This is a genomic window from Streptomyces sp. NPDC029152 (assembly GCF_055564355.1).
The window spans coordinates 339066-393917 of sequence record NZ_JBVHWR010000006.1 but is presented as its reverse complement, the minus strand read 5'-3'; the positions used below and the strand labels follow the sequence as shown (position 1 = coordinate 393917).

Below are 54852 nucleotides of genomic sequence, written 5' to 3'. Positions count from 1 at the left end.
GGGACGCGCTGGGCTTCCCCACCGAGTTCAACGACGTCCCGTCGATCCTCGCCACATGCGGGCCGTGGCGGAAGATGGAACTGCCCCGGCCGGCGATCGTCACCGACGACACCCAGATGACACTGGCGCTGGGGCGGGGGCTGCGGACGGCCATGGACCACGGGAGCCTGACGCCGGAGGGGATGACCGGGCCCGTACGGCGGGAGTTCATCGCCTGGAACCGGTCGCCGGAGAACAACCGGGCCCCGGGCAACACCTGCCTCAGGGCCTGCGACCTCCTGGAGCGGGAGGACCGCCCCTGGCAGGACGCCAGCCAGATCCACTCCAAGGGCTGCGGCGCCAACATGCGCGTCGCCCCCGTCGGACTCGTCCCCGGGCTGAGCGACGAACAGCGCGCCGGCGCCGCCCAGCTGCAGTCCGCCCTCACCCACGGGCACCCCACCGCGCTCGCCGCCTCCGACCTCACCGCGCACGCCGTGCGGCTGCTCGCCGAGGGCGCCGAACCGACCGGACTGGTCGGGCTGCTGCGGTCGTACGCCTACGACAACCGCACCCGCTACCACGAGCGCTGGCTCGGCGACCTGTGGACCCGCGCCCAGGACCCCACGCCCGAGCACTTCATCGCCCGCGGCTGGGACGAGTGCCTGGCGGCGCTCGACCGGCTCCAGCACGCGGTGCGCACCGTCTCGCCGGAGACCGACCCGTGCCTCGCGGTCGGCCAGGGCTGGATCGCCGAGGAGGCCGTGGCGGCCGGGCTGCTCTGCTTCCTGCTCTTCGTCGACGAGCCGCTGACCGCCCTGCGCCGGGGCGCCTGCACCTCCGGCGACTCCGACTCCATCGCCTGCCTCGCGGGCGCCTTCGCGGGTGCCCACCTGGGGGCCGACGCGTGGCCGCCCGCGTGGGCCGACCGCATCGAGTACCGGACCGGGCTGCTGGAGCTCGGGGCGCTCTGGGACGCTTGAGCGCATGATCGACGCCCTGGACACCGACCTGGCCCCGGTGGTGGCCGAGCAGCCCTTCCCGGTGCTGTTCGCCACCGTCTCCGGCGCCCACCTCTACGGCTTCCCCTCCCGGGACTCGGACGTCGACCTGCGCGGCGTCCACCTGCTGCCCGCCGCCGACCTGGTCGGGCTGCGCGAGCCGGAGGAGACGCGGTCCCGGATGTGGGACCGGGACGGCGTCGAGATGGACCTCGTCACGCACGACCTGCGCAAGTTCGTCCGGCTGATGCTCCGCCGCAACGGCTATGTGCTGGAGCAGCTGCTGTCGCCGCTGGTCGTGCACACCACCGACGCCCACCGGGAACTGGCCGCGCTCGCACCGGGCGTGCTCACCGGCCACCACGCCCACCACTACCGGGGGTTCGCGCGGACCCAGTGGCGGCTGTTCGAGAGGAGCGGCGAGCTCAAGCCGCTGCTGTACACCTTCCGGGTCCTGCTCACCGGCATCCACCTGATGCGCGCCGGCGAGGTGCAGCCCCATCTGCCCACGCTCGCCGGGGAGGTCGACGCCGCCCCGGCGTACCTGCCGGAGCTGATCGCCGCCAAGGCCGAGCGCGAGCACGGCGCCGCCGATGTCGGCCACGCGCGCGTGCGGGCCGACGCGGAGCGGCTGCACGCGGTGCTGGACGAGGCACAGGCCGCGTCAGTGCTGCCCGGCGCCCCGGCCGCCTACGACGCCCTGCACGACTTCGTCGTGCGGACCCGCCTGGAGGGCTGAGGCACGGCGCACGCGGACGAGGAAGTCCTCCACGCGGCGCCGGTCCGGTTCGTCGGGGAGCGGGCTGCGGCGGACGGCCTGCTCGCCCTCCTCCACCAGGCGGGCCATCCGGGCGTCCACCTCCGGCCAGGGCACCTCGCCGCGCTTCACGGCGAGCAGCGCCTCGCGCCGGTCGCCGACGTCGACGGTGAGCGTGCCCGTGCGCAGCAGGTCACGGGCCGACGTCAGCAGCCGCAGCAGGTGCATCGCGTGCTTCCAGCGCGGGGCGCCGTGCGTGCGCACGTCGGCGTCCAGCCTGCGGCGCTGGCCGTGGGCGTAGCGGGTGAACGTCCCGTGGACCCGGCGGGAGAGGAACGCCTCGCGCAGCGCGAGGAGTTCGCGACCGGTGGCGTCGGCGTACTCCACGAGCGGGGAGTGCAGGCACTCCAGGATGTTCGGGTTCGCGCGCAGCGCCAGCTCGCAGAAGCGCTCCAGCTCCCAGCCGAACTGCTCCTCGGCCGGTCCCTCGACGTGGGTCGGCGGCTTCTCGAAGCGCCAGAACAGCGGGGTCGGGGCGAGGAAGACGCCCCGGCGGTCCGTGTCGCTGTCCTCCGTCGCCAGACCGAAGGCGCGCGAACCCATGACACAGGCGTAGATCGTGTGGTCGCGTACCAACGTCTCGGGGTGCATGCCGGGAGCGTACGCGGACCCCTCACACCAGGCGGACCGAATTTCCCTCCACCGTGATCCGCTTCGAGGGCAGCGGCTCGGTGGCCGGGCCCTGTTCCACCGCGCCGTCGGCGACGGAGAACCTGCTGCCGTGGCAGGCGCAGTCGATGGTGCCGTTGCGCACCCGGGACACGAGGCAGCCCTGGTGGGTGCAGACCGCGGAGAAGGCCTTGAAGTCGCCCTGCTCCGGCTGGGTCACCACGACCTTCTCGGCGTCGAAGATCTTGCCGCCGCCGACCGGGATGTCGTCCGTCGCCGCCAGCTCCCGCCCCGGCGGGACGGACGGGGAGCCGCTGTCACCGCCCCCGCCCCCGCCGCCCCCGTCCCCGCCCCCGCCGCCGCAGCTCACGGCGAGCGTCGTCGCGCCCGTGCAGAGAAGGACCGTACGTCGGGCCGGGCTGTGCGTCATGTCGTCGCTCCGGGGGTGAGAGGGGCGGGTGGCCGAAGCCGGGACCAGCGTCTCAGGAGACGGGCGCCGCACACCGGTCCGGCGCGGGCTGACTACGCTGGACGGACCAAGAGCCGAAACGCACGTCAGCAAGGAGCATCGCCGTGGCGGTACGAGCGGTCCGGGGCGCCGTCCAACTGGAACGGGACGAAGCCGGGCACATGGACGAGCGGGTCGCGGCCCTGCTGACCGCCGTCCTGGAGCGCAACGGGCTGACCGGCGACGACCTGATCAGCATCTGGTTCACGGCCACACCCGACCTGCGCAGCGACTTCCCGGCCGCCGCCGCCCGCAAGCTCGGCATCACCGACGTCCCGCTGATCTGCGCCCAGGAACTGGACGTCGAGGGCGCCATGCCGCGCGTCGTCCGGGTCCTCGCCCACATCGAGTCCGACCGGCCCCGCGCCGACATCGCCCACGTCTACCTCGGCGCCGCCGCGGCCCTGCGCAAGGACATCGCCCAGTGAGAACCGCACTCGTCATCGGCACCGGCCTCATCGGCACCTCCGCCGCCCTCGCCCTGACCGGGCGGGGCGTCGTCGTGCACCTCGCCGACCGGGACCCCGAGCAGGCCCGCACCGCCGCCGCCCTCGGCGCCGGCACCGACGAGGCGCCCGAGGGCCCCGTCGACCTCGCCGTCGTCGCGGCCCCGCCGGCCCTGGTCGCCGACGTGCTCGCCGACGCCATGGAGCGCGGGCTCGCCCGCGGCTACATCGACGTGGCCAGCGTCAAGGGCGGCCCCCGGCGCGAGCTGGAGGCGCGCGGGGCCGACCTCTCCGCGTACATCGGCACCCACCCCATGTCCGGCCGCGAGAAGTCCGGCCCGCTGGCCGCCACCGGAGACCTCTTCGAGGGCCGCCCGTGGGTGCTGACCCCGACCCGGGACACCGACACCGAGGTGCTCAACCTCGCGCTCGAACTGGTCTCGCACTGCCGGGCCGTGCCGGTCGTGATGGACGCCGACGCCCACGACCGCGCCGTGGCGCTCGTCTCCCACATGCCCCACCTGGTCTCCAGCATGGTCGCCGCCCGCCTGGAGCACGCCGAGGAGGCCGCCGTGCGGCTGTGCGGGCAGGGCATCCGCGACGTGACCCGGATCGCCGCCTCCGACCCCCGGATGTGGATCGACATCCTGTCCGCCAACCCGGGGCCGGTGGCCGACCTGCTCGGCGACGTCGCCGCCGACCTGGAGGAGACGGTGCGGGCCCTGCGCTCCCTGCAGTCCTCCGACGACGACAAGCGCCGCGAGGGCAGCGCCGGCATCGAGGCGGTGCTGCGGCGCGGCAACGCCGGCCAGGTCCGGGTCCCCGGCAAGCACGGCTCCGCGCCGCGCGCCTACGAGACCGTGGTCGTCCTCATCGACGACCAGCCGGGACAGCTCGCCCGCATCTTCGCGGACGCGGGCCGGGCCGGCGTCAACATCGAGGACGTGCGGATCGAGCACGCCACCGGGCAGCAGGCCGGTCTGGTGCAGCTGATGGTGGAGCCGAGGGCCGCCGCCGTGCTGACGGCGGCCCTGAAGGAACGGGGCTGGGCGATCCGGCAGTGACGCACGGGGCCGGGCGGGGTCATGCGCCTGTCGGAGGGGCCCCGCGGACCCAGTAACCTTGTGCGGGACGCGCTCGCGTCCCGCACACCACCCACCGCACCGCACCAGGAAGGTGTCCCCCCGTGGAAAACGGCGCCGCCCCGACCGCCCCGGCCGTGATCGTCGCGATCGACGGCCCCTCCGGCACGGGCAAGTCGAGCACGTCGAAGGCCGTCGCCGCACAGCTCGGCCTGAGCTACCTGGACACCGGTGCGCAGTACAGGGCGATCACGTGGTGGATGGTGACCAACGGCATCGACATAGCCGACCCGCACGCCGTCGCGGCCGCGGCCGGCAAGCCCGAGATCGTCTCCGGCACCGACCCGGCGGGCCCGACCATCGCGGTCGACGGAGTGGACGTGGCCGGCCCGATCCGCACCCAGGAGGTCACCTCCAAGGTGAGCGCGGTCAGCGCCGTCCCCGAGGTGCGGACCCGGATCACCGAGCTGCAGCGCACCATCGCCGCCGCCGCCGAGCGGGGCATCGTCGTCGAGGGCCGCGACATCGGTACGACCGTGCTGCCCGACGCCGACCTGAAGATCTTCCTGACCGCCTCGCCGGAGGCCCGCGCCGCCCGGCGCAGCGGCGAGCTCAAGGACGCCGACGTGCAGGCCACCCGCGAGGCCCTGATCAAGCGGGACGCGGCCGACTCCAGCCGCAAGACCTCGCCGCTCGCCAAGGCGGACGACGCGGTCGAGGTGGACACCACCGAGCTCACCCTGCCGCAGGTCATCGAGTGCGTCGTCACCCTCGTCGAGGAGAAGCGGGCGAGTAAGTGACCTCACCCTCCGTCCCCTCCGAGAAGGGCGCCGAGGTCGGGCGGCGCATCGGCGTCGGCCTGATGTACGGCCTGTGGAAACCGCGCGTGCTCGGCGCCTGGCGGGTGCCCACGACCGGCCCGCTGATCTTCGCCGTCAACCACGCGCACAACATCGACGGCCCGATGGTCATGGGCGTGGCGCCCCGGCCGACGCACTTCCTGATCAAGAAGGAGGCGTTCGTCGGACCGCTCGGGCAGTTCCTGACCGGCATCGGCCAGCTGAAGGTGGACCGCCACTCCACCGACCGCACGGCCATCGCCCGGGCGCTCGGCGTGCTGGCGAGCGGTGGTGTGCTGGGCATCTTCCCGGAGGGCACCCGGGGCCAGGGCGACTTCGCCTCGCTGCGCGCCGGCCTCGCCTACTTCGCCGTGCGCGGCGGCGCCCCGATCGTCCCGGTCGCCGTCCTGGGAAGTTCCGAGCGGCCCGGACGGTTGATAAAGGCGCTGCCGCCCCTGCGCTCCCGCGTCGACGTCGTCTTCGGCGACCCCTTCGACGCGGGCGACGGCAGCGGACGGCGCACCCGCAAGGCGCTGGACGAGGCGACCGAACGCATCCAGAAGCAGCTCACCGCGCACCTGGAGAACGCCAGGCGGCTCACCGGCCGCCAGGCGACACCCGAGTAGTGGATCACCCGGTACAGGGGTCTTCCACCGATCACCACGATGAACGAGGTACGGACTTCATGAACGACGACATCCACTCCGAGGGTTCGGGCGAGGAGCACGACCACGGGGCGCTTGGCGACGCCGAATACGCGCAGTTCATGGAGCTCGCCGCGGAAGAGGGCTTCGACCTGGAGGAGGTCGAGGGCGCCATCGAGGAGGCCGGGCACGGCCCGCTGCCCGTCCTCGCCGTCGTAGGCCGCCCCAATGTCGGCAAGTCGACCCTGGTGAACCGCATCATCGGCCGCCGCGAGGCGGTCGTCGAGGACAAGCCCGGCGTCACCCGCGACCGCGTCACCTACGAGGCCGAGTGGGCCGGCCGCCGCTTCAAGGTCGTCGACACCGGCGGCTGGGAGCAGGACGTCCTCGGCATCGACGCCTCCGTCGCCGCCCAGGCCGAGTACGCGATCGAGGCCGCCGACGCGGTCGTCTTCGTCGTGGACGCCAAGGTCGGCGCCACCGACACCGACGAGGCGGTCGTACGGCTGCTGCGCAAGGCCGGCAAGCCCGTCGTGCTGTGCGCCAACAAGGTGGACGGCCCGAGCGGCGAGGCCGACGCGGCGTACCTGTGGTCGCTGGGCCTGGGGGAGCCCCATCCGGTCTCCGCGCTGCACGGCCGCGGCACCGGCGACATGCTGGACAAGGTGCTGGAGGCCCTGCCCGAGGCCCCGGCCCAGACCTTCGGCACCGCCGTGGGCGGCCCGCGCCGCGTCGCCCTGATCGGCCGGCCCAACGTCGGCAAGTCGTCGCTGCTGAACAAGGTGGCGGGCGAGGAGCGCGTCGTCGTCAACGAGCTCGCCGGCACCACCCGCGACCCGGTCGACGAGATGATCGAGCTCGGCGGCAAGACCTGGAAGTTCGTCGACACGGCGGGCATCCGCAAGCGCGTCCACCTCCAGCAGGGCGCCGACTACTACGCCTCGCTGCGCACCGCCGCCGCGGTCGAGAAGGCGGAGGTCGCCGTCGTCCTCATCGACGCCTCCGAGTCGATCTCGGTGCAGGACCAGCGGATCGTCACCATGGCCGTCGAGGCGGGCCGCGCGATCGTCGTCGCCTACAACAAGTGGGACACCCTCGACGAGGAGCGCCGCTACTACCTGGAGCGGGAGATCGAGACCGAGCTCGGCCAGGTGGCGTGGGCGCCCCGGGTGAACGTCTCGGCGCAGACCGGACGGCACATGGAGAAGCTCGTCCCGGCGATCGAGACGGCCCTGGCCGGCTGGGAGACCCGCGTCCCGACGGGCCGGCTGAACGCCTTCCTCGGCGAGCTGGTCGCCGCCCACCCGCACCCGGTGCGGGGCGGCAAGCAGCCGCGCATCCTGTTCGGCACCCAGGCGGGCACCAAGCCCCCGCGGTTCGTGCTCTTCGCCTCCGGCTTCATCGAGGCGGGCTACCGGCGCTTCATCGAGCGCAGGCTGCGCGAGGAGTTCGGCTTCGAGGGGACGCCGATCCACATCTCGGTGCGGGTGCGCGAGAAGCGCGGCGCGAAGAAGAAGTAGCGGAGAAGCGGCGTCGAGCGGCGAGAAGGGGGCGGTCCCGGCCGGGACCGCCCCCTTCTCGCCGCTCACCCGCGTTCGGGCGCCCTGCGCGGGGCGGGCGGCAGCGCCGCCGGGACGTGGCGCATCGTCCCGGTGCCGTGCGGGCCGAGCTGGCCGACGCGCTGCCACGGCGACTGCTGGCCGGGCCGGGTGCTGTGGGCCCCCACGCTGTAGGCGCTGTAGCCCCGGCCGCGGGGGATGTTCCGGAACCCGGTGAACTCCAGCTCCTCCTCGCCGCTGCGATCCCCCGGCAGCGAGCGGAAGGACCTGACGTACTCGGCGTAGAGCGCGTCGTAGATCGGCGTGGCCGAGGGGCCACCGTGGCGGTGGAAGGAGTCGTATGCGTGCACGTATGTCCAAACGACCCCGGGCCGGAAGGGATGCGGCCGGGGCGGCGGTCACCCGTGGCCGGTGATCAGGTCCCCGCCAGGGGCAACGCGGCGGCGACCAGCTGCCCGTGCGCCGCCGCTCTGTCCAGCGCCTCGCGCAGCAGGTCCTCCCGGGGCTGCCGGCCGATCGTCCCGACCGGCGCCGCGAACATCAGCACCTGCTGCTGCTTGGAGGCCGCCGTGCGCCAGCCCTCGGTGACCTGGAGGGGCTGGTGCGCCTGCCACCAGGCCACCGGCCGGCCGCCGTTCGTTCCGGGCTGGAGCACCGCGTGCAGCTGGCCCATGGCGAGCAGCACCGACCAGCCGTGCAGCACGGTGGGGGCGGTGGACAGCTCGACGACCGGCATGAAGCCCTGCTCGATGAGCAGCGGCAGGAAGTCGTCGCCGGTACCGGTGGTGCCGGGCCGCACGATGGGGGCGGTCGGCTCGACCACGAGGGCCGGGTGCAGCTCGTCGGCGATCAGGACGAGTCCGCTGGTCACGCCCAGCACGGCCTGCTCGCCCGCGGCCGCCTCCGGCTGCGGCTGCGGCTGCTGCGGACGGGCGGGGTCGCCGTTGATGGACTTCACGGCTCCCTGGAGCTGCTCCTCGGTGACCTTGACGACCTGCGAGGGCAGGCAGCCGGCGTGGGCGAAGGCGAGAACGGCGGTCTCGTCCCCGACGAAGAGAACGGTGCTGGTGCGCTCCTGCTCGCAGTCGCCCGGAGTGCGGCAGGACGTGCAGTCGTAGCTGCCCGGGGTGGACTCCCCGGCGAGCAGGCGGTCGGCTTCTTCGTCGCCGATCTCGGCGCGTACGTCGTCGCTGACGTCGAGCATGCGCGGCACGGGTGGCTCCCTCGGGATGCGGTACGTGGCCGGGTCGGGTGGCTCCCGGCCCGTGGTCCGGGTGGGTCCCCGGCTCATGCTGAAGACAACGGGCGATCCGCGGCGGGAGTCACGCCCCTCGGCGAACGGAATCGAACCGCCCGGCACCGGGAACGGGGCGGCCGCGGTGCCGGGCGGGTTCCGTCAAGTGTGGTTCCACGGTGGGGAGTTGGTGGAGAGCGGAGCGGCGGAAGTCGCTGGATCGGCAGGTCGACAAATCAGGAAATCAGCGAATGTACCGGGTGGCCGGAACCGGTCGACGCGTGGCGCGTCCACCGCGCTCGGCCGGGCGTGTCGCCGCCGGTCGTGACCGCATCGCAATCGGACACGGACAACCAGAAGGGCGCGTTCCGGGTCTGACCGGACAGGGAGAGGAACAAGGAGGAACCGCACCGCATGACGCCGCAGGCCCCGTCGGCCGCCCCGCTGCGCGCCGACTGCATCGCCGACTCCGCCGGAGGGCTGACCTTCGACGTCGCCGCGCACGACCACACGGGGGCGGCCCATCTGGTGCTGCGCCGCCGTGACGCCGACGGCGCCGAGGACACCGTCGGTCTGCCGCTCGCCCCGGCCGCCGAGGGGCGGCTGCGCGCCGCGCTGCCCAGCAGCGTCGCCCTGCCCGAGGGCCGCTGGGACGCCTACGCGCGCGTGTCCGACGGCGCGCCGCGGCGTCTGGTCCCCGGCGTCACCGACCTGCGCCCCCTCGCCGACCGCGTCCCGAGCGGTCAGCTCGGCCACGTCGCCGTCCGCATCCCCTACGCCACCCGGCAGGGCGACCTCACCGTCCGCAGCTGGCTGCGCGCACCCCACGCCGAGACGACCGGGCTGCGCCTCGCGGACGACGGGCTGACCGTACGGGGCCGGGTCTACGGCACCCGGCCGGCCGCCGGAGCCCACGCCGAGCTGCACGCCCGGACCGGCGCGGACCGGGCCGGCACGCGCCGGCTCGGCCTGACCGCCGACCGGGCGGACTTCCGGATCGAGATCGCCTACGGCGCCCTCGCGCCGGGACTGTGGGACCTGTGGCTGCGGCCGGCCGGGGAGCACGGACCCGCCGTGCGCGTCGCCCGGCTGCTGGACGACGTCGCCGACAAGCAGCCCGTCCTCGTCTTCCCCGGCACGCGCGCGGACACGCGGCACGGCCCCGTGGAAGCGGCCCCCTGCTACACGCGGGACAACGACCTGTCGGTGGCCGTCACCGCGCTGACCGGCTGACCGGTCGCGGACACGAGCCGCGCGCGACCGCCGGCGGACGGGGGTCCTCGACGCCTTCACCGTGCCGGTGCCGCGCGGCCCGCCGGCCCCGTCCGTCCTCGTCGGACCGGGCACGGGGAACATGTGAGCAAAGAGTGTGTTTCCTGTGCCGGTATCCGGTCCCTGTACGTCCGTTCGAGTCCGTCCGAGAGGAACCCGAGGGAAAGGGGACGGAATCCCCGAGTGCTTCGGCGCCCTTTTCCGTTCTCTTATTCGAGGGGTCGGTGCGGTTCTCCGGAATTGCCCTACCGGGCTCGCGGAAGACGTGCGGAAGCGCCCGTCCGGGTGAAGGAGTTCAGTCAAAACGCGTGTCGTGATCCTGTGACAGAAATGTGACCGTAGGGGCTTCCGCGGCCTGTGTTACGGGCCTGGCCTTCCCCGTCCGGGGGGCAGGGCATAGCGTGGTGGCATGGCATCGATTCCGACACCTCCCGCCGAACCCCAGGACAGTACGGACGCCTACGTCGGCCTCGAATCCGGGGCGGCCGAACGGCTCGCGCGCCGCCGGGGCTGGTCGACGGTGCGGTCGCTGGAGCCGGGGACGGTCATCACCATGGAGTACCGCGTGGGCCGGCTCAACTTCGAGGTGAAGGACGGCCGCGTGGCCCGTGCCTGGAAGGGCTGAAGCACGCCGACGGCCCCGGTCCTCCCGTACAGGGGGACCGGGGCCGTCGTGCTGCGGGGGAGGGGCTTGTGCGTACCGGCCCCCGCCCGTGGGCCGTCAGCCGCCGGACAGGGGCCGCGCCGCCGGGGCCGTGCTGCGCGGGTGGCGGTCGGCGTGCGGCGGACGGCGGCTGCCCGCCGGGGTGACCGGCGTGCGGTCCGAGCGGGTCGTGTGCGGACCCGGGGCCAGGTGGACCGGGGTCCGGGTGCGGGACGCGGCGACCGGCTCGCGCGCCGGGCTCTCCTCCCGGCCGGTGACGGGGTGCGTGAGCACCACGGGGGCGGCGACCGGCTCCTTCGCCGGTTCCGTACGGCGGTGCCGGGCGGACCAGCGGTCCCGCAGGCCGAGGATCCAGGCCTCGGTGCGGCCGATCAGCGGCTCGAACCACGGCAGCGCCAGCAGGATCAGCAGTCCCGCGGCCCAGCCGAGGAGCACGTCGCTGAGCCAGTGCGTACCGAGGTAGACGGTGGACATCCCGACTCCGAGAGAAGTGACCGCCGACAGGGCCGACAGCCAGCGCCGTGCCCTCGGCGTCGATGCCAGATAGGCCAGGATCCCCCAGGTGACCACGGCGTTCGCGGTGTGACCGCTCGGAAATATATCGCCGCCGCGCCACATCTCGTTCGCGCCGATCGTGGTCGCGTAGTGCGGCCCCAGCCGGCCCATGCCGATCTTGGCGGCGCCGACGGTGACGTTCAGCAGCAGCAGGGAGGCGCCGAGTGCGAGCAGCGGCCGCAGGGTGTGCTGCCGCCAGGACCGCCAGCCGAGCCAGGCCGCGACCATCACCGCGGTGGGACCGCGCTGGCCGAGGACCACGTAGTAGTCGACGAACGCGTGGATCTCCGGCCACTGCTGGTAGGGCCGGAAGAACATGACCTGCCAGTCGAGCCGGACCAGCCACGAGGTGATCAGCACGGCCCATACGATCGCGATATAGAACGCGAGGGTCCCGGAGAACAGCGCAATGCGGTGCCGGCTCATCTCCGGCACATCTAGGTGGGCCGGCCGTTCCGGCTCCCGGTCGAGTCTCGCGAACACCCGGTCCAGACGGGTGAGGTTCCGTTCGGTACGCACCCAATCGACGTTACAGCGAGTGAGGAGTGATCCCCGCCGAATCAACGGCTTTGTGATGACGATGTGATGTGGGATTCCTCTCAGGGAGCGGTCTATTTCCCGGAATCCACAAACCGTCCCGGCCGCGGACTTCAATTCCTTTGATCAGCCCGGTCGACGGTTTTATCGTGCTTATGAATGGGTTCACCGAATGCTGGTGCGGAATTCTCCCGCCGCTCATCGGGCGGGCGGGGCCGGTCAGGGCGGGCCGGAGCCGTTCAGCCAGAACGCGCCGTACCCGGCCGACACGACGGCGACACCCGCGGCCACCAGGGCAGACCTGGAGGTCCGCAGCCGGGCCAGGGCCAGGGCCGGTGGCAGCAGCAGGGGGAAGGCGGGCATCAGCAGCCGGGGCTTCGAGCCGAAGTAGCTCGACGCGCACAGGGCGAGAGCGGTGACGACCCCCGAGTACACCAGCAGCGCGAGCGGCTGGCGCTGCCGTACGCAGAGGACGTACAGCCACAGCAGCAGGGCGACCCCGGCGATCAGACCGGCGCCCGCCAGGGCCGACGGGAACGAGGTGAGTTTCCCGCCGACGAACCGGGCGAAGGACACGCCGCCGTCGAAGCCGTTGCGCCAGCCGGCCTGGACGTCGAGATAGCCGAGCGGTCCCCTGCCGGTGCGGTGGCCGACCCACAGGACGTATCCGGCGGCGCCCAGGGGTGCGAGCAGCATGCCGAGCGCGCGCCGCGCGCCCCCGCCGGGGGCGCGCGGCGCGGAAAGGGCGCCGTGCGCGGCGGTGCCGCTCCGGTTTCGCACGAATGCCGCGATCGCGGCCGCCCACACCGCCGCCGCCACCGCGAGCCCCACCGGCCGGGTCAGCCCGGCCAGCGCGGCCAGCACCCCAGCCGTCACCCAGCGTCCGGTCAGCACGGCGTACAGCGACCAGGCGGCGAGGGCCGTGAACAGCGACTCGCTGTACGCCATCGACTGCACGACCCCCACCGGCAGCACGGCCCACAGCAGCACCACGCACACCCCGGCCCGGCGGTCGTACAGGTGCTCCGCCACCGCGAAGATCCCCCAGGCCGCCGCGAGCGAGGCCAGCAGACTCACCACGAACCCCGCGTCGGCGTACGACAGCGGACCCACGGCCGCGCCCAGCCGCTCCAGCCAGGGCAGCAGGGGGAAGAAGGCCAGGTTGGAGTGCACGTCACCGTTCGGCAGGCGCACCTCGTAGCCGTATCCCAGCTCGGCGACCCTGGTGTACCAGAGGGAGTCCCAGCGGGCGGTCAGCAGCGTGTACGCGCTCTTGTCGCACGCGGCGCTCCACAGGGCGAGGACGGCCAGGCCCAGGGCGCGGACGGCCGCGTAGCCGAGGAGCGCCGGTGCGGCCCGCCGCAGGGCACCGGCTCGGTCCGCCGCCGCGCGCGTTTCAAGATCGATCACGGGCCCGATTATCCGCCGGTCACCCGGCGGGCGGGCCGGCCGGGTGGGCGGCCCGCCCGGCCGGCCGGCAGCGGTGGTGGCGCACACCACACAGGTCACGCGGGATGTGTGAGCCCGACCACGCGGGTGTGCGACGGACTGGCGTACGCTGGCGAGCCACTCGCGTTCCGCCGCACGGCCCGGAGCCCCCGCTCCTCTCCGGCCGAGCCGCAGGGGAGTCCCCGCCCCGCGCAGCCCGCCGGACGCGAGGGAACATCTTGGAGGTACGCGCATGTCCCGGACGACCACGGCTGCCGCCGTGCTGCGCCGCCGGGCGGCCGGGGCCGGTGCCGACCGCTGGGTGGTCCTCGTCGTCCTCTGCGTCAGCCTGCTGCTCGTCGCCGTCGACGCCACCGTCCTGCACGTGGCGGTCCCCGCCGTCACGGAGGACCTGCGGCCCGGCGCGATCGAGCTGCTCTGGATCGTCGACGTCTACCCCCTCGTCTGCGCCTCGCTGCTGATCCTCTTCGGCACGCTGGGCGACCGGGTCGGCCGCAGACGCATCCTGCTCCTCGGGTACGCGCTCTTCGGCCTCGCCTCCGCGCTGGCGGCCCTCGCCGAGAGCGCCCAGGTCCTGATCGCGGCCCGCGCGCTGCTCGGCACCGGCGGGGCGATGATCATGCCCGCGACGCTGTCGATCCTGCGCCAGGTCTTCCCCGACCGGCGGGAGCGGGCGCTGGCCATCGGCATCTGGAGCGCCGTGGCCGCGGTCGGCGCGGCGGTCGGGCCGCTGCTCGGCGGCTTCCTGCTGGAGCACTTCTGGTGGGGCTCGGTGTTCCTCGTCAACATCCCGCTGATGCTGGTCAGCCTGCCGGTGGGGCGGCTGCTGCTGCCCGAGTCGAAGGGCGACGGCACCGGCCCCTGGGACGTCGTCGGCGCGCTGATGGCGGCGGCCGGGCTGTTCGGGGTCGTCCTGGGCGTGAAGCGGCTCGGCGGCGGTGAGCCGCCGGCGAGCGCGTTCACCGTGCTGCCGCTGGTGGCGGGCGCGGCCCTGCTGACCGGCTTCGTGCGGAGACAGCGGCGCCGGACGCATCCGCTGGTGGACCTGCGGATGTTCCGGCGGCCCGCGTTCAGCACGTCGGTGGGCTGCATCGTGCTGGCCATGCTGGCGCTGGTGGGGCTGGAGCTGCTCGCGGCGCAGTACTTGCAGCTGGTGCTCGGGCTGTCACCGCTCCAGACCGGGCTGCGGCTGCTGCCGCTGACCTTCGCGGCGATGGCGGCGGGCCTCGCGGGAGCACGTCTGCTGCGGCGGTTCGGGCCGCGCCGGATGGTGTGCGCCGGGTTCTGCCTGACGGCGGTGGCGGTGCTGCTGCTGACGGCGATGGGCCGGGCGGACGACCGCGCGCTGCTGCTGTCCGGGTTCGTCCTGCTCGGCTTCGGCCTGGAGACGACGCTGTTCGGGGCGTACGAGTCGATGCTGAGTGAGGCACCGCAGGAGCAGTCCGGCGGCGCGGCGGCGATCGGCGAGACGTCGTACCAGCTGGGCGCCGGGATCGGGATAGCGCTGCTGGGCAGCGTGATGAACGCGGCGTACGCGCCCGGGCTGACGGGCGGGGTGCCGGGGGTGCCGGCGTCGGCGTCGGCGGCGGCGGGGCATTCGCTGGGGGAGGCGTACGAGGTCGCCGCGCAGCTCGGGGGGGCCGCGGGGGGTGCGCTGCGGCGGGCCGCGGGCGATGCGTTCGTGCACGGGCTGCACGTGACGTTGCTGGTGAGCGCGGGGCTTCTGCTGCTGGGGGCGGTGATGGCGTTGCGGCTGCCGCGGGTGATGCAGTGCGAGGAGGAGGGCGAGGCGGTGGCGGTGCCTGCCCCTCGGGACGCCGTGGAGTCCCGCGTCTCGGTGTGACCGTCCTCGTCCCCCACCCGCGCACCGTCCGCCTCCCGGTCGGCGGTGAACGGGTGGGCGACCATGGTGGACGTAGGAGGCGGCGCGTCGTAACGTCGGCGTGCGACCGTGACTAGCAGCGCTAGTTTTATCTGCCCCGGAAGGTGTCCCATGGCCTCGTCCCCCAAGTTGCCCGCCTTCGACCCCGCCGATCCCCTCGGCATCGACGACCTGCTGGAGCCGGAGGACCTGGCGATCCGGGACACCGTGCGGGGCTGGGCGGCCGACCGCGTGCTGCCGCACGTCGCGGAGTGGTACGAGAAGGGCGAGCTGCCCGGCATCCGGGACCTCGCCCGCGAGCTCGGCTCCATCGGCGCGCTCGGCATGTCGCTGGAGGGCTACGGCTGCGCCGGCGCGACCGCCGTGCAGTACGGGCTGGCCTGTCTCGAACTGGAGGCGGCCGACTCCGGCATCCGCTCGCTGGTCTCCGTGCAGGGCTCCCTGGCCATGTACGCCGTCCACCGCTTCGGCAGCGAGGAGCAGAAGCGGACCTGGCTGCCGCGCATGGCCGCCGGCGAGGTGATCGGCTGCTTCGGGCTGACCGAGCCCGACCACGGCTCCGACCCCGCGGGCATGCGCACCCACGCCAAGCGCGACGGAGGCGGTGACTGGGTGCTCAACGGCCGCAAGATGTGGATCACCAACGGGTCGGTGGCCGGGGTCGCCGTCGTCTGGGCGCAGACCGAGGAGGGCGTCCGCGGCTTCGTCGTGCCGACCGACAGCCCCGGCTTCTCCGCCCCCGAGATCAAGCACAAGTGGTCCCTGCGGGCCAGCGTCACCAGCGAGCTCGTCCTCGACGACGTACGGCTGCCCGCCGACGCCGTGCTGCCGGAGGTGACCGGTCTGCGCGGACCGCTCAGCTGTCTCTCCCACGCCCGCTACGGCATCGTCTGGGGCGCGATGGGCGCGGCCCGCAGTTCCTTCGAGGCGGCCCTGGAGTACGCGACGTCGCGGGAGCAGTTCGGGCGGCCCATCGGGGGTTTCCAGCTGACCCAGGCCAAGCTCGCCGACATGGCGGTCGAACTGCACAAGGGGATCCTGCTCGCCCACCACCTCGGGCGGCGCATGGACGCCGGCCGCCTGCGTCCCGAGCAGGTCAGCTTCGGCAAGCTCAACAACGTGCGCGAGGCCATCGACATCTGCCGCACGGCCCGCACGATCCTCGGCGCCAACGGGATCTCCCTCGAGTACCCCGTGATGCGGCACGCGACGAACCTGGAATCGGTGCTCACCTACGAGGGCACCGTCGAGATGCACCAGCTGGTGCTGGGCAAGGCGCTCACCGGACTCGACGCCTTCCGGTGAGGCGCGGGCGGGGACGGGGCCGTGGTGCGCGGCCCCGCCTCAGCTCTGGTTGAAGAAGCCGTCCGACCGGTATGCGGCCGGGTCGCCGCTGATCACCTGGGTGTCGGCCGGGCTCAGCAGGAACACCCGGGTGGACACCCGCTCGATCGAACCCCGCAGGCCGAAGATCAGCCCGGCCGCGAAGTCCACGACGCGCTTGGCGTCGGTGCCCTCCATCGCCGTCAGGTTCATGATGACCGGGACACCCTCCCGGAACAGCTCGCCGATGGCGCGGGCGTCCCGGAAGCTGTCCGGGGTGACCGTGCCGATCCGGCGGCCCTTCTCCTCGGCGACGTCCGAGGCCACCCTCACCCGCGGGTCCGTGACCCAGGCGTCCGGGGACTCCGTGCCCTCGGAGTAGTCGTCGTCGTAGTAGCGCTCGTCATCGTTGTCGTCGACGAGGCCGAGCCACGCACTCGCCTTGCGTACCGATCCCATGGACGCCTCCTCTCACAGCGGTCTTTCGTGTCTTCCGCATCCCTATGGTCATCCATGATGCGGACGTCGCGCCAAGTGGATAGACGCCGCGCGGGGGGTTTGTGACGGTACTGGTGCACAGCGGATCCGTCGAGAGTCCTTGTGTCCCAAGGGCCGTTTCCCAAACGGATGCTGACCGTGAGTGAAATATGATTCTTCCCGGCGGACGGGTGAGTGAGGGTGCGGACGGGTGAACACGGCTGTCGGTACGATGCCGCAGCTCAGCGTCGTACGAACCCACGGGGGAGTGTCGTGTTCGGAATCGTCAGGCCTTGCAGGCATCGGCTCGGAGAGAGTCTCACCAGTCAGTGGATGGCGCATTTGTGCGGGCTGTGCCTCGCGCTGCGCAAGGACCACGGGCAGTTCGCGCGGATCGTGACGAACTATGACGGGCTGCTCATATCGGTTCTGACGGAGGCTCAGGCCGAGCGGGGCGGCACGGGCGCCGGCCGGCGCACGGCGGGGCCGTGCCCGTTGCGCGGGATGCGCACCGCGTCCGTCGCGCACGGTGAGGGCGCCCGGCTCGCGGCGGCCGTCTCCCTGGTGCTGGCCTCGGCGAAGGTGCGCGACCACGTCGCCGACGGGGACGGGCTGCTGGCCCGGCGGCCGGTGGCCCGCGCCGCCCGCCGGGTCGCCGCCGGCTGGGACGCGGCCGGCCACCGCAGCGGCGGCGCCGTCGGGTTCGACACCGCCGTCCTGCTCGACGCCGTGGACCGGCAGACCGGCATCGAGGCGCTCGCCGGGCCCGGCACGCCTCTGCTCACCGTCACCGAGCCGACCGAGACCGCGACCGCCGCCGCGTTCGCCCACACCGCCCACCTCGCCGGACGGCCGCACAACGCCGGGCCGCTCGCCGAGGCGGGCCGCCTGTTCGGCCGGCTCGCCCATCTCCTGGACGCCGTGGAGGACCAGGAGGCCGACGCCGCGTCGGGCGCCTGGAACCCGCTCACCGCCACCGGCACCCCGCGCACGGAGGCGCGCCGGCTGGCCGACGACGCCGTGCACGGGATACGGCTGGCGCTGCGCGAGGCCGAGTTCACCGACGGCCGGCTGGTGCACCGGCTGCTGGTGCACGAGTTGGGCACCTCCGTCGACCGCGCCTTCGGCACCCCCTCCTGCGCGCACGGCAGCCACCCGTACGCCCCGCCCGGTGTCCCGGGCGGCCCCGGCGTGCCGATGCCTCCGGAGCCGCCGCGCCGCGACCGGCGGGGTCTGCTCGCGGGGTGCGCCGTGTGGCTGGGGCTGGCCTGCACGTGCCAGATGTGCTGCGGCACGTTCGAGGACCCCTGGACCAGGCAGCGCCGGGAAGGACTGTGCCAGAGCTGCGGTGACTGCTGCGACTGCTGTGACTGTTGCAGCAACTGCAGCAACTGCTGCGGTGACGACGGGTGCTGCTGCGACGGCTGTGACTGCGGCTGCGACTGCTGAGAAGCCGTCGGCCCGCCCTCAGTTCTTCAGTTCGGGGGGTGAGATCTCGGACCCGGCGATCGCCGAGCGGGTCGTCCCCCACTTCTTCAGGATCCTGTCGTACGTCCCGTCGGCGATGAGCCCGTTCACCGCGGCCCGGAGGGCGGGCGCCAGCTTCGACCCCTTCTTGAGCGCGAAGCCGACGTCCAGGCGGCGGAACTCGTTCAGGAACTTCAGACCCCGCTGGTGGGCGACCGCGTAGCGCAGGCCGTTGATCGTGGACATCACGACGTCGCTGCGGCCCTGCTGGAGCGACGACCACAGGGCGCCGGGCTCGCTGTAGGTCTGCACCTCGTAGGCCTTCTCGCCGGCGTCCGCGCACCGGTGCCTGTTCTCCTCCAGCGTGGCCTCGAAGGTGGTGCCGGCGCCCGTGGCCACCTTGAGCCCGCACAGCTGCGTGAGGTCGGTGACCTTCGACAGTCCGCTGTCCTCGCGGGCGGCGAAGCCCTGGCCGTCGTTGACGTACGTCACGAAGTCGATCGTCCTGCGCCGCTCCTCGGTCACGCCGAAGTTGGCGGCGCCGACGTCGTACTTGCCGCTGTCCAGGGCGGGCAGGATCGCCTCGAAGGACGCCTGCTCGGTCTTGAGCGTGAGGCCGAGCGCCTTGGCGACGGCGTTCGCGAAGTCGACGTCCTGGCCGGTCAGCGTCTTGCCGTCGGACAGGTAGGTGGTGCCCGGCGGGGTGCCGCCGACGCTGACGGCGAGGGTGACGTCCTTGGTGCCGGGCGGCAGTAGTCCCACGGCGGCCGGGTTCTCCCGGACGCCGGAGACGACGTCCGTGGTGGGGACCGCGTCGGAGCCGGCCGCCGCACCCGCGACCTCCCCCGACGGGTCGCCGGAGCCGCACGCGGTGAGGAGCAGGGCCGCCGAGGTGATCAGGGCGAAAGGTGCGAAAAGTCTTTTTCGGGCACGCGTGGGCGTACGCATGTCAGTGGTCTCCTGGGAGCGGAAGAAGGCAGGGGGCGGCACGAGGGGAGGGCGCGCGTGTGAAGGCTGCGAAGGGAAGACGGGAAACCCGCGAAGGCCCGACCCGGGTCGGACGATCAGGGCAGGCAGGGGGGTCGGCTCAACAGGAAGAGGACCACACTCGACCGAAGTCGATGTGGGAGCGCGTGACCAGCCACTGCTGCGGATGCATGGGCCAAGTGGAACAGGCATCCGGTTCCGCGTCAACGACTTGAGACGCGTGGCTCACAGTGTGGACGGCCTTGACAGCGGACCGAAACCGCCCCGTACTCTCGGCGCACGGCTCTGCTGAGGGGCTCGGCCGTGTGAAGGCACCACCCACCGTGTCCGACTGACTCGATGTCACGGAGCCTTCGCATGTCCTCCGACACCCTCGACCGACCCGCCGCCGTACCGGACGCCCCGGACAAGGCGGACGTCCCGCGGATCGTCCCGCAACGCCGCATCGGCCAGTGGACGGCCGCCGTCGCCGTCCTCGTCCTCCTCGGCCTGGCCGTCGATTCCGTCCTGCGCAACGACGCCTTCCAGTGGGACGTCGTCGCCGACTACTTCACCTCCGACGCCGTCCTGCGCGGCCTGTGGCTCACCCTCTGGCTGACCGCCGTCGTCATGGTCCTCGGCTTCGCGCTCGGCACGCTGCTCGCCGCGTTCCGGCTCTCCGCCAACCCCGTGCTGCGCGCGGTGAGCTGGGGCTACGTGTGGCTGTTCCGGTCGATACCGATCCTGGTGCAGCTCCTGCTGTGGTTCAACATCGGCGCCCTGTACCCGCGGGTCCTCGGCGTGAGGACCGTCGACCTGCTCGGCCCGGTCACCGTCGCGATCATCGGCCTGACCCTGCACGAGGCCGCGTACGCCGCCGAGGTGGTGCGCGGCGGCATCCTCTCCGTGGACCGGGGCCAGATCGAGGCCGCCCAGGCACTCGGCCTCGGCCGATGGCGCCGGTGGCGCCGGATCGTGCTCCCGCAGGCGATGCGCTCCATCGTGCCGCCGGCCGGCAACATGCTGATCGGCACCCTCAAGGGCACCTCCATCGTCAGCGTCATCGCCGTCCAGGACCTGCTCTACTCGGTCCAGCTCGTCTACCACCGCACCTACCAGGTCATCCCGCTGCTGATGGTGGCCACCGTCTGGTACACCGTCGTCACCTCGGTGCTCGGCGCCGGCCAGTACTACGTCGAGAAGCACTACGCGCGCGGCACGGAGCGCACCCGATGACCCGGCCCGCGCTGGTGATCGTCGGCGCCGGACCGCGCGGCACCGGCCTGCTGGAGCGCATCGCCGCCAACGCGCCCGAGGTGTACGGGGACTCGGGACTCGACATCCACCTCGTGGACCCGCACCCGCCGGGCGCCGGACGCATCTGGCGCGAGGAGCAGTCGCCGCTGCTGTGGATGAACTCGCACGCCGAGGACGTCACCATGTTCACCGACGAGACGGTGGAGATGGCCGGGCCCGTGCGGCCGGGCCCCACCCTGCACGAGTGGGCGGGCCTCGACGGCCGCACCTTCGCCGGCCGCCGGGTGCAGGGCGCGTACCTGCGCTGGGCGTACGAGCGTGCCGTGGCCGGTCTGCCCCCGGGCTTCGTGGTGTACCACCACGCCCGGCGCGCGGTGCGGGTCGACGGCCCGCGGAAGGGACGACAGCGGGTGTGGCTCCAGGGCCGCGCCCTCCCCCTCCTCGCCGACCTGGTCGTCCTCACCCTCGGCCACCTCGACGCCGAACCCGACGAGGAACAGGGGGAGTTGGCGGCGTACGCCCGCGCCCACCGTCTGGTCCACCTGCCGCCGGACTTCACCGCCGACAGCGATCTGTCCGCGCTGCGCCCCGGCGAACCCGTCCTCGTCCGGGGCTTCGGGCTGGCCTTCGTCGACCTGATGGTGCTGCTGACCGAGGGCAGGGGCGGACGGTACGACGACGACGCGTACGTGCCGTCCGGCCGGGAGCCGGTGCTGTACGTCGGCTCGCGGCGCGGGGTGCCCTACCACGCCAAGATCGGCTACGACTGGACCGGCGACCGGCCCCCGCTGCCACGGTTCCTCGGGCCCGCCGAGGTCGACGCGCTGCTCGCCCGGCCGGAGGGCTTCGACTTCCGGCGGGACGTGTGGCCGCTGGTCGAGAAGGAACTGGGCTACGCCCACTACCACCGGCTGTTCACCGCGCACCCCGAGCGGGTGACCGGCACCTGGCCCGCCTTCGAGTCCCGGTACGCCACCGCGGACCGGGCCGGACGCGCCGGCCTCGTCGCCGCCGCCGTGCCCGACCCCGCCGACCGGCTCGACCTCGCCGCCCTCGACCGGCCCCTGGACGGAGTGCGCCACGGCACGCACGACGAGCTCCAGGAGGGGCTGCGCCGGTACGTCGAGGACGACCTGCGGCGCCGTCACGACCCGGCCCACAGCCCCGACCTGGCCGTCTTCCTCGCCCTGCTCTCCGTCTACGGCCAACTGGTCCGGCTCGGCGACGTCGGCGGCTGGTGGCACGGCTTCTTCAGCCACCTCGCCTCCGGCCCGCCCGCCCCCCGGCTGCGCCACCTGCTCGCGCTGAACCGGGCCGGCGTGGTCCGTTTCCTGGGCGCCGGCATGACGGTCACCGCCGAGGACGGTGTCTTCCGGGCGTCCGGCGCGAGCGTGCCGGGCTCCGTCGTCGAGGCACGGGCCCTGGTCGAGGCGCGGCTGCCGCACCCCACCGTGGAGCGGACCCGCGACCCGCTGCTGCGCGCGCTGCACGCCGACGGGGCCGCCGCCACCCCCGACGGGCTGCTGGCCGTCGACCGGTCCGACGGGCGGGTCCTGGACCGGTCCGGCCGGCCGCACCCGAGGCGGTTCGCGCTCGGTCCGCACACCGACGCGCGCGGCTCCGGCGCGTTCACCCGGCCCCGCACCGGCGGGGTGGCGTTCCGGCAGAACGACGCCACCGCACGGGCCGTGCTGGCCTTCCTGCACACCCCCACCGGTCCCGTGGCGGACCCCCGCCCCCGACTCGAGGAGTCCACGCGATGAGCGTCATGGTCGACATCAGGTCCGTCCACAAGAGCTTCGGCGCCCTGGAGGTCCTCAAGGGCATCGACCTCACCGTGCGCAGCGGCGAGGTCGCCGTGATCCTCGGCCCCTCCGGCTCCGGCAAGTCCACGCTGCTGCGCACCGTCAACCACCTGGAGAAGGTCGACCGGGGCGTGATCAGCGTGGACGGCGCCCTGATCGGCTACCGGCGCACCGGCGACCGGCTGCGCGAGCTGCCCGAGCGCGAGGTGCTCAGACAGCGCACCCGGATCGGCTTCGTCTTCCAGAACTTCCACCTCTTCCCGCACCTGACGGTCCTGGAGAACATCACCGAGGCGCCGGTCTCCGCGCTGGGACGGCCCCGCCGCGAGGCCGTCGAGTCCGCGCTCCGGCTCCTGGACCGGGTGGGCCTCGCCGACAAGGCGGACGCCTATCCCCGGCACCTGTCGGGCGGCCAGCAGCAGCGGGTGGCCATCGCGCGGGCGCTGGCCCTGGAGCCCGGGCTGCTCTTGTTCGACGAACCGACGTCCGCGCTCGACCCCGAGCTGGTCGGCGAGGTCCTCGACGTCATCAGGGACCTGGCCCGGCAGGGCACCACCATGATCGTCGTCACGCACGAGATCGGCTTCGCCCGCGAGGTCGCCGACACGGTCGTCTTCATGGACGACGGCCGCATCGTCGAGCAGGGCCCGCCCGGCGACGTCCTGGACCGTCCGCGCCACGCGCGCACCCGGGCGTTCCTCTCCAAGGTCCTGTGACCCCCGCCCGCCCGCTCTCCGCGAGACCCGCTGACACCGTTCGCCGGAAAGGGTTCCTCCGCATGACCTCATCCCACGGCCGGCGCCTCCTGCACCTGGCCGCCGCCCTCGACCAGCGGTCGGTGTACGACGCCGGCCCCTACGTGGACGCGGCCCGGCTCGCCGAACGCGGCGCGCTCGACTTCGTGACCCTGGACGACGGCTTCGGCCGCCCCGGCCCGGACGCGCTCGCCGTCCTGTCCCGCGTGGCGCCCGCCACCCGCCGCGTCGGTCTGGTCCCCACCGTCACCACCACCCACACCGAGCCCTTCCACGTCCAGGCCGCCGTGGCGACCCTCGACGGGATCAGCCGCGGCCGGGCCGGCTGGCGGATCGCGGTGTCCACCACCGAGGGCGAGGCCCGCCTCTTCGGCCGGCGCCACGCCGCGCCCGCCGAGGTCCTGTGGCAGGAGGCCGGCGAGGCCGCCGACGTGGCGGCGCGGCTGTGGGACAGCCGGGAGGACGGCGCCGGGATCCGGGACGTGGCCACCGGCCGCTTCGTGGACCGGGACAAGCTGCACCACGTCGACTTCACCGGCACCCACTTCTCGGTCAGGGGCCCCTCCGTCGTGCCGCGGCCCCCGCAGGGCCACCCCGTGCGCGTCGTCGACGCCACCGAGGGACCCGCCCGCGCGGTCGCGGCCCGGTACGCCGACGTGGCCCTCGTCCGCACCGCGAGCCCCGCGCAGGCCGCCGCGGCACGGGCCGGCCTGCGGGACTCGGCGGCCGCCCACGGCCGCGACCCCGATGCCCTGCGCGTCCTCGCGGCCCTGGAGGTCGACCTCGGGGACGGCGAGTACGCGGCCGAGCCCGCCCACGGCGGGGGCGGGCCCCGGCCCACCCCGCGCGGTCCGCTGTACCGCGGCGGACCCGTCGACCTCGCGGAACTCGTCGCCGCCTGGCACCGGGACGGCGCCGTCGACGGCTTCCACCTGACGCCGGCCGAACCGCGCCGCGACCTGGAGCGGCTCGTCAACGGCACCGTCCCCCTGCTCCAGCACCGGGGCCTGTTCCGCACCTTCTACCCGGGCAGCACGCTCCGGGAGCACCTGGGACTCGCCCGGCCCGCCAACCGGTACGCCGTCGCGGCCGCGGCAGGAGGAGCGTCATGACCGCGCGCAGGAGGATGCACCTCGCCGCGCACTTCCCCGGCGCCGGCGACACCACCGTCCGGGCCGACCCCCGCTCGGGGCCGCAGATCGACTTCGCCTCCTTCGAGCACCTCGCCCGCACCGCCGAACGCGGCCTGTTCGACTTCCTCCTCCTCGCCGAGGGGCCGCGGCCGCGCGAGCACGAGGGCCGCATCCACGACCCGGACGTGGTCGGCCGCCCCGAGTCCCTGACCGTGCTGAACGCGCTCGCCGCCGTCACCGGACACCTCGGACTGGCGGCCACGGCCGACGCCACCTTCAACGAGCCCTACGAACTCGCCCGCCGGCTCGCCACCCTGGACCACCTCAGCGGCGGCCGGGCGGCCTGGAACGTGGTGGCCTCCTCCGACGCCGCCACCGGCGAGAACTTCCGGCGCGGCGGCTTCCTGGACCACTCGGAGAGGTACGCCCGCGCCGCCGAGTTCGTGGCCACCGCCCGCGAGCTGTGGGACTCCTGGACCCCGGACGGCACCCCTCGCCCCTTCGCCCACCGCGGACGGCACTTCGACATCGCGGGCGAGTTCGCCCTGCCCCGCTCCCCGCAGGGGCACCCGGTGGTGATCCAGGCGGACGACTCCGACGAGGGCCGGGAGTTCGCCGCCTCCTCGGCCGACGTCGTCTTCACCCGGCACGGCACCTCGGAGGCGGGCCGCGCCTTCTACGCCGACGTCAAACGGCGCCTGGCGAGGTACGGCCGGAGCCCGGACGACCTCAAGATCATGCCCGGCGTCACCGTCGTCCTCGGGGACACCCCAGCCGAGGCGCGCGAGCGGGCGGCGGAGATCCGGCGGCAGCAGGTCTCCCCGCAGACCGCGATCCCGACGCCGGAGCGGATCCGGGGCGGGGACCTGTCCGCGTACGACCCCGACGGGCCGCTGCCTGGCACCGATCCGGTGCCGGACCCGCAGCTCGGCCGGGGGCGGACCCGGCAGGGCGGCAGCACGGCGATCGCCGGGAAGCGGCGGGCCCTGGCGCAGGAGAAGAGGCTGTCCGTCCGGCAGACGGTGATCGAGGCGGGTGCCCGGCAGTCCTTCGTCGGCACCCCCGGGGCGGTCGCCGCCGAACTGGAGGCGTTCGTGGCGCGGGACGCCGCCGACGGCTTCGTCCTCGTACCGCATCCGACCCCAGGCGGGCTGGACGAGTTCGTGGACCGGGTCGTGCCGCTGCTGCAGGAACGGGGCGTCTTCCGTACGGCGTACGAGGGCGGCACCCTGCGCTCGCACCTCGGTCTGGCCGAACCGGTGTGGAAGGGTTGACCGCATGACGACGGACGCACCCGACGAGTGGAAGCGCTGGCACGAGCAGCGCGTGGCGGCGGTCTCGGCGCCCCACGGACCGCTCGCACTGACCGGCACGCACTGGCTGGAGGACTATCCGGACGGGCGGCTTCCGGACATTCCGGGGACCTGGGCGGCGGACGGCGACGCCGTGGTGCTGACGGCCGCCGGGGCGGACGGGCTGACCGTGGACGGCCGGCCCCTGGACGGCGTGGCACGGCTGGCGGCCGACCCGGGTCCGGCGAGCGCGGCCCGGGTGGCGTACGGCGAACGGCGCCTGGTCGTCCTGGTCCGCGAGGGCGCCTGGGGGGTGCGCGACTTCGACCCGGCCGCCCGAGCGCGGCACGCGTTCCGCGGCATCGCGGCCACGCCCTACGATCCGCGCTGGTCGGTGCCGGGGCGCTTCACGCCGTACGACACCGGGCGGCGCAGCGTGCGGGTGCCGAACGCGGACGGGCGGGAGCGCGGGCTCGGCCTCGGCGGGGAACTGGCCTTCGCGCTGGACGGCCGGGACCACACGCTCCAGGTGACCGTGGAGGAGGACGGCTCGCTGTGGGCCGTGTTCGCGGACGCCACCAGCGGGAGCACCAGTCATCGCTTCCGGTTCCTGCGCCCCGGCGCACCGGACGCCGAGGGGCGTACGACGGTCGACTTCAACCGCGCCCTGCTGCCGCCGTGCGCGTTCGCCGACCACTTCATCTGCCCCTTCCCGCCGCCGGGGAACACGCTGGAGGCCGGGATCGAGGCGGGGGAGCGCGAACTGCTCTGATCCTTCGCGGGCGTTGACGGAGACGGCCGGTCGGCGGCCGAAGGCCGAAAGGCACCCTTGCGCCGACCGGCCGTTCGGCCGAATACTCCAACCTCAGCGCTTGTCAGGGGCACGGCGTATCCGGAACCCGGACGCCCGGCCCCCGGCTGCGCCTCACGGGCCCCCGACCCCACGAAGAGGGCCCCCGACTTCCCCCGTGGAGGAACGAAAAGTGAGGATCAAGCGCACCAACTCCCGCAGCGGCATCACGAGACGCACCCGGCTGATCGCCGTGTCCACCGGCCTCGTGGCCGCGGCCGCGATCGCGGTCCCCAGCGCGAACGCGTCCGACAGCGCCCCCGCCACCTTCAGCGGCGCGGAACTCCAGAGCGTCAGTGGCGCTGTGCTCCAGGCCGACGTCCCCGGCACCGCCTGGGCCGTCGACGGCAAGACCGGCCGGGTGCTCGTCACCGTCGACAGCACGGTCACCCAGGCCGAGATCGCGAAGATCAAGGAACAGGCCGGCGACAAGGCCGGCGCCCTCACGATCAAGCGCACCCCCGGCACGTTCAACAAGCTCATCGAGGGCGGCGACGCCATCTACGCGAGCAGCTGGCGCTGCTCCCTCGGCTTCAACGTCCGCGCCTCCAACGGCACCCAGTACTTCCTGACCGCCGGTCACTGCACCGACGGCGCCGGCACCTGGTACTCCAACTCCGGGCGCACCACGGTCCTCGGCTCCACGGCCGGGTCCAGCTTCCCGGGCAACGACTACGGCATCGTGCGGTACACCAACACCTCCGTCAGCAAGCCCGGCACGGCGGGCGGGGTGGACATCACCAGCGCGGCCACCCCGAGCGTGGGCACCACCGTCATCCGCGACGGCTCGACCACCGGTACCCACAGCGGCCGGGTCACCGCCCTGAACGCCACCGTCAACTACGGCGGCGGCGACATCGTCTCCGGGCTGATCCAGACGACGGTCTGCGCCGAGCCCGGCGACTCCGGCGGCCCGCTCTACGGCAGCAACGGCGTCGCGTACGGCCTGACCTCCGGCGGCAGCGGCAACTGCTCCTCCGGCGGCACGACGTTCTTCCAGCCGGTCACGGAGGCCCTGAGCGCCTACGGCGTCAGCGTCTACTGAGGCCGTCCCACAGCGCAGCCGGCAGCGCGACGAGCCCCCGCACGCAGCCCGCGTGCGGGGGCTCCCCCATGCCCGGGCCCGGCCGGGCCGCTCGCCCGTGGTGTCCGCGGTGCGATCCGCTCCGCGGATCCTCCGGGAGGGGACATGGCCGGTGAAGGTCGTGTGACCGCGCTGGAGTTGTCGTGCACGCGTCCTGCGGTCGACCTTGTGCGCCGCCTGGGCGGTGGGAAGAGTTGGCGCTCGTCAACCAGCCTTCCGGTCCGTGAGGTCCCCACAGCCTCCCGGGCCGACCCCCCACAGGAGGACGTGAGTTGAAGCACCGACGCATACCCGGGCGGCGGGCGGTCGTGGCAGGTGCGGGCATCGCCGCACTGGTCGCCGCGGGAGTCACCTTCCAGAGCGCGAACGCCAGCGAGTCCCCGAAGGCCCCCGAGCCCGCGACCCTGTCGGTCGCGGCGGCCGGAAAGCTCGCCTCCACGCTGCTCGGCGACCTCGGCGCCGACGCGGCGGGCACGTACTACGACGCACGGGCGGAACGCCTCGTCGTCAACGTGCTCGACCGGGCCGCCGCGCGGACCGCGCAGGAGGCCGGCGCCGAGGCGAGAATCGTCGAGAACTCGCTCGCCGACCTGAAGGGCGCGCGCACCACCCTCGCGAAGGACGCGGCCGTCCCGGGCACCTCCTGGGCGACCGACCCGATCACCAACAAGGTCGTCGTCACCGCCGACCGCACGGTCTCCGAGGCCGAGTGGGCCGAGCTGGCCGAGGTGGTCGACGGGCTCGGCGCCAAGGCCGAACTCAAGCGGACCGAGGGCGAGTACAGACCCTTCGTCGCGGGCGGCGACGCCATCACCGGAGGCGGCGGGCGCTGCTCGCTCGGCTTCAACGTGACCAAGGGCGGCGAGCCGTACTTCCTCACCGCCGGGCACTGCACCGAGTCCATCTCCGGCTGGTCGGACTCCTCCGGCACCGTGATCGGCCACAACGAGGTCTCCAGCTTCCCGGACGACGACTACGGCCTGGTCAAGTACACCGCCGGCGTGGACCACCCGAGCGAGGTGAACCTCTACGACGGCTCCGCCCGGGCCATCTCGGGCGCCGCCGAGGCCACCGTCGGCATGGAGGTGACCCGCAGCGGCTCCACCACCCAGGTGCACGACGGCACGGTCACCGGCCTGGACGCCACCGTGAACTACGGCAACGGCGACATCGTCAACGGCCTGATCCAGACCGACGTCTGCGCGGAGCCCGGCGACAGCGGCGGCTCGCTCTTCTCCGGCGACAAGGCCATCGGCCTCACCTCCGGCGGCAGCGGCGACTGCACCGCGGGCGGGCAGACCTTCTTCCAGCCGGTGACGGAGGCCCTGTCGGCCACCGGCACGCAGATCGGCTGAGCGCACGCACCCGTGACCGGCTGAGCGCACGCACCCGTGACCGGCTGAGCGCACGCACCCGTGGAGTCCCGTCCCGCGCGCGAGGGGCGGGACGTCCGCACGCGTGCGGGGGGCCTGCCCGGCCGCGCGGGTCAGCCGGCCCGGGTGGGCAGCTCCGCCTCCTGCCGCCCGCGGCGCAGCACGGCCGCCAGCAGCGTGATCACCGTCCCCGCGACCGCCCACGCCCACAGCACCAGCAGGGAGGCGGTCTCGGCGTTGCCCTCGAAGTAGGCGATCGAGCGGGCCGCCCACGTCCCCGCGCCCGGCGGGAGCGCGGGCCCGATCGCCTTCCAGAACGGCGGCAGCAGCGGCAGCGGGAAGGCGCCGCCCGCGCTCGGGTTGCCCGCGATCACCACCAGCAGGATCGCCAGCCCGATACCGACGATCCCGAAGAGGCCCTGGAGGGCGAGCGTGGCGGCGCCCACCGAGAAGGTGATCAGCGTGCCGAGCCCCCACAGGTCCACCACGCTGCCGGGCAGGGCCCCCAGGACCGGCCCGACGATCACCGCGCCGCCCAGTCCGCCGATGATCGACACCAGCGCCATCACGATCAGCCGGATCGCCGCGCGGCGCGGGTTGGCCGGCCGGGCGCCGGTGCTGATCGCCAGGATCGAGGCGCACAGGTAACCGCCGACGCACCAGCCCACGACCAGGTAGAAGGACGACAGTCCGTCGAAGTCGTGGGCGGAGGCCGGGGCCACGTCGACGGTCCGCACGGTGCGTCCCTCGGCCTCCTCGAGCTTCGTGGTGATGCCCACCAGGGTGGTGGCGAGGACGGTGCCGCCGCCGGTGGCGACCAGCAGGGTGTCCCGGCTGCCCCGGGGGTCCACGATCAGGGCGCCGTCGATGTCCCGGTTCATGATCTGCCGCCGGGCGCTCGCCTCGTCGGCCACCGTGCGCGGATCCAGCGGCGAACCGGGCAGCCGCTCCAGCCGGTCCACCGTCCGTCCGGCGGCCGCCCCGGGCGCGACCACGCCGAAGGGCACGTCCTTCGGCTTCGGGTCGTGCAGCGCTCCCACGTAGGAGGCGATGAACAGCAGCTGGAGCGCGACCACGCCGAGGACGAGCACGGTGGCCCGCGGGGTGACGGCGTCCTTGACCTCGTCGAGGAAGGAGCGGGTTCGCGTGTCGGTGCCCGGGGTGTGCGCCATGCCCCCCACGGTCGGGGCGCACAAGGGCTCGTGCAGGCGGGGAGGGGCTGAACGGATGTCGCGCACGCGTTCGAAACGGTGCGCGGCGAGGCCGGGGGCGCCGGCGGTCCGGGGTGCCCGCGGATCAGTTGGCCCACGGGGGAGTGATCCGGGTGCCGTCGGCGAGCTCGGCCTCCAGGCCGACGGAGGTCGTCACCCAGGACGTCGCGGTCCGGTCGGTGGGGTTCTCCACGGCGAGGGTCGCGCCCGGGCTGACGATCACGGTGTCGCCCGCGGCGACGCGCTCGGTGCGGCCGTCGAGGGTGATCAGCAGCTCGCCGGTGAGCAGGTGGAAGGTCTCCTCCCGGCCGACGGTGTGCGCGGGCGCCTTCGCCCCCGCGGGGATCTCGCCCCGCCAGGCGCACAGCTCCTCGCTGCCGGTGCGGGGTGCGGCGTACGAGACGAAGCGGACGCCGTGGATCTCGTGGGTGACACCCTCGGACGAGCGGACGACGGGCATGGCGGACTCCTCGCACTGAATAGTCAAGCTGCTTGACTTCTCCTGTCGCCCTTATGGTCAAGCTGCTTGACCGTTTCGTCAAGGGTGTTTCAATGCCCCCGTGCAGAACTCCGACGCCATGGCCCTGTCCGTCGCCCTGCTCGCCGCCGCCGGCGGGCTCACGCAGCGCATCCACGAGGGTGTCGTCGCCCGCGGCTTCGAAGGGCTGAGGCCCGCCCACGGCTTCGCCTTCGCCCGGCTCGCCCCGGACGGCGCGACGGCCACCGACCTCGCCGCGCACCTCGGCGTGACCAAGCAGGCCGCCAGCCAGCTCGTCGACGAACTCGTCCGCAAGGGGTACGCCGAACGCCGGCCGCACCCCGTCGACGCGCGGGCCCGGCTGGTCGTGCTGACCGAGCGGGGGCGGGCGTGCACACGGGCCGCCGAGGAGGCGGCGGCCGAGGCCGTGCGCGGGTGGGCGGACGTGATCGACGAGGACGGGGTCCGCGCGCTGCGAGGGCTCCTGGCCCGCGTCGCGCCCGACGGGCCCGTCCGGCCCCTCTGGTGACCGCCTCCCACCTGCGGAACGGTCGGCGTCGGCCACCACGGGAAGTTTTTGCCGACGCGTAGCTTCACACGTGCGCTACTCGCCCGTAACTTGACGGGTGAACAGCATCCCGTGATCCGGATCACAGGGCGTCATGCCGTCGCACCCCCTCGGTCCGCAAGGAGATCACCCGATGCTGCCCTGGAAGCGAGTGCTCAGACCCCTGGCCGCGCTGCTGCTGACCGCCGCGGCCGCCCTGGTCCCCGCCACCACCGCCCACGCCGCCGACGCGCGCCCCGGCAGCGGCTGGAACGACTACACCTGCAAGCCGTCCGCCGCCCACCCCCGCCCGGTCGTCCTGGTCCACGGCACCTTCGGGAACTCCGTCGACAACTGGCTGGGCCTCGCGCCCTACCTGACCAACCGCGGCTACTGCGTCTTCTCCCTCGACTACGGGCAGCTGCCCGGCGTCCCGCTCCTCCACGGCCTCGGGCCGGTCGAGAAGTCGGCCGGGCAGCTCTCCGCCCACGTCGACGAGGTGCTCGCCGCGACCGGCGCCGCGAAGGCCGACATCGTCGGCCACTCGCAGGGCGGCATGATGCCCCGGTACTACCTGAAGTTCCTCGGCGGAGCCGGCAAGGTGAACGCCCTCGTCGGCATCGCGCCCAGCAACCACGGCACCACCCTGTCCGGCCTCACGCACCTGCTGCCGTACTTCCCCGGCGCCGAGGACCTGCTGAACGAGCACACCCCGGCCCTCGCCGACCAGGTCGCCGGCTCCGACGTCCTCACCAAGCTCAACGAGGGCGGCGACACCGTGCCCGGCGTCCGCTACACCGTCCTCGCCACCCGGTACGACGAGGTGGTCACGCCGTACCGCAGCCAGTACCTGAGCGGGCCCGGCGTGCGCAACGTCCTGCTGCAGGACCTGTGCCCGCTCGACCTGTCCGAGCACCTGGCGATCGGACTGTTCGACCGGATCGCCTTCCACGAGGTGGCCAACGCGCTCGACCCGGCGCACGCCACCCCCACCACCTGCGCCTCGGCCCTCGGCTGACCCGGGCGCCGGCACACCGCGCGGGGCTTGCCCGGCCTGAGCCGCCGGACAAGCCCCGCGTTCCCCCGTGGTCCCCGGTCAGCGACCGTGCCGGCCGCCGCCCGGCGCCCGCCGGCGGACCGACGCGAAGAGCACCGCCGCGCCGAGCGCCAGGGCGGCGGCACCGCCGGCGGCGATGTACGGGGTGCCGCTGTCGCCGCCGGTCTCGGCGAGGTCCCCGGTGCCGGCGCCGGCGGCCCGGACCTCGTCGGGCTCACCCCCGGCCGGGGCGGCCCCGGGGGCCTCTTCCGGGGCCGCCCCGGCGGCCGGCGTGGCCGGAGCGGCGGCCGGGCCGGCCGGGTCCGTCGTCGTCGCGGCGTCCTGGTCGCCGTGCCCGTGGTGCTCGATCGTCGACTTGCCGGCCGCCGCCGCGATCTGCTCCTCGGACGGTGCGGAGGCCGACGGCACCGGGGCGGCGCCGCCCTCCGCGTCGCCGCTCGCGCTGCCGCCGCCGTCACCGCCGAAGGACACGTCCGAGCAGGAGTAGAACGCCTCCGGGCTGTCCGAACGCTGCCAGACCGCGTACAGCAGGTGCTTGCCGGTGCGCTCGGGCAGGGTGCCGGAGAACGTGTAGTGGCCGCCCGAGGCCACCGGGTCGGTGACCGACGCCACCGGGGCGGACAGGTCCAGGTCGCCCCAGCCCAGCGGCTTCGCGGGGTCGTAGCCGGGCTTGGTGATGTAGACCTTGAACGTGCCCCTGTGCGGGGCGGTCACGCGGTACCTGAAGGTGTACGAACCGCTGTTCACGCCGGTCGCGGGCCAGTCGGCGCGGGCCAGGTCGAGCCCCTTGAACTCCTCGCTGTTCGCACTGCACAGCCTGCCGTCCGGGATCAGCTCCCGGTGCCGTCCGCCGGCGTCGCCGATGCGGATGCCGTTCCAGTCGTAGAGCGCCTGCGTGCCGCCGGCCGCGACCGCGGCCCTGCACGCGGCCGACTTCGGGCTCTCTGGGCCCTCGGCGTAACACTGCGACACCCGGCTGACCGGGTCGCCCATCGAGCCGTGCGCCGACGCGGGCGCGGCGGCCAGCGCGGTCAGGGCGAGCGGGGCGAGGCCGGCGACGGTGGCGGCGACCCTGCGGGACGCGGGCATGGGGAACTCCTCGGAACGGTCACTGGGACATGGGCCGGAACCCGTGGGGTGATCAGCAAGCTAGCCCCTGGAAACCGCGAGATCCCCTGCTGGAAGCGGGTGCCGGTGATCCTTATGGTCGCGTTAAGGGAGTGCTCAGACTGCGCTCAGGTAACTACCGTTCGCCCCATGACGAACGAGGAGACCAGAGCGGCGACCGCGGCGGACGTGCCCGCGGTCGAGGCCGTCACCGACGCGGCGTACCGTCCCTACATCGAGCGCATCGGGGTCGTGCCGCAGCCCATGGAGGCGGACCACGCGGCGGACGTGGCCGCGGGAAAGGTGTTCGTCACGGGCGGACCCGTCGTGGGCCTCGTGGTGCTGGAGGCGTTCGAGGACCACCTCTTCCTCGACAGCATCGCCGTCCACCCCGACGCGCACGGCGCGGGGGTGGGGCGGCGGCTGCTGCGGTTCGTGGACGCACGCGCGCGTGCCCTGGGCCTGCCCGAGGTCAGGCTCTACACGAACGCGCTGATGTGGGAGAACCGGCGGATCTACCCGAAGTACGGCTACGAGGTCGTGGAGCGCCGGGTGGACGGTCCCTACGACCGCGTCCACTACCGCAAGCGGCTGCTCTGACGCGTCTCACGGCCGGACGTCCCGGTCAGTTCTCCGGCCACCACGTGCGGGCGATGTCCTTGCGCACCTCCGGGCGCCCCGCGGGGCGCTCGTCGGCCTCCTCACGGACTCGGCGGGCGTCGGTCTTCTTCAGGGGCTTCTGCACGGACAGACGGCGCATGGCTGCCTCCTCACGGATCCACCGGGTTCCGCGTTCTCACGGAGGTAGACCCCTTCCCCGAGAGTTACTCATCGATGCACCGTTGTCAGTGGTGGATGTCACTGTGGGGCACATGACGGACGACGGTGACGGGACGACCGCGGTGAGCGTCGACTGGGACTCCAGGGCGGCGGCCTTCGACGAGGAGCCCGACCACGGGCTGCGCGACCCCGGCGTGCGCCGGGCCTGGGCCGACCGGCTGCGGACCTGGCTGCCCGCCCGGCCCGGGGACGTCCTCGACCTGGGCTGCGGCACCGGCAGCCTGTCGCTCCTCGCGGCCGAGCAGGGGCACCGCGTGACCGGCGTCGACCTGTCCCCGGCCATGGTGGAGCTGGCCCGGGCCAAGCTCGCCGGCCGTGACGCCACGTTCCTGACCGGTGACGCGGGGGCGCCGCCGGTGGGCGGGCGGCGCTTCGACGCCGTCCTGGTCCGGCACGTGCTGTGGACGCTGCCCGATCCCGGCCGCGTCCTGGAGCACTGGCGGGGGCTGCTGCGGCCGGGGGGCCGGCTGGTCCTCGTCGAGGGCGTGTGGGGGAGCGTCGTCCCGGTCGGCATACCCGCCGGCCGGCTCACCGGTCTCCTCGCCCCGCTCGGCGGGCGGGTCCGCGTGGAACGGCTGTCCGGCGACCCGTCGTTGTGGGGCAAGGAGGTCGACGACGAGCGGTACGCGGTGGTCGCGCTGCCCGGGCCGTCCCCGACGCCTCCACCGGCGGGCCCGTGAAACCGCCGGTGCCTACGCCAGCAGGTCCGTGAAGCCGTCCCCGCGGGCCAGCCGCTCCAGCTCGTCCAGCGCGGCCACGGCGGCGCCGGCGGCCTGCGGGTCCCGCTGCGCCAGGCCGCTCCCGGCGAACTCGTCCTCGTCCAGCCGCCGTACGTCCGTGCCGTCCGCGGAGCGCCACAGGTCCAGGTCGAGGTCCTCGACGACCAGTTCCGTGCCCGTGAGCACGGCGGGGCGGGTGACGTCGCAGTACCAGCCCTTCAGCACGCCCGAACCGGCCCGTACCTCCTTCACGGAGTACCACCGGTCGCGCCAGTAGTACTCGGTGAACACGTCACCGGCCTCGAAGCGGACGAAGCCGAAGTCGCGCACGCCGTCACCGGCCCAGGGCGCACGGACCACGACGCGGGTGCCGTCGTCGCCCAGCAGCTCACTCGGGTAACGGATCTTCGTACGGCCCGCCTTGACGAGGACCACGTCCACCCGGGCCGGTGCGTCAGCCGAGTTCACGGACATACCGCACCTCCGTCGCGCAGACCTCGTACCCGAGCCCCTTGTCGACGGCCGGCATCGGGCCGTCGCCGGTGTCGTTGCCCGTGAAGGCCTCCGTGCACCTCGCCGTCCTCCTCCGCGACCAGGGAGCGGAACCGCGCCTCCGGACGGGTCCGGGTGAGGACGTGGACGATCGATTCCAGGATGAACAGGATGTACGGCAGGGCAGCGTGCCGGACCCGGGCGAAGCCCTCCGGGTCGGCCCGCCCTCCGGGGCGCAGATCGCGCACGATGACGGTCATGGGGCCGCACGCTACGCGGGACCGCAGCCGCGGTGCCTCCGGATTTCCGGCGGGTGCGGGACAATCGCCGGGTGACCTTGAAGATCCACATCGACGACGGCGCCCCGCCCTACGAGCAGGTGCGCGCGCAGATCTCCGAACAGGCGCGCTCGGGCGCGCTGCCGGTGGGGTACCGGCTGCCGACGGTGCGCGGACTGGCCGAGTCCCTGGGGCTCGCCGCCAACACGGTCGCCAAGGCGTACCGGGCCCTGGAGGCGGACGGCGTGATCGAGACGCGGGGCCGCAACGGCACGTTCGTCGCCGCGGCGGGCTCCGCGGCGGAGCGGGAGGTGGCGGCCGCCGCGCGGGTCTACGCCGAGCGGGCCCGGCGGCTGGGGGTCACGCAGGAGGACGCGATGGCCGCGGTGCGGCAGGCGCTGCGGGCCGCTCACGAGGACTGAGCGCCGTCGTGGCGGGGCCGGTCTCCCGTCCGCGCGTGCGTCGGGGCCGGTCGCGCTCACGCGGCGGAGCCGCACCGCGTCCCAGCCCCGCGCCCCTTCGGGGCGCTGCCCCCGGGCCGGAGCACGAGTGACGGGCCGGGCGGGTGCGGGACGTCCCGCCCGGCCCGGCGACGCCGGCCCGACGTGCCGGCGAACAGGGGCACGTCCCCGTCGAACGGCTACAGGTACAACCCCGCCTCCGCGCCGTCCCGCGGCTCGGGCAGCGCGGTCGGCGCGGTGCCCCGGCGCAGCGCGAACAGCTCCGCCAGCGTCGCGCCCTCCCGGCCGACGCCCTCCTCGGTGCCGAGCCAGTCCACCGCCTCCCGGCGGGTGAGCGGGCCCACCTCGATGCGGGCCAGGCACCGGCCCGGGCGGACGACGGCGGGGTGCAGCCGCTCCAGGTCCTCGTTGGTCGTCACCCCGACCAGGACGTTGCGGCCCTGGCCCAGCAGACCGTCCGTGAGGTTCAGCAGCCGCGACAGGGCCTGCCCGGCGGTGTGCTTGGCCTCGCCGCGGATCAGCTCGTCGCAGTCCTCCAGCAACAGCAGCCGCCAGCGGTCCTTGCCCGACGCGTCCTCCTCGCCGATGGCGATGTCCATCAGGTAGCCGACGTCGGAGAAGAGCCGCTCGGGGTCCAGCACGCAGTCCACCTGGCACCAGTCCCGCCAGGACCGGGCCAGCGTCCGCAGCGCCGACGTCTTGCCGGTGCCCGGCGGCCCGTGCAGGAGCAGCAGCCGGCCCGCGATGTCCTCGGGGGTCGTCCTCATCAGGCCGTCCATCGCCCGGGCGACCGGCGCGGTGTAGTTGGCCCGGACCTCGTCCCAGGTGCCGGCCGAGATCTGCCGGGTGGTGCGGTGCGGGCCCCGCCGCGGGGAGACGTACCAGAAGCCCATGGTGACGTTCTCCGGCTGCGGTTCCGGCTCGTCCGCCGCGCCGTCCGTCGCGTCGCCGAGCACCTTCTCGGCCAGGTCCGCGCTGGTCGCCGTGACCGTGACGTCGGCGCCCCGGTTCCAGCGCGAGACGAGCAGCGTCCAGCCGTCGCCCTCCGCCAGGGTCGCGCTGCGGTCGTCGTCGCGGGCCACGCGCAGCACGCGCGCGCCGGGCGGCAGCAGCGTCGCCCCGGACCGCACGCGGTCGATGTTCGCGGCGTGCGCGAACGGCTGCTCGCCGGTGGCGAAACGGCCGAGGAACAGCGCGTCGACCACGTCGGAGGGGGAGTCGCTGTCGTCGACGTTGAGCCGGATCGGCAGGGCGTCGTGCGGGTTCACGGACATGCCGCCATGATCGGGCACGCGGACGCCGCGTGCACCCGGTTTCCCGGGCGCACGCGGCGTCCGCGGCACGGGGCGGCCGGGGGTTCAGGCACCGGCCCCCGGCATCCGCGCCCACGCCCGGCGTGTCCCGCGGAGCACGGCGTACCCCTTGGTGAGGACACGGTCGCGGGCGAACGTGCGGGCGATCGCGCGCCCCTCGAGCAGCCGGGCGAACTCCTCGGGCCCCGTGCGGCGGCGCACGGTGACCCGCCGCAGGGCGTACGGCCCCTGGCGGCGGCGCGCCAGGCCGTTGCCGACGGCGAGCGCCTGGGCGTACCCCGTCTCGCGGACCGCCTCCCGCACCCGGCGGTCCGAGTAGCCGTACGGATAGGCGAACGAGACCGGCGCGCCGCCCAGTCGGTCGGCGAGGATCTCCCTGCAGTGGACCAGCTCGTACCGCAGCCGCTCCCCGCCGAGCTGGTCGAGCTGCGGATGGGTGTGGCTGTGCCCGCCGATCTCCACGCCCGCGGCGGCCAGTTCGCGGACCTGGCCCCAGTCGAGCATGGTGTCCGGGGCGCCCCCGGTGTCGTACGGGCCGCGCAGCCAGCCGGTCGTGACGAACAGCGTGGCCGGGAACCCGTGCTTCGCGAGCACGGGCAGCGCGTGCCGGTGCACGCCCTCGTAGCCGTCGTCGAAGGTGATGAGGACCGGCCGCTCCGGCAGCGGGCCGCCGGAGCGCCAGGCGGCCGCCAGCTCCGCGGTGCCGACCGGGGTGAGGCCGCGGTCGGCGATCGCCGCCATCTGCCCGGCGAACGCCTCCGGGGTCACGGACAGGGCGCGGGTCGCCCTGCCCGGATCGGCCGCGACCGCGTGGTACATGAGGACCGGCACCCGCGCGTCGGCCACGGACACCTCAGCCATGCGCGCCCCCCTCGGCCGGCTCGACGGGCGCCACCGAGAAGGCGGCCCCGCCCCGCCGCGCCCGTACGCTGCCCACCAGGTAGCCGCCCGCCGCCGTGAGCACCCCGGCGACGATCGCCCCCGCCCGGCGCGCGCCGCCCGGCCGGGCCAGCGCGGCGTCGCGCAGGCCGCGCACGACCCCGGCCGGCAGGACGCGGGTGGCGTACCGGCGTTCGGACTCCAGTCCCTTGTCCGCCCCGACGCTCCGGGCCACCAGCGCCTTGGACAGGCCCTCGGCGTAGGTGCGGGTGCGAAAGTAGCCGAAGTGCTCGCGCGCCCCGGGCACCCGGTGGTGGATCACCGCCCGGTCGTCGATCAGCAGCACCGCGTCGGGCCGGGCGCGGGAGAGCCTGATGCACAGCTCCGTCTCCTCGCAGCCCAGCGGGCGCTTGTCGCCGTCGCGTCCGATGCCGGTCGCGAAGCCGCCCGCCGCGTCGAACGCCTCGCGCCGGAACGAGGCGTTGCCGCCGAGCACGTTGCGCACCCGGACCCGGCCGGGCGGCAGGCCGCGGTACGTGCAGCCCACCACCCAGTCGAACTCCTCCGGGAACCAGTCCGGCCGGCGCCCCGACGCCCAGACGGGCTCCGTGCGCCCGCCGACGGCCATGACCGCCGGATCGGCGTACCCGGCGGCGAGGTGCCGCAGCCAGTCGCGTTCGGCCACGGCGTCGTCGTCGAGGAAGGCGACGACCTCGCCGCGCGAGGCCGCGATGCCGGTGTTGCGGCCGGCGGACAGGCCGCGCGGGCCCGCGTTGGCGAGCACCCGCACGTCCGGGACGTCCTTGTACTCCTTGGCCAGCCGGTCCCGGAGCGCCTCGTTGTGGTCGACGACCAGCAGCGTCTCCAGGACCGGGTGGGACTGCGCCCGCACCGAGGCGACCGCCGCGAGGACGTCCTCCCAGCGGTCCTCGGTGTAGGCGCAGACCACCACGGAGATCGTGAGGGGGGTGCCGGCCGTGCTCAAGACACCTTCCTCCGGGCCGAGCCGGCCGACACGAGCGTCGGCGAGTGCGTACGGCTGCGCAGCGCACGCCGGTTGGAGCGCTCGTCGAGGATCACTCTGAGCACCCGCAGCCCGTCCCGCACGGCGCGCAGGTTGCTGACGCCGTGGATGCGCAGGTACTCGTGGCTGGGTATCTCCTGTACCTTCAGGCCGGCCTTGACGACCCGGATGTTCATCAGGGTCTCGACCTCGAAGCCGGTGCAGTCGAGGTCGATCTTGTCCAGGCAGTGCCGCCAGAACGCGTTGTAGCCGTAGCAGAGGTCGGTGTAGCGGGCGCCGAACTTCCGGTTGACGACCGCGCACAGGGCGCGGTTGCCGAGCTTGCGGATGAAGGTCATGTCGTCGGTGCCGCCGCCGTTGGCGAAGCGGGAGCCCTTGGCGAAGTCGGCGCCCGAGACGAGGGCGGAGACGTACGACACGATCTCCTGGCCGTCGGCCGAGCCGTCGGCGTCGACCATCACGATGATGTCCCCGGTGCACGCCTCGAAGCCGGTGATCAGCGCGTCGCCCTTGCCCTTGCCGCGCTGCTCGACGACCTTGACGTCCGGCCACAGCTCCCGGGCGACCTCGACGGTGCCGTCGGTGGAGTTGCCGTCCACGAGGACGACCTCGTGGATCCAGTCGGGCAGCGTCTTGAAGACGTAGGGAAGGTTCTCCGCCTCGTTCATCGCGGGGATGACCACGCTCACCGGCGGAGCGATGGCCAGGTGCGAGGAGACGGGCCGGTACTTCCCGGCGGGTGTCGGTTCGTTGTCCGTCGCCGCCGGCTGCAGGACTGAGCTCATGAGTCTGATCCCTCTCGTCCGGCGGACCGCCCGCCCCAGGGCGGTCCGGCTCTGTATCCGGTTCGAAAGGGGGGTTCTCACCCATGGCGCGACGGCGTACGGACCCCCGTGCGTGCCAGGTGAGCTGGCAAAGCCTGTCGACGCCGACAAGGAAGACGGCAGCCGACCGCGCGGCACGGCCCGGCCACCGATGTGGTCACCGAGCACGGCACCCCCCTACCGCGCTCCGCCCGGTCCGCCGCGGCCTCGAGCCCTCCCCTGGGCCGCTTGCCGACGTACCGATGCGGGAGATGTATGACGGTATTGACGATTGAACCTCTATGGCAAGACCTGAAACGAGGCCTCACGTTTTTGTTGTTTTGCCGTCATCCGTTCTTCTCGAGCGGCGATCTCGCGCGGAAGCGGGTCCCCGGACCGTTCCGCTTTGCCCCCTGAAGCCCAAGATGCCGGACCTCAATGTGGCCCAGCCCGCCGGAGAGCGTCAAGACGGCACTGGTGTTCCCGTTGGCTTTCGTCCGATTCTGAATCACCGTCAGCCAATTATTGGCATGGACACTTCCTATCAACACGCGTAGCTGCTACCACGGTTGAGGCAGAGATCCTGCTAGAGGGAGGCTCCATGAGACGTTCCCGATTTGTCGGCTTCCTGACCTCGGTCCTTCTCGCCGCCGGCACCGCCCTCACCGGGGCCGCGGCCGCCCAGGCGTCCCCGGCCGCGGTCGCCGGCGGCTACGTGGCCCTCGGCGACTCCTACTCCTCCGGCGTCGGAGCGGGCAGCTACCTCAGCTCCTCCGGCGACTGCAAGCGCAGCACCAAGGCCTACCCGTACCTGTGGGCGGCCACGCACTCACCCTCGTCGTTCGACTTCACCGCCTGCTCCGGCGCCCGTACGGGTGATGTTCTCGCCGGACAACTCGGCCCGCTCGGCTCCTCCACGGGCCTCGTCTCGATCAGCGTCGGAGGCAACGACGCCGGTTTCGCCGACGTCATGACGACCTGTGTGCTCCAGTCCGACAGCTCCTGCCTGTCGCGGGTCGCCACCGCGCGGGCGTACGTCGACCAGACCCTGCCCGGCAACCTCGACACCGTCTACTCGGCGATCCGCAGCAAGGCCCCCAACGCCCGCGTCGTCGTCATCGGCTACCCGCGCTTCTACCGGCTCGGTACCTCCTGCGTCGGCCTCTCCGAGACCAAGCGGAAGGCGATCAACGACGCCGCCGACCTGCTCAACACCACCATCGCCAAGCGCGCCGCCGACCACGGCTTCACCTTCGGCGACGTGCGTCCCCCGTTCACCGGACACGAGATCTGCTCCGGAAGTTCCTGGCTGCACAGCGTGAACTGGCTCAACATCGGCGAGTCGTACCACCCGACCGCGGCCGGCCAGTCGGGCGGCTACCTGCCGGTCCTCAACAGCGCCGCCTGATCCGAAGCGGAAGGGGAAGCGGAAGAGCCGGAGGAGGGGAGGCCCCGCCCGTCGGGGTCTCCGTCTCCGTCTCCGTCTCCGTCTTCGTCTTTGTCCCGCAGGTCACCGAGAACGCCACCGCGTCCGACACGGCCCCCACCGGTTCCCGCACCTCCACGCGGACGGCGCCCTCCGACGCGCCGCCGCCGTCGTCGTCCGTCGTCACGACGACGGTGTCCTGCCGCGAGCGGCCACCGCCCGCGGGGAAGGACAGGGACTTCCGGCCCGGGTCCGAGACCTTCCCGTCCTCCGTCACCCAGCGGTAGCCGACCCGCGCCGGCAGCCGCCCCGCCGTGAACGCCGCCGTGAAGGCGGGCGCCCGGTCGTCCGGCGGGGGACGGCTCCCCGAGTGACGGGTGTGCGAGCCCGTCACGGACACCGTCACCGACTGCGGCGGGGGACTGCTCCCGGAACCGCCGTTCCCGGAACCGGTCGACGGGCTCGGCTCCGTACTGCCGTCGGTCCGGCCCGGCGCCGCCCCCGAACGCCGCCCGGCGCCGACGGCCGGCACGGCACGCGCCGTACGGGCCGGCCGGAGCCTGGGCACGCCGGACGCGCACCGGCCCGGGCGCGTGAGATCGCCCACGTCCCGCCGGCCCCGGACGTCCGTGCGACGGGCGGCGCGGACGGCCGGTCCGCCACGGCCGTCTCCGTGGCCGGGGGGAGCGAGGACGCGGCGGCGACACGCCCCCCGATCGCGCCGGACCGGGCCGGTCCGTCACGTGACTGACCGTGACCGCCGGGTCCGATGGGACCCCGGTCCGGTCGGCGAACAGGCGTGTTGTCCAACTCGCCCTGGAATCTGCTGGATTCGGAGAGTAATCGTCAACACCCTTACGGGGAAGGTGAATCCTGTGACCGCGATACACGGCTGCCTCACCGGGACGATAGGGTTACCCTGCCCGGGCCGGGTGGACTCGTACGGGTGGGGAGTGACATGGAACAGATAACAGTGCGCAGCAGGGCGAGGGTGCCCGCGATCACCTGCGGGAGCAGCGCGACCAGTTCGCGCCTCGACCGCCATCTCGCGGTGCTCGGAGGCCCCGCCCTCCCGCAGCGGGAGACGCTGGAGGCGACGTCGCTGATGCGCGAACTGACCGCGCGCGAGCCCGCGCACCAGCGCAGCAGCAGGGGCGCCCGGGTCCGCCGGGTCTCGCTCTTCGCGCCCCTGCGCCGACTGCGCCGCTCGCTGTTCGGCGGCAACTGAGGTCCGCGCCACGGCGATCGCACCGTCCCGGCACGGCGCCGCGCACCCGTCCGTCATCCCCACGGCACGCGGTGGCGCCCCCGGTGTGATCCCCGGTGCGGGCACGCCCCCGTCCCGCCGCGTCCCCGCCCGGCGGTGACGAGGAGCCGGTCCGCTCAGCGCTCGCCGTGCGCGTACCGGCGCACGGCGAGCGGCGCGAACACCGCGAGCAGTACCGCACACCAGGCCAGCGACCCGGCGACGGGATGCGCCACCGGCCAGGCGGCCCCCCGGGGCACCGGCGCGTTGCCGAAGAGATCGCGCAGCGCCGTGGTCACCGCGCTGATCGGGTTCCACTCCGCGACCGTGCGCAGCCACCCGGGCAGACCCTCGGTCGGGATGTACGCGTTGGACAGCAGCGGCAGGACGAACGTCGCCCCGCCCAGCTGACCGGCGGCCTCCTCGCTCCGGGTGAGCAGCCCCAGGAAGATCCCGATCCACGTCGTCGCGAACCGGAACAGCAGCAACAGTCCCACGGCCCCCGCCGCGCCGAGCGCGCCGCCCTCCACCCGCCAGCCCACGGCGAGCCCGACCAGCAGGAAGGGCACCGTCCCGGCGGCCGTGACGAGCACGTCCGCGACCGACTGCCCGAGCGGCACCGCCGCCCGGCTCACCGGCAGGGTGCGCAGCCGGTCCGTCACGCCCCGGTGGGTGTCCTGGGCGGCCTGGAACATGCCCGTCATGATCCCGTTCGCCGCCGTCGCCACCAGCAGGCCCGGCACCAGGAAGGACCGGTACTCCGCGCCCGGCATCGCCAGCGCGCTGCCGAAGACGTAGCCGAAGAACAGCAGCATCGTCACCGGCATCGTCTGGGTGAGGACCATCAGCCCCGGGTTGTTCCGGATCCGCCGCAGCTGCCGGCCCAGCATCGCGGCGCCGTCGTGCGCCAGGTCGTACGGCCCGGTCATGCCTGTCGTCGTTCCCGTCGTCGTGCTCATGCCGCGAGCTCCTTGCTGCCGGTCAGGCGGAGGAAGACGTCGTCCAGGGTCGGCGGGCGCAGGCTCGCGTCCACCAGGGGCACGCCCGCCGCGTCGAGTTCGCGCACCAGGCGCGGGAGGGTGAGGGTCGGATCGGTGCTCACCGCGCCGACCGTCAGGCGCTCGTGGTCGAGCACCGGCTCCGCCCCGGTGAGCCGGTCGAGGACGGCCGCCGCCCGCTCCACGGCGTCCGCGTCCGCGACGACTGCCTCCGCGTGCGCCCCGACCAGTGCCTTGAGCTCGGCCGGCGACCCCGTGTGCGCCACCCGTCCCCGGTCGACCAGGGCGATGTCGTCGGCGAGACGGTCGGCCTCCTCCAGGTACTGCGTGGTCAGCACCACGGTCGTGCCGTCCTCCTTCAGGGCGCGCACGGCGTCCCAGATCTGGTTCCGGCTGGCGGGGTCCAGCCCCGTCGTCGGCTCGTCCAGGAAGAGGACCTCGGGCCGGCGGACCAGGCTCGCGGCCAGGTCGAGGCGTCGTCTCGTACCGCCCGACAGGGTCGAGGCGGGCCGGTCGGCGACCTCGGCCAGGCCGAACCGGTCGAGCAGCTCGGCGGCCCGCGCGGAGGCGTCCCGCACCCGGTGCAGCCGGGCGAACAGCCGCAGGTTCTGGCGTCCGGTGAGGTCCCCGTCGACCGAGGCGTACTGCCCGGTCACGCCGATCCGGCGGCGGACGGCCGCGGCCTCCCGTACGAGGTCGTGCCCCGCGATCCGCGCCGAGCCCGCGTCCGGCCGCAGCAGCGTGGTCAGCAGCCGCACCGCCGTGGTCTTGCCCGCCCCGTTCGGTCCGAGCAGCCCGCACACCGTGCCCTCGGCCACCGCGAGGTCCAGCCCCCGCAGGGCGCGCACGTCGCCGAAGCGCTTCTCCAGACCTTCACTAAGTACAGCGTACGTAGTAGTCATGAGGCGACCATAGCGCACTACGTACGGTGTACGTAACTAGGATGGTGGCCGAGGTGATGAAAGATGGCGGGCCGAGCGGCCGTACCCGAAGTGATCTGGGCGCGCCCCGAGCGCACCGGCCGGGGGCCGAGACCGGCGTACTCCCGCGCCGACATCGCCGCCGCCGCGGTCCGGATCGCCGACGCCGAGGGCCTGGACGCGGTCTCGATGCGCCGCGTCGCCGCCGAACTGGGCTGCGGCACCATGTCGCTGTACAACTACGTCCCCCGCAAGGAGGACCTGTACGAGCTGATGATGGACGCCGTCAGCGGGGAGCACGAGCTGTGGGAGCCGAGCGGCGACTGGCGCGCCGACATGCTCCGGGTGGCGCACCGGACCCGTGCGCTGATGCACCGCCACCCCTGGATCCCGCGCCTGATGTCCCCGGTCTACGGCTTCAGCCCCAACGCCCTGCGCTACCTGGAGCACTGCCTGGCCTGCCTCGACCCCCTCGACGCGCCCTACGGCACGAAGATGGAACTGGTGGCGATGGTGAACGGCGTGGTGACGACCTACGTCGGCAACGAACTCGCCACCGCCGAGCGCACCCGCTCGCTGCCCTGGACCCAGGAGCAGGAGGACGCGGCGCGGATCGCCTACCTGGGCCGGCAGATCGCGAGCGGCGCCTATCCGCGACTGGCCGCCTCCTTCACGGAGGACGCCGGTCCGATCGACCTGGAGGCGGTCTTCGTGCGGGCGCTGGAGCGGGTGCTGGACGGGTTCGGGTAGGCCGACGGGCCTTACAGCAGCGCCAGCTGTCCCTCGGGGCCCTCCTCGAGGCCGTCCAGGACCGAGGCCGGTCTGCGGGAGGCCCCGGGGACCGGCAGCACGCCCGCGGCGCGCAGTTCCGTGGCCGTGACCGGATCCGTCACCGCCAGCTCCGCGCAACGCGGGCGCAGTTCGGCCAGCAGGGCGAGGAGCGTGATCAGCTCCAGCAGCCCGGACGTCCAGGCCTGCGGCCAGCCGGCCGGGCGGATCGCCGCCAGCGTGCCCGGCTCGCCCTCGGCGGTGCGGGCCGCGAACCACTGCTCCAGGACCCGCACCCCGCCCACCTCGAAGTCCCAGGCGCCGGGCGGCACCGGACAGATGCGGCCCTCGTCCAGGTGCAGGGTCTCCCCGTCCCGGTCGTAGCGCAGGGTCAGCGGGCGCGCGGGCAGCGGGGCGCGGACGTAGGGGCGGCGCCCGCCGGGCAGCTTGGGGCGCTCGCCGTCGCGCCGCATCAGCCACAGCGCGCGGCGGCCCAGCGCGACGCCGTGCTCCCACTGCCCGGGATCGGCGGTCAGCGGCACCACGGGGCCGGGACGGACGGCCGCCACCATCCACGCCAGCACGTCCAGCGGACCGGGGCGCAGGCCGAGCCGGCCGGCCAGGTGGTCCAGCAGCCCGGGGGCCAGGTTCGGCTCGGCCCCGCCGGGGCGCCGGTGCAGCGGGCGGACGCGGGCCGGACCGAACAGGGGCAGGAGCGAGGTCGCGAGCAGCAGGGGGCCGGCGGCGTCGGCCGCCTCCACGACGAAGACCTGCCGTTCGTCGGCCACCCGCCACAGCTCGGGACGGGCCGCGTCGATCAGCCGCTGATCGGGTATCAGCCACTGCTCGTCGAAGGGCGCGCGCAGCACCCGGACCGGCTCCGGACAGGGCCCCGAGGCGCGCAGCAGCCGGCCGGTGCCGCCGGACGCGCCCGGCAGCTGTCCGACCGCCGTGTGCAGCGTGCGCGAGCGCGTCGGCTCGAACAGGGCCTCGCGGTCGGGTCCCTCCGCCTCCACCAGGGCGTCCCAGCGGGCCTTCAGGGACGCCGGGTCGGGGGCCGCCGGCCAGCCCCGGCCGAGCCGCGGCGGTGCGACGGACCACGGCATGAGGTCCGCCGGCCGCGGAGCGTCGTCGTGCGTCACGCCCGGCATCGTACGACGGGGCGCCACGGCCTCAGGTGGCGTCCAGCGTGACCGTGAAGGAGAAACGGTCCCCCCGGTAGTGGATGACGGCCACGTCCAGCACCCGCCCCGCCGTGTCGTACGTGATGCCCGTGTAGTGCAGGATCGGGCTGAGCAGCGGGACCTCGAGCAGCCGCGCCGTCTCCGGGTCCGCGAGCCGGGCCTCGACGGTGTCCGTGATCCGGCTGATGTCCATGCCCACCACGTCCCGCAGCACCTTGGTCATCGGCCAACGGGCCAGGTCGTCCCGGTCGATGCGGGCGGCGACCTCGGGACGGACCCAGTTGCGGGCGTGGTTGGTGGGCTCGCCGGTCTTCTCGTCGCAGCGCAGCCGGTGGTACGTGGCCGCCTCGGTCAGGTCCGGGAAGTACTCGGAGAGTCCGGGCGGCACGGGAGCCGTGCCGTGGTCCAGCAGCTCGGCCTTCATGCCGGACTGCTGGGCCACGATGGCGTCCACCGACCCCAGCAGCCGCACCGGGGCGCCCCGCCTGACGTGCGGCTCGATGAAGGTGCCGCGCCGGCGGTGGCGGGTGATCAGCCCCTCGTCCTCCAGCTCCTTGAGCGCCTGGCGCATGGTCAGCACGCTCACCCCGTAGTGCCCGGCCAACTGCTCCTCCGTGGGCAGGCGCAGCGGGTCCCGGGGCGAGCGGCCGAGTATCGAGGCGCGCAGCGACTGCGACACCTGGTACCAGAGCGGCAGCTTGCGGTTCAGGACGATGGAGTCCGGGGCGAAGGAGGTCACGGGCCATCCGTACCGGTAGGGGAATCCTCAGTGCAAGGGGCGGAAGTGACGCTCCAGGCCCTGCCAGACGTCGTCGTAGCGCTGCTGCAGGTGCTCGGCGCGGGCCGCCTGGGGCGTGAGGCTCACCGGCCACCGGGTCTCGAACATGAACGCCAGCCCGTCGTCGATCTTCTGCGGCCTCAGCTCGGCGGCGCTCGCCCGGTCGAACGTCTCCCGGTCCGGGCCGTGCGCCGACATCATGTTGTGCAGCGAACCGCCGCCCGGCACGAAGCCCTCCGCCTTCGCGTCGTAGGCGCCCTCGATCAGGCCCATGTACTCGCTCATCACGTTCCGGTGGAAGTACGGCGGCCGGAAGGTGTCCTCGCCGACCAGCCAGCGCGGGGCGAAGACCACGAAGTCGACGCCCGCCAGGCCCGGGGTGTCGGACGGGGAGGTGAGCACCGTGAAGATCGACGGGTCGGGGTGGTCGTAGGAGATCGTGCCGATCACGTTGAAGCGGCGCAGGTCGTAGACGTACGGCACGTGGGTGCCGTGCCAGGCGACCACGTCGAGCGGGGAGTGGCCGTAGGTCGCGGACCACAGGTTGCCGCAGAACTTGTTGACCACCTCCACCGGCCCCTCCACGTCCTCGTACGCGGCGACCGGCGCCCGGAAGTCCCGGGCGTTGGCGAGGCCGTTGGCGCCGATCGGGCCGAGGTCGGGCAGGGTGAAGGGGGCGCCGTAGTTCTCGCAGACGTAACCGCGGGCGTCCGCGTCGAGCAGCTCCACGCGGAAGCGCACCCCCCGCGGGATCAGCGCCACGTGGCCCGGCTCGGCGTGCAGCAGCCCGAACTCGGTGCGCAGCAGCAGCCCGCCGCGCTCCGGGACGATCAGCAGCTCGCCGTCGGCGTCGCTGAAGACGCGCTCCATGGAGGCGTTGGCGTGGTACAGGTGCACGGCCATGCCGGTGCGCTGGGTCGCGTCGCCGTTGCCGCCGAGGGTCCACAGGCCCGCCAGGAAGTCCGTCCCCGCGTCGGGCTCGGGCAGCGGGTTCCACCGCAGTCGGTTGGGGTCCGGCACGCACTGGGTGAACGGGGCGGTGCGGATCGCGCCGTTGCCGGTCCGGGCGAACGCCGGGTGCGCGGCCGAGGGACGGATGCGGTACAGCCACGAGCGCCGGTTGTGCGCCCGCGGCTCGGTGAACGCCGTGCCGCTGAGCTGCTCCGCGTACAGCCCGAGGGGCGCCCGCTGCGGCGAGTTCCGGCCCTCGGGCAGTGCGCCCGGCACGGCCTCGGAACCGTGCTCGTTGCCGAAACCGGACAGGTAGGTCAAACCCTCCGCGGTCTTCCGCGCGTCCCCGCTCATGAATCGCTCCCTCGCCCTCTGATTCCTATGCCTCACCGTAGGATTGCGGTTTCCCGGGCGCAAGGGGGAGAGCGGACCTTCGCGCTCCTCCTCGGGGACGATGACCGGAACCAGACCCCTGGGGGATCCGGAGTGTCGGACCGGTGTTCTACTCTCCCGGCATGTCGTGGACGCGGGGAGCAGCCGCCGCGCTCGCGGTCTGTGTCCTGTTGCCGACCGGACCCGCGGGCTGCGGCCGCAGTGACGGGGGAGAGCCGGGGGCCGGGGCGTCGTCGACGTCGGCGGGCAGACTCCTCGGCGACACCGACGAGGACGGCCGGCGCTACCGGGAGGCGGACGCCGGGCGCGCGCCCGAGGTCGGCATCGAGGTGCAGCCCACCGTCGACGACGGCTGGGACGTCCGCCTGACCGTCCGCAACTTCCGGTTCTCGCCGGCCGGCACGGAGGCGACGGCCGTGACCGGCCGCGGTGTGGCGTACCTCTTCGTCGACGGAGACCTCGTCACCCCGCTGCGCGGTCCGCGCCACCGCCTCGCCGCCGGGCTCGTCCCGCGCGGCACCCACCACGTCACCGCGCGCCTGTACGCCGACGACGGCACCGTCTGGGCCGTCGACGGCGAGCCGGTGGAGAGCACGGCGGACATCACGGCCTCGGACGCGGAGCCGACCGGGGTCACGGAGCCGGCGCTCCGCGAGGACGCGGCCCGGCCCGTCGCCGCGGCCCGCCCGCGTACCGGAGGTCACGGTTCCCCGGACCGCGGCGGAAAGGCATCATGATGCACGTGCCCCACGCGACCCCGCTCCGTCGTGCCCCCGTCCAACGGCGCAGCGCCGAACGGCTGACCAGGATCCTCGACGCCTGCGCCGCCCTCCTCGACGAGGTCGGCTACGACGCGCTGAGCACCCGGGCCGTGGCCCAGCGCGCCGGCGTCCCCATCGGCTCGGTGTACCGCTTCTTCGGCAACAAGCGGCAGATGGCCGACGCGCTGGCCCAGCGCAACCTCGAGCGCTACGCCGAGCGCGTGACCGAGCGGCTGGCGGAGGCCGGCGACGGAGGCTGGCGCGACGCCCTCGACGCCGTGCTCGACGAGTACCTGACGATGAAGCGGACCGCGCCCGGCTTCTCCCTCGTCGACTTCGGCAACCAGATACCGGTCGGCGGCCGCCACGCCGAGCCCAACCACCGCGTCGCCGACCGGATCACCGAGCTGTTCTCCCGCCACCTCGGCCGTCGCCCCGACGACACCCTGCGCCGCACCTTCCTGGTCGCCGTGGAGACCGCCGACACCCTCGTCCAGCTCGCCTTCCGGGTGGCGCCGGACGGCGACGACGCGATCATCGAGGAAGCCCGGGAGCTGCTGGCGGCGTATCTGGGGCGGGTGCTCGACTGACGTACGGGGCGGCCGTCGCTCCCGGGTCCTCCGGACCCCTCCCCGCCATGCCTACCGGTCGGTATGCTCACTGCGAGGTTCCACGTCCGCGCGTCACCGCCGCCCTCCGGGAGGACCCGTGCCCCGCACCGCCCTGCGTATCTGCCCCCTGTGCGAGGCCACCTGCGGCCTGACGCTGACCGTCGACGGCACCAGGGTCACCGCCGCCCGCGGTGACCGCGACGACGTCTTCAGCCGCGGGTTCGTCTGCCCCAAGGGCGCCTCCTTCGGCGCCCTCGACGCCGATCCCGACCGGCTGCGCACACCCCTCGTGCGCCGGGACGGCGAGCTGCGCGAGGCCACCTGGGAGGAAGCCTTCGACGCGGTCGCCACGGGTGTCCGCCCCGTCGTCGAACGGCACGGACCGCACGCCGCCGGCATCGTCCTCGGCAACCCCAACGTGCACACCGTCGCCGGCGCCCTCTACCCCTCCGTCCTGGTCGGCGCGCTCGGCACCCGCAGCCTCTTCACCGCCTCCACGCTCGACCAGATGCCCAAGCACGTCTCCAGCGGCCTGCTGTACGGCGACGCGAACGCCATCCCCGTGCCCGACCTCGACCGCACCGGCCACCTGCTCCTCGTCGGGGCCAACCCGCTGGAGTCCAACGGCAGTCTGTGCACGGCGCCCGACTTCCCCGGCCGGCTGAAGGCCCTCAGGGCCCGCGGCGGCACCCTCACCGTCATCGACCCGCGCCGCACCCGCACCGCCAAGCTCGCCGACCGGCACGTGGCGATCCGCCCCGGCACGGACGCCCTGCTCCTCGCCGCGATGGCCCACGTCCTGTTCGAGGAGGACCTGGTGGCTCTCGGCGCCCTCGAGCCCCACGTGGAGGGGGTCGGTGAACTCGCCCGGGCCGTGCGGGACTTCACCCCGGAGTCCGTCGCCGCCGCCTGCGACGTGGACGCCGCCACGACGCGCGCCCTCGCCCGTGAACTCGCCGCCGCCCCCGCCGCCGCCGTCTACGGCCGCATCGGCAGCTGCACCGTCCCGCACGGCACCCTCGCCAGCTGGCTCGTGGACGTCCTCACCATCCTCACCGGCAACCTCGACCGGCCCGGCGGCGCCCTCTTCCCGCAGGCCGCCACCGACCGGACACCCCGCCCCGCCGGACCCGGGCGCGGCTTCGCGCTCGGCCGCTGGCACTCCCGGGTGAGCCGGCACCCCGAGGCGAAGGGCGAGCTGCCGCTGTCCGCCCTCGCCGAGGAGATCGACACCACGACCGACCGGGGCGAGCCGGTCCGCGCGCTGATCACGATCGCCGCCAACCCCGTCCTGTCCGCACCCGACGGCGACCGGCTCGACAAGGCGCTGGACTCGCTCGACTTCATGGTGAGCGTCGACCCGTACCTGAACGAGACCTCGCGCCACGCCCACGTCGTGCTGCCGCCGCCCCCGCCGGCCCAGAGCCCCCACCACGACTTCGCCTTCAACACCCTCGCCGTGCGCAACCAGGTCCGCTACACCCGTCCCGCCGTCCCGCTCGAACCCGGCCGCATGGCCGAGACCGAGATCCTGGCCCGGCTGGTCCTCGCCGCCACCGGCGCCCACGGCGCCGACCCCGCCGCCGTCGACGCCATGGTGATCGAGCAGACCCTCGGCAAGGCCGTGCGGGACCCGCACTCACCCGTGCACGGACGCGACCCGCACGACCTCGCCGTCCGCCTCACCGGCGTCGACGGCCCCGAACGGCGGCTCGACATGATGCTCCGCCTCGGCCCCTACGGCGACGGCTTCGGCGCCCGCCCCGACGGACTGTCGCTCCAGCGCCTGCTCGCCCACCCGCACGGCATCGACCTCGGGCCGCTGCGCCCGCGCCTGCCGCAGCCGCTGAAGACCCCCAGCGGCAGGATCGAGCTGCTGCCCGCGCCGATCGCCGCCGACCTGCCGCGCCTGAGGCGCTCCATGGCCGAGCGCCCCGCCGGGCTCGTCCTGGTCGGCCGCCGCCACCTGCGGTCCAACAACAGCTGGATGCACAACGTCCCCGCCCTCACCGGCGGTTCCAACCGCTGCACCCTGCACCTGCACCCCGACGACGCCGGCCGGCTCGGCGTACGGGACGGTCAGCCGGTGCGCGTCAAGGGCGCCGGGGGAGAGGTGACCGCCCCCGCCGAGGTCACCGACACCGTCCGGCCGGGCGTGGTCAGCCTCCCGCACGGCTGGGGCCACGACCGCCCCGGCACCCGCCTCACCCACGCCGCCGGCGACCCCGGCGTCAACGTCAACCAGCTCCTCGACGGCAGCCTGCTCGACCCGCTCTCGGGCAACGCGGTCCTCAACGGGGTCCCCGTCGAACTCCTCCCCGCGGCCCGGCGCTGACCCGGCCCTGGGCTGAGCAAAGCCGTGACCTGGAGTTCTGCGCTTATTGCTCGCGTGTCAACATCTTGTTAACGCGACTTCGCGCCCCCTAACGTCGCTCGCACCGCCTGCCCCGGTGGGATGTTCAAGGGCGAACGTTAGGTACTCACTCATGCTGACCATCCTCGGCTTCGCCATGATCGCGACCTTCCTGGTCCTGATCATGATGAAGAAGATGTCGCCGATCGCGGCGCTCGTGCTGATCCCCGCGCTGTTCTGCGTGTTCGTCGGCAAGGGCGCCCACCTCGGTGACTACGTCATCGACGGCGTGTCCAGCCTCGCCCCCACCGCGGCGATGCTCATGTTCGCGATCGTCTACTTCGGTGTGATGATCGACGTCGGGCTGTTCGACCCGATCGTCCGCGCGATCCTGAGGTTCTGCAGGGCCGACCCGATGCGGATCGTCGTCGGTACGGCGCTGCTGGCCGCGATCGTCTCCCTGGACGGCGACGGCTCGACCACCTTCATGATCACGGTCTCGGCGATGTACCCGCTGTACAAGCGCCTGAAGATGAGCCTGGTCGTGATGACCGGTGTCGCCGCGATGGCCAACGGCGTGATGAACACCCTGCCCTGGGGCGGTCCCACCGCCCGCGCCGCCACCGCGCTGAAGGTCGACGCCACCGACGTCTTCGTGCCCATGATCCCGGCCCTGGCCGCCGGACTGGTCGCGGTCGTCGTCCTGGCCTACGTCCTCGGTGTGCGCGAGCGCCGGCGGCTCGGCACCCTGACGCTGGACGAGGTGCTGGTGCGGGAGGACGAGACCGAGACGGTGCTGGTCGGCGCCGGCGCGGCGGCCGGCACGGGCAAGGCTTCCGGCACCGGCACCGGCGAGGCGTCCGCGCCCGCCGCGGGCTCCGGCGGCCCGGCCGGCCGGGACGGCGCGGCGGACGACGGCTTCCAGGGCCTCGACCCGCACCGGGCCACCCTGCGCCCCAAGCTGTACTGGTTCAACGCGCTGCTCACGGTCGCCCTGCTCACCGCCATGATCATGGAGCTGCTGCCGATCCCGGTGCTGTTCCTGATCGGCGCCGCGCTCGCCCTCACCGTCAACTTCCCGCACGTCCCCGACCAGAAGGCCCGCATCGCGGCCCACGCCGACAACGTCCTCAACGTCTCCGGCATGGTCTTCGCCGCCGCCGTCTTCACCGGCGTCCTCACCGGCACCGGCATGGTCGACCACATGGCCAACTGGCTGGTGGACACCATCCCCGACGGCATGGGCCCGCACATGGGCCTCGTCACCGGCCTGCTCAGCCTGCCGTTGACCTACTTCATGTCGAACGACGGCTTCTACTTCGGCGTCCTGCCGGTGCTCGCCGAGGCCGGCCACGCGCACGGCGTGTCGACGCTGGAGATCGCCCGCGCCTCGATCGTCGGCCAGCCGCTGCACATGTCCAGCCCGCTCGTCCCCGCCGTCTACGTCCTGGTCGGCATGGCCAAGGTCGAGTTCGGCGACCACACGAAGTTCGTGGTGAAGTGGGCGGTCCTGACGAGCCTGGTGATCCTCGCGGCAGGCATCCTGTTCGGCATCATCTGATCACCGGCCCGGTTCTCCGGGACGGTCCGGAAAGGAAACGACCATGGGGCCCGGTGGGAACCGCGGCTGGCTGCTCCGCCTCGTCATCGCCTTCGGCTTCGCGCAGGGGGCGGTGTCGATGGCCCGGCCCGCCGTCTCCTACCGGGCCCTCGCGCTGGGCGCGGACGAGCGGGCGGTCGGCGTCATCGCCGGCGTGTACGCGCTGCTTCCGCTGTTCGCCGCCGTGCCGCTGGGCCGCCGCACCGATCACGGCCGCTGCGCCCCGCTGCTGCCCGCCGGCGTCGTCCTGATCGCCGGCGGCTGCGTGCTGAGCGGCGTCGCCGGATCGCTGTGGGCGATGGCGCTGTGGAGCGGCGTCATGGGCCTCGGCCACCTCTGCTTCGTCATCGGCGCCCAGTCGCTGGTCGCCCGCCAGTCCGCGCCGCACGAACAGGACCGCAACTTCGGCCACTTCACCATCGGCGCCTCGCTCGGGCAGCTCGTCGGGCCCGTCGCGGCGGGTGCCCTGATCGGCGGCCGGGACATGGCCGGCACCAGCGCGCTCGCCCTGGTCGTCGCGGGCGCGGTCGCGGCGGTCGCGTTCACCTCGCTGTGGCGCACAGAGCACCCGGCGGCCGCCGGGCCCCGCAGGGAACCGGGACCGCGCGTCCCGGTGGCGGGCATCCTGCGGTCCCGGGGCGTGCCCGCGGGCATCCTGATCAGCCTGTCGGTGCTGTCCGCGACCGACGTCCTCACCGCCTACCTGCCGGTGGTCGGCGAACACCGGGGCATCTCCCCGGCGGTGATCGGCGCCCTGCTCAGCCTGCGCGCCGCGGCCACGATCGCCTGCCGGCT

56 protein-coding genes and 1 pseudogene (2 of these 57 running past the window's edge) are annotated in these 54852 nt (G+C 73.8%); 33 read left to right on the top strand and 24 right to left on the bottom strand.

Features of this window, described 5'->3' with window-relative positions; all coding sequences use genetic code 11:
* A protein-coding gene (locus ACZ4V6_RS16090; RefSeq protein WP_467827292.1) for an ADP-ribosylglycohydrolase family protein crosses the window boundary here: on the top strand, positions 1 to 962 show its 3' portion. Its footprint begins 61 nt before the window's first position; the window shows 962 of its 1023 coding nt (coding positions 62-1023); its start codon lies beyond the left edge, outside the window; it ends in the stop codon at positions 960 to 962.
* 4 nt (positions 963 to 966) lie between these two features.
* A complete protein-coding gene (locus ACZ4V6_RS16085) occupies positions 967 to 1719 on the top strand; it encodes a nucleotidyltransferase domain-containing protein (RefSeq protein ID WP_467827289.1) in 753 nt (250 codons plus the stop codon).
* Here ACZ4V6_RS16085 and ACZ4V6_RS16080 read toward each other — a convergent pair.
* Both ACZ4V6_RS16080 and ACZ4V6_RS16075 read right to left on the bottom strand, forming a co-directional pair.
* Positions 1645 to 2388: a nucleotidyltransferase domain-containing protein gene (locus ACZ4V6_RS16080; RefSeq protein WP_467827287.1), complete on the bottom strand. Its 744-nt coding sequence runs from the start codon at positions 2386 to 2388 to the stop codon at positions 1645 to 1647. The two genes, ACZ4V6_RS16085 and ACZ4V6_RS16080, sit on opposite strands and share 75 nt — an antisense overlap.
* Positions 2389 to 2410: 22 nt before the next feature.
* Positions 2411 to 2836 (bottom strand): Rieske (2Fe-2S) protein, encoded by a 426-nt coding sequence (locus ACZ4V6_RS16075; protein ID WP_467827284.1) that lies wholly within the window; start codon positions 2834 to 2836, stop codon positions 2411 to 2413.
* Positions 2837 to 2979: 143 nt separating this feature from the next.
* Between ACZ4V6_RS16075 and aroH the strand changes: the two genes are divergently transcribed.
* From aroH to der, 5 genes are all read left to right on the top strand, one after another.
* Positions 2980 to 3342, top strand: a complete 363-nt coding sequence (gene aroH, locus ACZ4V6_RS16070) for a chorismate mutase (RefSeq protein ID WP_467827281.1) — start codon at positions 2980 to 2982, stop codon at positions 3340 to 3342.
* Positions 3339 to 4424 (top strand): prephenate dehydrogenase, encoded by a 1086-nt coding sequence (locus ACZ4V6_RS16065; protein WP_467827278.1) that lies wholly within the window; start codon positions 3339 to 3341, stop codon positions 4422 to 4424. The genes aroH and ACZ4V6_RS16065 overlap by 4 nt, the downstream gene beginning before the upstream one ends.
* Positions 4425 to 4546: 122 nt before the next feature.
* Entirely contained in the window at positions 4547 to 5242 is a 696-nt protein-coding gene (gene cmk, locus ACZ4V6_RS16060) for a (d)CMP kinase (RefSeq protein ID WP_467827276.1), read from the top strand.
* Between the two features lie 62 nt (positions 5243 to 5304).
* The gene (locus tag ACZ4V6_RS16055; protein WP_467827394.1) at positions 5305 to 5907 is read left to right on the top strand and encodes a lysophospholipid acyltransferase family protein; all 603 of its coding nucleotides are present in this window, start codon (positions 5305 to 5307) and stop codon (positions 5905 to 5907) included.
* 59 nt (positions 5908 to 5966) lie between these two features.
* Entirely contained in the window at positions 5967 to 7445 is a 1479-nt protein-coding gene (gene der, locus ACZ4V6_RS16050) for a ribosome biogenesis GTPase Der (RefSeq protein ID WP_467827273.1), read from the top strand.
* 65 nt (positions 7446 to 7510) lie between these two features.
* Here the strand turns inward: der and ACZ4V6_RS16045 are convergent, their stop codons facing one another.
* Positions 7511 to 7834 (bottom strand): hypothetical protein, encoded by a 324-nt coding sequence (locus ACZ4V6_RS16045; protein WP_467827270.1) that lies wholly within the window; start codon positions 7832 to 7834, stop codon positions 7511 to 7513.
* A gap of 65 nt (positions 7835 to 7899) precedes the next feature.
* Positions 7900 to 8697 (bottom strand): hypothetical protein, encoded by a 798-nt coding sequence (locus ACZ4V6_RS16040; protein WP_467827268.1) that lies wholly within the window; start codon positions 8695 to 8697, stop codon positions 7900 to 7902.
* 435 nt (positions 8698 to 9132) lie between these two features.
* Between ACZ4V6_RS16040 and ACZ4V6_RS16035 the strand changes: the two genes are divergently transcribed.
* Together ACZ4V6_RS16035 and ACZ4V6_RS16030 are read left to right on the top strand one after the other, a co-directional pair.
* On the top strand, positions 9133 to 9951 hold the full coding sequence (locus ACZ4V6_RS16035) for a hypothetical protein (RefSeq protein ID WP_467827265.1): 819 nt from the start codon (positions 9133 to 9135) through the stop codon (positions 9949 to 9951).
* A gap of 448 nt (positions 9952 to 10399) precedes the next feature.
* Positions 10400 to 10615 carry an I78 family peptidase inhibitor gene (locus tag ACZ4V6_RS16030; RefSeq protein ID WP_467827263.1) on the top strand — a complete coding sequence of 72 codons (216 nt, stop codon included), beginning with the start codon at positions 10400 to 10402 and terminating at the stop codon, positions 10613 to 10615.
* A gap of 96 nt (positions 10616 to 10711) precedes the next feature.
* On the opposite strand, the gene ACZ4V6_RS16025 is transcribed toward ACZ4V6_RS16030, so the two are convergent.
* Both ACZ4V6_RS16025 and ACZ4V6_RS16020 read right to left on the bottom strand, forming a co-directional pair.
* Positions 10712 to 11728, bottom strand: a complete 1017-nt coding sequence (locus tag ACZ4V6_RS16025) for a phosphatase PAP2 family protein (protein ID WP_467827260.1) — start codon at positions 11726 to 11728, stop codon at positions 10712 to 10714.
* A gap of 237 nt (positions 11729 to 11965) precedes the next feature.
* Positions 11966 to 13156: a glycosyltransferase family 39 protein gene (locus ACZ4V6_RS16020; RefSeq protein WP_467827258.1), complete on the bottom strand. Its 1191-nt coding sequence runs from the start codon at positions 13154 to 13156 to the stop codon at positions 11966 to 11968.
* Positions 13157 to 13427: 271 nt separating this feature from the next.
* Here ACZ4V6_RS16020 and ACZ4V6_RS16015 point away from each other — a divergent pair, with 271 nt between their 5' ends.
* Both ACZ4V6_RS16015 and ACZ4V6_RS16010 read left to right on the top strand, forming a co-directional pair.
* Complete coding sequence (locus ACZ4V6_RS16015) at positions 13428 to 15038, top strand: MFS transporter (protein WP_467827255.1); 1611 nt, start codon at positions 13428 to 13430, stop codon at positions 15036 to 15038.
* Between the two features lie 150 nt (positions 15039 to 15188).
* Positions 15189 to 16382: an acyl-CoA dehydrogenase family protein gene (locus ACZ4V6_RS16010; protein WP_467827253.1), complete on the top strand. Its 1194-nt coding sequence runs from the start codon at positions 15189 to 15191 to the stop codon at positions 16380 to 16382.
* Positions 16383 to 16421: 39 nt separating this feature from the next.
* Here ACZ4V6_RS16010 and ACZ4V6_RS16005 read toward each other — a convergent pair whose 3' ends face one another.
* Positions 16422 to 16859, bottom strand: coding sequence for a cell division protein SepF (locus tag ACZ4V6_RS16005; RefSeq protein WP_467827251.1), 438 nt, complete (start codon positions 16857 to 16859; stop codon positions 16422 to 16424).
* A gap of 291 nt (positions 16860 to 17150) precedes the next feature.
* Here ACZ4V6_RS16005 and ACZ4V6_RS16000 point away from each other — a divergent pair, with 291 nt between their 5' ends.
* Positions 17151 to 18326: a DUF5685 family protein gene (locus ACZ4V6_RS16000; protein ID WP_467827248.1), complete on the top strand. Its 1176-nt coding sequence runs from the start codon at positions 17151 to 17153 to the stop codon at positions 18324 to 18326.
* A gap of 18 nt (positions 18327 to 18344) precedes the next feature.
* Here the strand turns inward: ACZ4V6_RS16000 and ACZ4V6_RS15995 are convergent, their stop codons facing one another.
* Complete coding sequence (locus ACZ4V6_RS15995) at positions 18345 to 19292, bottom strand: ABC transporter substrate-binding protein (RefSeq protein ID WP_467827246.1); 948 nt, start codon at positions 19290 to 19292, stop codon at positions 18345 to 18347.
* 396 nt (positions 19293 to 19688) lie between these two features.
* Here ACZ4V6_RS15995 and ACZ4V6_RS15990 point away from each other — a divergent pair, with 396 nt between their 5' ends.
* The 8 genes from ACZ4V6_RS15990 to ACZ4V6_RS15955 all read left to right on the top strand — a co-directional run bounded on the left by ACZ4V6_RS15990 (position 19689) and on the right by ACZ4V6_RS15955 (position 28841).
* Entirely contained in the window at positions 19689 to 20546 is an 858-nt protein-coding gene (locus ACZ4V6_RS15990; RefSeq protein WP_467827243.1) for an amino acid ABC transporter permease, read from the top strand.
* Positions 20543 to 22330 carry an FAD/NAD(P)-binding protein gene (locus ACZ4V6_RS15985; RefSeq protein WP_467827240.1) on the top strand — a complete coding sequence of 596 codons (1788 nt, stop codon included), beginning with the start codon at positions 20543 to 20545 and terminating at the stop codon, positions 22328 to 22330. Before ACZ4V6_RS15990 ends, ACZ4V6_RS15985 begins: the two co-directional genes overlap by 4 nt.
* Complete coding sequence (locus ACZ4V6_RS15980) at positions 22327 to 23088, top strand: amino acid ABC transporter ATP-binding protein (protein ID WP_467827237.1); 762 nt, start codon at positions 22327 to 22329, stop codon at positions 23086 to 23088. The genes ACZ4V6_RS15985 and ACZ4V6_RS15980 overlap by 4 nt, the downstream gene beginning before the upstream one ends.
* A 62-nt stretch (positions 23089 to 23150) precedes the next feature.
* On the top strand, positions 23151 to 24239 hold the full coding sequence (locus ACZ4V6_RS15975; protein ID WP_467827234.1) for an LLM class flavin-dependent oxidoreductase: 1089 nt from the start codon (positions 23151 to 23153) through the stop codon (positions 24237 to 24239).
* Positions 24236 to 25534 carry an NtaA/DmoA family FMN-dependent monooxygenase gene (locus ACZ4V6_RS15970; protein ID WP_467827231.1) on the top strand — a complete coding sequence of 433 codons (1299 nt, stop codon included), beginning with the start codon at positions 24236 to 24238 and terminating at the stop codon, positions 25532 to 25534. Before ACZ4V6_RS15975 ends, ACZ4V6_RS15970 begins: the two co-directional genes overlap by 4 nt.
* Positions 25535 to 25538: 4 nt before the next feature.
* Entirely contained in the window at positions 25539 to 26324 is a 786-nt protein-coding gene (locus tag ACZ4V6_RS15965; protein WP_467827230.1) for a DUF1684 domain-containing protein, read from the top strand.
* A gap of 211 nt (positions 26325 to 26535) precedes the next feature.
* Entirely contained in the window at positions 26536 to 27447 is a 912-nt protein-coding gene (locus ACZ4V6_RS15960; protein WP_467827228.1) for a S1 family peptidase, read from the top strand.
* Between the two features lie 311 nt (positions 27448 to 27758).
* Positions 27759 to 28841 (top strand): S1 family peptidase, encoded by a 1083-nt coding sequence (locus tag ACZ4V6_RS15955; protein WP_467827226.1) that lies wholly within the window; start codon positions 27759 to 27761, stop codon positions 28839 to 28841.
* A gap of 131 nt (positions 28842 to 28972) precedes the next feature.
* On the opposite strand, the gene ACZ4V6_RS15950 is transcribed toward ACZ4V6_RS15955, so the two are convergent.
* Both ACZ4V6_RS15950 and ACZ4V6_RS15945 read right to left on the bottom strand, forming a co-directional pair.
* The gene (locus ACZ4V6_RS15950; protein WP_467827225.1) at positions 28973 to 30031 is read right to left on the bottom strand and encodes an ABC-2 transporter permease; all 1059 of its coding nucleotides are present in this window, start codon (positions 30029 to 30031) and stop codon (positions 28973 to 28975) included.
* Positions 30032 to 30155: 124 nt separating this feature from the next.
* A complete protein-coding gene (locus ACZ4V6_RS15945; RefSeq protein WP_467827223.1) occupies positions 30156 to 30530 on the bottom strand; it encodes a cupin domain-containing protein in 375 nt (124 codons plus the stop codon).
* Positions 30531 to 30630: 100 nt separating this feature from the next.
* Between ACZ4V6_RS15945 and ACZ4V6_RS15940 the strand changes: the two genes are divergently transcribed.
* The gene (locus tag ACZ4V6_RS15940; protein ID WP_467827220.1) at positions 30631 to 31077 is read left to right on the top strand and encodes a MarR family winged helix-turn-helix transcriptional regulator; all 447 of its coding nucleotides are present in this window, start codon (positions 30631 to 30633) and stop codon (positions 31075 to 31077) included.
* Between the two features lie 172 nt (positions 31078 to 31249).
* Positions 31250 to 32113 carry an esterase/lipase family protein gene (locus tag ACZ4V6_RS15935; protein ID WP_467827218.1) on the top strand — a complete coding sequence of 288 codons (864 nt, stop codon included), beginning with the start codon at positions 31250 to 31252 and terminating at the stop codon, positions 32111 to 32113.
* Positions 32114 to 32191: 78 nt separating this feature from the next.
* On the opposite strand, the gene ACZ4V6_RS15930 is transcribed toward ACZ4V6_RS15935, so the two are convergent.
* The gene (locus tag ACZ4V6_RS15930; RefSeq protein WP_467827216.1) at positions 32192 to 33241 is read right to left on the bottom strand and encodes a lytic polysaccharide monooxygenase auxiliary activity family 9 protein; all 1050 of its coding nucleotides are present in this window, start codon (positions 33239 to 33241) and stop codon (positions 32192 to 32194) included.
* Between the two features lie 168 nt (positions 33242 to 33409).
* Between ACZ4V6_RS15930 and ACZ4V6_RS15925 the strand changes: the two genes are divergently transcribed.
* Positions 33410 to 33859, top strand: a complete 450-nt coding sequence (locus tag ACZ4V6_RS15925) for a GNAT family N-acetyltransferase (protein ID WP_467827214.1) — start codon at positions 33410 to 33412, stop codon at positions 33857 to 33859.
* 25 nt (positions 33860 to 33884) lie between these two features.
* Here ACZ4V6_RS15925 and ACZ4V6_RS15920 read toward each other — a convergent pair whose 3' ends face one another.
* Positions 33885 to 34019, bottom strand: coding sequence for a hypothetical protein (locus ACZ4V6_RS15920; RefSeq protein ID WP_467827211.1), 135 nt, complete (start codon positions 34017 to 34019; stop codon positions 33885 to 33887).
* 112 nt (positions 34020 to 34131) lie between these two features.
* Between ACZ4V6_RS15920 and ACZ4V6_RS15915 the strand changes: the two genes are divergently transcribed.
* The gene (locus ACZ4V6_RS15915; protein ID WP_467827208.1) at positions 34132 to 34779 is read left to right on the top strand and encodes a class I SAM-dependent methyltransferase; all 648 of its coding nucleotides are present in this window, start codon (positions 34132 to 34134) and stop codon (positions 34777 to 34779) included.
* A gap of 12 nt (positions 34780 to 34791) precedes the next feature.
* Here the strand turns inward: ACZ4V6_RS15915 and ACZ4V6_RS15910 are convergent, their stop codons facing one another.
* Together ACZ4V6_RS15910 and ACZ4V6_RS15905 are read right to left on the bottom strand one after the other, a co-directional pair.
* Positions 34792 to 35292, bottom strand: coding sequence for a ribonuclease FAU-1 family protein (locus ACZ4V6_RS15910; RefSeq protein ID WP_467827206.1), 501 nt, complete (start codon positions 35290 to 35292; stop codon positions 34792 to 34794).
* Positions 35273 to 35407 (bottom strand): annotated as a pseudogene (locus tag ACZ4V6_RS15905) (GNAT family N-acetyltransferase); the annotation flags it as partial. The gene ACZ4V6_RS15910 and the pseudogene ACZ4V6_RS15905, both read right to left, overlap by 20 nt.
* 234 nt (positions 35408 to 35641) lie before the next feature.
* On the opposite strand from ACZ4V6_RS15905, the gene ACZ4V6_RS15900 reads away from it, so the two are divergent.
* Complete coding sequence (locus tag ACZ4V6_RS15900; RefSeq protein ID WP_467827204.1) at positions 35642 to 36010, top strand: GntR family transcriptional regulator; 369 nt, start codon at positions 35642 to 35644, stop codon at positions 36008 to 36010.
* 218 nt (positions 36011 to 36228) lie between these two features.
* Here the strand turns inward: ACZ4V6_RS15900 and ACZ4V6_RS15895 are convergent, their stop codons facing one another.
* The 4 genes from ACZ4V6_RS15895 to ACZ4V6_RS15880 form a co-directional block, all read right to left on the bottom strand.
* Positions 36229 to 37323 carry a DUF5925 domain-containing protein gene (locus ACZ4V6_RS15895; protein WP_467827201.1) on the bottom strand — a complete coding sequence of 365 codons (1095 nt, stop codon included), beginning with the start codon at positions 37321 to 37323 and terminating at the stop codon, positions 36229 to 36231.
* An 84-nt stretch (positions 37324 to 37407) separates the two neighbouring features.
* Complete coding sequence (locus ACZ4V6_RS15890) at positions 37408 to 38223, bottom strand: polysaccharide deacetylase family protein (protein WP_467827199.1); 816 nt, start codon at positions 38221 to 38223, stop codon at positions 37408 to 37410.
* Entirely contained in the window at positions 38216 to 39226 is a 1011-nt protein-coding gene (locus ACZ4V6_RS15885) for a glycosyltransferase family 2 protein (RefSeq protein ID WP_467827196.1), read from the bottom strand. Before ACZ4V6_RS15885 ends, ACZ4V6_RS15890 begins: the two co-directional genes overlap by 8 nt.
* The gene (locus tag ACZ4V6_RS15880) at positions 39223 to 40050 is read right to left on the bottom strand and encodes a glycosyltransferase family 2 protein (RefSeq protein WP_077799533.1); all 828 of its coding nucleotides are present in this window, start codon (positions 40048 to 40050) and stop codon (positions 39223 to 39225) included. The genes ACZ4V6_RS15885 and ACZ4V6_RS15880 overlap by 4 nt, the downstream gene beginning before the upstream one ends.
* Before the next feature lie 619 nt (positions 40051 to 40669).
* Between ACZ4V6_RS15880 and ACZ4V6_RS15875 the strand changes: the two genes are divergently transcribed.
* A complete protein-coding gene (locus tag ACZ4V6_RS15875) occupies positions 40670 to 41476 on the top strand; it encodes an SGNH/GDSL hydrolase family protein (RefSeq protein WP_467827193.1) in 807 nt (268 codons plus the stop codon).
* Here the strand turns inward: ACZ4V6_RS15875 and ACZ4V6_RS15870 are convergent.
* A complete protein-coding gene (locus ACZ4V6_RS15870) occupies positions 41460 to 41888 on the bottom strand; it encodes a hypothetical protein (RefSeq protein WP_467827190.1) in 429 nt (142 codons plus the stop codon). The genes ACZ4V6_RS15875 and ACZ4V6_RS15870 overlap by 17 nt on opposite strands.
* 564 nt (positions 41889 to 42452) lie before the next feature.
* Between ACZ4V6_RS15870 and ACZ4V6_RS15865 the strand changes: the two genes are divergently transcribed.
* A complete protein-coding gene (locus ACZ4V6_RS15865) occupies positions 42453 to 42722 on the top strand; it encodes a hypothetical protein (RefSeq protein ID WP_467827188.1) in 270 nt (89 codons plus the stop codon).
* A gap of 155 nt (positions 42723 to 42877) precedes the next feature.
* Here the strand turns inward: ACZ4V6_RS15865 and ACZ4V6_RS15860 are convergent, their stop codons facing one another.
* Together ACZ4V6_RS15860 and ACZ4V6_RS15855 are read right to left on the bottom strand one after the other, a co-directional pair.
* The gene (locus ACZ4V6_RS15860; protein WP_467827186.1) at positions 42878 to 43699 is read right to left on the bottom strand and encodes an ABC transporter permease; all 822 of its coding nucleotides are present in this window, start codon (positions 43697 to 43699) and stop codon (positions 42878 to 42880) included.
* Positions 43696 to 44640 (bottom strand): ATP-binding cassette domain-containing protein, encoded by a 945-nt coding sequence (locus ACZ4V6_RS15855; protein ID WP_467827184.1) that lies wholly within the window; start codon positions 44638 to 44640, stop codon positions 43696 to 43698. The genes ACZ4V6_RS15860 and ACZ4V6_RS15855 overlap by 4 nt, the downstream gene beginning before the upstream one ends.
* A 63-nt stretch (positions 44641 to 44703) precedes the next feature.
* On the opposite strand from ACZ4V6_RS15855, the gene ACZ4V6_RS15850 reads away from it, so the two are divergent.
* Positions 44704 to 45408, top strand: coding sequence for a TetR/AcrR family transcriptional regulator C-terminal domain-containing protein (locus tag ACZ4V6_RS15850; protein ID WP_467827182.1), 705 nt, complete (start codon positions 44704 to 44706; stop codon positions 45406 to 45408).
* 11 nt (positions 45409 to 45419) lie between these two features.
* Here ACZ4V6_RS15850 and ACZ4V6_RS15845 read toward each other — a convergent pair whose 3' ends face one another.
* Genes ACZ4V6_RS15845 through hmgA form a run of 3 tightly spaced genes read right to left on the bottom strand, consistent with a single transcriptional unit; the run spans position 45420 to position 48693 of the window.
* Positions 45420 to 46577: a type ISP restriction/modification enzyme gene (locus tag ACZ4V6_RS15845; protein ID WP_467827180.1), complete on the bottom strand. Its 1158-nt coding sequence runs from the start codon at positions 46575 to 46577 to the stop codon at positions 45420 to 45422.
* Positions 46578 to 46599: 22 nt separating this feature from the next.
* A complete protein-coding gene (locus ACZ4V6_RS15840) occupies positions 46600 to 47349 on the bottom strand; it encodes a GntR family transcriptional regulator (RefSeq protein WP_467827177.1) in 750 nt (249 codons plus the stop codon).
* 27 nt (positions 47350 to 47376) lie between these two features.
* The gene (gene hmgA, locus ACZ4V6_RS15835) at positions 47377 to 48693 is read right to left on the bottom strand and encodes a homogentisate 1,2-dioxygenase (protein WP_467827175.1); all 1317 of its coding nucleotides are present in this window, start codon (positions 48691 to 48693) and stop codon (positions 47377 to 47379) included.
* Between the two features lie 161 nt (positions 48694 to 48854).
* Between hmgA and ACZ4V6_RS15830 the strand changes: the two genes are divergently transcribed.
* The 5 genes from ACZ4V6_RS15830 to ACZ4V6_RS15810 form a co-directional block, all read left to right on the top strand.
* Positions 48855 to 49469, top strand: coding sequence for a hypothetical protein (locus ACZ4V6_RS15830; RefSeq protein WP_467827173.1), 615 nt, complete (start codon positions 48855 to 48857; stop codon positions 49467 to 49469).
* Positions 49466 to 50083, top strand: coding sequence for a TetR/AcrR family transcriptional regulator (locus ACZ4V6_RS15825; protein ID WP_467827170.1), 618 nt, complete (start codon positions 49466 to 49468; stop codon positions 50081 to 50083). Before ACZ4V6_RS15830 ends, ACZ4V6_RS15825 begins: the two co-directional genes overlap by 4 nt.
* Before the next feature lie 118 nt (positions 50084 to 50201).
* Complete coding sequence (locus tag ACZ4V6_RS15820; protein ID WP_467827167.1) at positions 50202 to 52439, top strand: molybdopterin oxidoreductase family protein; 2238 nt, start codon at positions 50202 to 50204, stop codon at positions 52437 to 52439.
* A 151-nt stretch (positions 52440 to 52590) separates the two neighbouring features.
* Positions 52591 to 54018, top strand: a complete 1428-nt coding sequence (locus ACZ4V6_RS15815) for a CitMHS family transporter (protein ID WP_467827165.1) — start codon at positions 52591 to 52593, stop codon at positions 54016 to 54018.
* Between the two features lie 43 nt (positions 54019 to 54061).
* Positions 54062 to 54852, top strand: partial view of an MFS transporter gene (locus tag ACZ4V6_RS15810; RefSeq protein ID WP_467827162.1) — the 5' portion only. It continues 484 nt past the right edge of the window; 791 of the gene's 1275 nt are visible here — the first part of the coding sequence; its start codon is at positions 54062 to 54064; its stop codon lies off the right edge, out of view.

Coding starts and splice junctions, on each gene's coding strand:
- ACZ4V6_RS15915 (WP_467827208.1), top strand. CDS start 34,132: ATGACGGACGACGGTGACGGGACGACCGCGGTGAGCGTCGACTGGGAC.
- ACZ4V6_RS15970 (WP_467827231.1), top strand. CDS start 24,236: ATGACCGCGCGCAGGAGGATGCACCTCGCCGCGCACTTCCCCGGCGCC.
- ACZ4V6_RS15875 (WP_467827193.1), top strand. CDS start 40,670: ATGAGACGTTCCCGATTTGTCGGCTTCCTGACCTCGGTCCTTCTCGCC.
- ACZ4V6_RS16015 (WP_467827255.1), top strand. CDS start 13,428: ATGTCCCGGACGACCACGGCTGCCGCCGTGCTGCGCCGCCGGGCGGCC.
- hmgA (WP_467827175.1), bottom strand. CDS start 48,693: ATGAGCGGGGACGCGCGGAAGACCGCGGAGGGTTTGACCTACCTGTCC.
- ACZ4V6_RS15980 (WP_467827237.1), top strand. CDS start 22,327: ATGAGCGTCATGGTCGACATCAGGTCCGTCCACAAGAGCTTCGGCGCC.
- ACZ4V6_RS15845 (WP_467827180.1), bottom strand. CDS start 46,577: ATGCCGGGCGTGACGCACGACGACGCTCCGCGGCCGGCGGACCTCATG.
- ACZ4V6_RS16075 (WP_467827284.1), bottom strand. CDS start 2,836: ATGACGCACAGCCCGGCCCGACGTACGGTCCTTCTCTGCACGGGCGCG.
- ACZ4V6_RS15850 (WP_467827182.1), top strand. CDS start 44,704: ATGGCGGGCCGAGCGGCCGTACCCGAAGTGATCTGGGCGCGCCCCGAG.
- der (WP_467827273.1), top strand. CDS start 5,967: ATGAACGACGACATCCACTCCGAGGGTTCGGGCGAGGAGCACGACCAC.
- ACZ4V6_RS15975 (WP_467827234.1), top strand. CDS start 23,151: ATGACCTCATCCCACGGCCGGCGCCTCCTGCACCTGGCCGCCGCCCTC.
- ACZ4V6_RS16035 (WP_467827265.1), top strand. CDS start 9,133: ATGACGCCGCAGGCCCCGTCGGCCGCCCCGCTGCGCGCCGACTGCATC.
- ACZ4V6_RS15890 (WP_467827199.1), bottom strand. CDS start 38,223: ATGGCTGAGGTGTCCGTGGCCGACGCGCGGGTGCCGGTCCTCATGTAC.
- ACZ4V6_RS15865 (WP_467827188.1), top strand. CDS start 42,453: ATGGAACAGATAACAGTGCGCAGCAGGGCGAGGGTGCCCGCGATCACC.
- ACZ4V6_RS15860 (WP_467827186.1), bottom strand. CDS start 43,699: ATGAGCACGACGACGGGAACGACGACAGGCATGACCGGGCCGTACGAC.
- ACZ4V6_RS15830 (WP_467827173.1), top strand. CDS start 48,855: ATGTCGTGGACGCGGGGAGCAGCCGCCGCGCTCGCGGTCTGTGTCCTG.
- ACZ4V6_RS15995 (WP_467827246.1), bottom strand. CDS start 19,292: ATGCGTACGCCCACGCGTGCCCGAAAAAGACTTTTCGCACCTTTCGCC.
- ACZ4V6_RS15925 (WP_467827214.1), top strand. CDS start 33,410: ATGACGAACGAGGAGACCAGAGCGGCGACCGCGGCGGACGTGCCCGCG.
- ACZ4V6_RS15945 (WP_467827223.1), bottom strand. CDS start 30,530: ATGCCCGTCGTCCGCTCGTCCGAGGGTGTCACCCACGAGATCCACGGC.
- ACZ4V6_RS16030 (WP_467827263.1), top strand. CDS start 10,400: ATGGCATCGATTCCGACACCTCCCGCCGAACCCCAGGACAGTACGGAC.
- ACZ4V6_RS15880 (WP_077799533.1), bottom strand. CDS start 40,050: ATGAGCTCAGTCCTGCAGCCGGCGGCGACGGACAACGAACCGACACCC.
- ACZ4V6_RS16010 (WP_467827253.1), top strand. CDS start 15,189: ATGGCCTCGTCCCCCAAGTTGCCCGCCTTCGACCCCGCCGATCCCCTC.
- ACZ4V6_RS15825 (WP_467827170.1), top strand. CDS start 49,466: ATGATGCACGTGCCCCACGCGACCCCGCTCCGTCGTGCCCCCGTCCAA.
- ACZ4V6_RS15910 (WP_467827206.1), bottom strand. CDS start 35,292: ATGTCCGTGAACTCGGCTGACGCACCGGCCCGGGTGGACGTGGTCCTC.
- ACZ4V6_RS15965 (WP_467827230.1), top strand. CDS start 25,539: ATGACGACGGACGCACCCGACGAGTGGAAGCGCTGGCACGAGCAGCGC.
- ACZ4V6_RS15950 (WP_467827225.1), bottom strand. CDS start 30,031: ATGGCGCACACCCCGGGCACCGACACGCGAACCCGCTCCTTCCTCGAC.
- ACZ4V6_RS15920 (WP_467827211.1), bottom strand. CDS start 34,019: ATGCGCCGTCTGTCCGTGCAGAAGCCCCTGAAGAAGACCGACGCCCGC.
- ACZ4V6_RS15855 (WP_467827184.1), bottom strand. CDS start 44,640: ATGACTACTACGTACGCTGTACTTAGTGAAGGTCTGGAGAAGCGCTTC.
- ACZ4V6_RS15815 (WP_467827165.1), top strand. CDS start 52,591: ATGCTGACCATCCTCGGCTTCGCCATGATCGCGACCTTCCTGGTCCTG.
- ACZ4V6_RS15985 (WP_467827240.1), top strand. CDS start 20,543: ATGACCCGGCCCGCGCTGGTGATCGTCGGCGCCGGACCGCGCGGCACC.
- ACZ4V6_RS15895 (WP_467827201.1), bottom strand. CDS start 37,323: ATGTCCGTGAACCCGCACGACGCCCTGCCGATCCGGCTCAACGTCGAC.
- ACZ4V6_RS16005 (WP_467827251.1), bottom strand. CDS start 16,859: ATGGGATCGGTACGCAAGGCGAGTGCGTGGCTCGGCCTCGTCGACGAC.
- ACZ4V6_RS16055 (WP_467827394.1), top strand. CDS start 5,305: ATGTACGGCCTGTGGAAACCGCGCGTGCTCGGCGCCTGGCGGGTGCCC.
- ACZ4V6_RS15990 (WP_467827243.1), top strand. CDS start 19,689: ATGTCCTCCGACACCCTCGACCGACCCGCCGCCGTACCGGACGCCCCG.
- ACZ4V6_RS15930 (WP_467827216.1), bottom strand. CDS start 33,241: ATGCCCGCGTCCCGCAGGGTCGCCGCCACCGTCGCCGGCCTCGCCCCG.
- ACZ4V6_RS15935 (WP_467827218.1), top strand. CDS start 31,250: ATGCTGCCCTGGAAGCGAGTGCTCAGACCCCTGGCCGCGCTGCTGCTG.
- ACZ4V6_RS16080 (WP_467827287.1), bottom strand. CDS start 2,388: ATGCACCCCGAGACGTTGGTACGCGACCACACGATCTACGCCTGTGTC.
- ACZ4V6_RS16085 (WP_467827289.1), top strand. CDS start 967: ATGATCGACGCCCTGGACACCGACCTGGCCCCGGTGGTGGCCGAGCAG.